A 56,515-nucleotide genomic window follows, 5' to 3' on the forward strand; every position below is an offset into this window, starting at 1 on the left:
ATCTCGGCCATGTTTATATTCCTCTAGCTGGTCGCGGCGTGGAGCCGCTCCTGATATCAAAATCCCCGTTCGCCCTGAGCTTGTCGAAGGGCCGTTCTTCTTTGGCCCGACATGGGAGGAAGAAGTACGGGGCTTCGACAAGCTCAGCCCGAACGGGGATGGGATCGACGCTCCGAACTGACCGGGCGCCTAGTGCGTCCCCATGTCAGTTCGAAGACATCCGGTTTCAACTCACGCGTCGATCTGACGCTCGCCCTCTTCGGCCTGACCGGGCTCGGTCACCGCGGCAGGCGCTTCGAACTCCTCGGCGGTGACTACCGGCGCGTCGGCGGCAGGCGCTTCTGCAGCGGGAGCCGGAGCCGGCGTGCGCACGGCTTCCTCGACCGGGGGCTGCTCGGCGGCGCCGAAGTCATAGCCCTGGTTGCGCTGCTGCTCGTGGCCGCCACGGGTCGCGGCGATCGCCACGGCTTCGCAGTAGAGGCGGATGGCGCGCGAGGCGTCGTCGTTCGCCGGAACCGGGAAGGCGATGCCGTCCGGGCTCACGTTCGAGTCGAGGATCGCGACCACGGGGATGCCGAGCGTGTTGGCTTCCTTGATCGCCAGCTCTTCCTTGTTCGCGTCGATCACGAACATGATGTCGGGAACGCCGCCCATGTCGCGGATGCCGCCGAGCGAGAGCTCGAGCTTGTCCTTCTCGCGGGTGAGCTGGAGCACTTCCTTCTTGGTCAGGCCGTGCGTGTCGCCCGAAAGCTGCTCCTCGAGCGTCTTGAGCCGCTTGATCGAGTTGCTGATGGTCTTCCAGTTGGTGAGCATGCCGCCCAGCCAGCGATGGTTGACGAAATGCTGGTTCGCGCGGCGTGCGGCCTCGGCGATCGGCTCCTGCGCCTGGCGCTTGGTGCCGACGAACAGGACCTTGCCGCCCGAAGCGACGGTCGACGAGACGAATTCGAGCGCGCGCGCGAACAGCGGCACGGTCTGCGAAAGGTCGATGATGTGGACGCCGTTGCGATCGCCGAAGATGTAGGGCTTCATCTTCGGGTTCCAGCGGTGGGTCTGGTGACCGAAGTGCGCGCCCGATTCGAGCAATTGCTGCATGGAGACGACAGGTGCCGCCATAGGGATAACTCCTTCCGGTTGAGCCTCTGGGAAGCGGGAACCGCGAGCGTCGCGGCACCGGTTTATGATGCTTCCCATGCGGGTTGAGGCGGGCCCCTTAGCCGAAGTGCCGCGCACAGGCAAGCGGAACAAGTTCGGAACATCCGGTTGACACGGGAACGTTAACGGAACATAAAGGGTTCAGAAGCGGGGCATGGAACGCCCTGCGGTACCAAGGGGTTGGAATCGCTGGATTCTCGCCATTTGGGCGGACAGGAGTCGAAGGATGACGGGTTTCGCGATCATGATGCTGTTCGGCGCCGCCCTGGTCGCTGCCGCGTGGGCGATGTGCGCCTCGATCCGCCCCCAGGTGCATCGCTTCGCCGAATTGTTCCGCCCTGCCTCGCGCCTTCCCGCGCTGCCGCCGCGGCTCGGCCGGGTCACGGTTCGCGCCGTTCCGGCACGGCTGCCGGCGCGGCTGCCGTTGCGCGCTGCTGCCTGATCCGGCGATAGCTGCGCACGCTGAACGGTATCGTCGCCAGATAGGCGATCGCGAGCAGCGCCAGCGTCGGCCAGGGTGCCGAGACCAAAGCCGCGACGAGCACCACCAACGCCGCCAATGCCTCGAATCGGATGCGCTGGCGGATCCGCGCCTTCGGCGCGAACGTCGCGACGCTGGAGATCATGAGGATAGCGACGAAGATCGTCCATGGTGCGATCACGGCGGGCAGACGCAACAGGTGATGAACTGTCTCGATCAGAGAAACGGGGACGACGTCGCTGGCGCGCGAGGCGAGCAGTTCGTTGGTCCAGTTCCACAATAATAGCGGCGTCAATGCGAGGATCGCCCCTGCCGGAGCGGGAACCCCGGTAAGAAAGCCGGCCGATTTGTGTGGCTGATCCTCGCGGTCGATGTTCGCGTTGAATCGGGCGAGGCGCAGCGCGCAGAACAGGGCGAGCAACAGCGCGATCATCCAGCCGAACCGACTGTCTCCTTGCTGCGATCCAAAATATTGCAGGGACCAGCGATAGAGGATCAGCGCCGGCGCGACGCCGAACGAGATCGCGTCGGAAAGGCTGTCGAGCTCGGCGCCGAAGCGGCTCTCGGCGCGCACCAGCCGGGCGATCTTGCCGTCGAGCCCGTCGAACACCGCCGCGGCGAGCACCATCAGCACCGCGACTTCCCAATCGCCGAGGATCGCGAAGCGAATCGCCGTCAGGCCGGAGCAGAGCGCGAGCGCGGTGACGGTGTTGGGCAATACCGCGCGCAATGGAATGCCGCCTTCGCGGCGCAGCCTCGGAATCCGTCCGCCCGCGCGGGGCGGCTTCATTGCGCGATACCGATCGCGCGCGGCGCTCCTTTGCGCGCAAGGATGGTCTCGCCGGCGATCGCGCGCTGGCCGAGCGCGACTTCGACGCCGTACGCCTCGGGGATGAACACGTCGACGCGGCTGCCGAAGCGAATCAGGCCGACGCGCTGCCCGCCGACCACCATGTCGCCGGCCTTGACGAAGCTGACGATCCGCCGCGCGACGAGGCCGGCGATCTGGGTGAAGCCGATCCGCTGGCCGTCCTTGTCCTCGACGATGATGTGCTGGCGCTCATTCTCTTCGCTGGCTTTGTCGAAATCGGCGTTCATGAACTTGCCGGCGATATAGATGACGTGGCGGATCGTGCCGGTGATCGGGGTGCGATTGATGTGCACGTCGAACACGCTCATGAACACCGAGACGCGCAGCATGCTGCCTTCGCCCAGCGCCTGCGGTCCGGCGAGCTCGGGGGGAAGCTGCACCCGCTCGATCATCGTGATCAGGCCGTCGGCAGGCGAGACGATCAGCCCCTCGCCCTGCGGCGTCACGCGCACCGGATCGCGGAAGAACGCCGCGACGCCGAGGGTGAGGAACACCAAAGGCCAGGTGATGAAGTCCCAGACGAACAGGCTGACCAAGGCGATCGCGCCCGCGATCAGCACATATTTGCGGCCTTCGGGGTGAATGTCGGGGAAACGCCACTTTACGGTCGAGGTACCGAGGGAGGGCTTGTCGAGGGATGCCATGCCGCGCGGTGTAGCGGCATGACCCGCGCTTTCCTAGACGCAGGCACGATTATCCACGTCGCTATTTCTGCCAGGGTCCGGTGACGGCGGGAATGCAATAGCGCCGCTCACCCGCGCCGATCCCCTTCGGAACGACGATATCCCGCGAGATTCCGCCGACCCGGTCGCATTCGGGGCCGGCAGTCATGTTGTACCGCACGATTCGCTTCGTATAGGCGGGACAGAGGTCCGAACAGACATAGCTGATCACCACCGGCACGCCGCGCAACATGCCGAGCGTCCGCGGCCAATCGTGCCGGCCGCCGCTGTTCGGGTCGAACCTGGTCCTGACGAAAGCCAGCACCGCCGTCTCGTCGATCGGCGGGAGCCTGTCCTCGCTGCTCAGCAATTCGGGCCGGGCGATGTCGGGCGCGCGCTGCACGGGCGTGGGCGGCAGCAACGTCATGGTCAGCAACGCAAACATCGGCACGCCCTCCCCGCTTTGGCGAGCCATCGTGCGATGCCGCGGCTTCACCGCAGATGAACATACCGCGTCGGCGCCGTCATCAGATTGTCGCAGATCGGCTTTGCGGGACGCCGCTGGTGGTGTATCTGCGCGCCACACTGTTCGAGTTCGGGGGCGGGTTGTCCCCGATTAAAGCAACCGCTGCGCTTGAATGTTCGTTCGTTTTCGCGGAAGCGCGTGCGCCACGGTTGCCACGAAACCTGCAAAGGACCCCAATGCCCGCATCGACCGTCTCCGCAAAGCGTCGCCGTGCAAATATGCGCGCCGCCGGAGTGTCATCGCCCTGGGTGATGTTTCTCAAAGGCTTCTTCAAGCACCCGGTGATGGTGGGTGCGGTCGCGTCCTCGTCGCAACGGCTGGTCAAGCGGATGCTCGACCGGGTCGATTGGGACAATTGCAAGCTGTTCGTCGAATATGGTCCCGGCGTCGGCACCTTCACGCGCCCGATCCTCAAGCGTCTCGCGCCCGACGCGAAGCTGATCGTGATCGACACCAATCCGGATTTCATCCGCTATCTCAAGCACACGATCGATGATCCGCGGTTCATCGCGGTCAATGATTCGGCATCCGAGATCAAACGGATCATCGCCGATCACGGCTTCGACCATGCCGACTTCATCGCCTCGGGCCTGCCCTTCTCGACGCTGCCGACCGGCGTGGGCGACGCGATCGCGCATGCGACCCACGACATCCTCCGCCAGGACGGCGCCTTTCTCGTCTATCAATATAATCCCAAGGTGAAGAACTTCCTGACGCCTTATTGGGAGCATATCGATCACGAGGTCGAATGGTGGAATCTGCCCCCGGCGCAGCTCTGGTGGGCCTGGAAGAAGTGAGCGCCGCCAACGGCGCTTGATCCCCCTCCGCCATCCTCCTAGACGCTCGCCCAAACCCTAAAAGGAAGCGAGCACATGGCGAAGATCAAGGTTGCAACGCCGGTCGTGGAGATCGACGGCGACGAGATGACGCGGATCATCTGGCAGTGGATCCGCGAGCGCCTGATCCTCCCCTATCTCGACATCGATCTCAAATATTACGATCTCGGCGTCGAGAAGCGCGACGAGACCAACGATCAGATCACGATCGATTCGGCCAATGCGATCAAGCAGTACGGCGTCGGCGTGAAGTGCGCGACGATCACGCCGGACGAGCAGCGCGTCGAGGAATTCGGCCTCAAGGAAATGTGGAAGTCGCCCAACGGCACGATCCGCAACATCCTCGGCGGCGTGATCTTCCGCGAGCCGATCGTGATCTCGAACGTCCCGCGCCTGATCCCGGGCTGGACCCGCCCGATCGTCGTCGGCCGCCACGCGTTCGGCGACCAGTACAAGGCGACCGACTTCAAGGTGCCCGGCAAGGGCAAGCTGACGATGAAGTGGGAAGGCGAGAATGGCGAGACGATCGAGAAGGAAGTGTTCAACTTCCCCGACGCCGGCGTCGCGATGGGCATGTACAATCTCGACGAATCGATCACCGATTTCGCCCGCGCCAGCATGAACTACAGCCTCGGCCGCGGCTGGCCGCTATATCTGTCGACCAAGAACACGATCCTCAAGGCCTATGACGGGCGCTTCAAGGACATCTTCCAGGCCGTGTTCGACGCCGAGTTCAAGGACCAGTTCAAGGAAGCGGGCATCGTCTACGAGCATCGCCTGATCGACGACATGGTCGCCTCAGCGCTCAAGTGGCACGGCGAGTTCGTCTGGGCCTGCAAGAATTACGACGGCGACGTCCAGTCGGACCAGGTCGCGCAGGGCTTTGGCAGCCTCGGCCTGATGACCTCGGTGCTGATGTCGCCCGACGGCAAGACGATCGAGGCCGAGGCGGCGCACGGCACCGTCACGCGCCACTATCGCCAGCACCAGCAGGGCAAGGCGACCTCGACCAACCCGATCGCCTCGATCTTCGCCTGGACCGGCGGCCTCAAATATCGCGGCAAGTTCGACGGCACTCCCGAGGTCACCCGCTTCGCCGAGACGCTCGAAAAGGTCTGCATCAAGACTGTCGAGAGCGGTGCGATGACCAAGGATCTCGCATTGCTGATCGGCCCGGATCAGGCGTGGATGACCACCGAGCAGTTCTTCGAGGCGATCCGCGTCAATCTCGAGAGCGAAATGGGCAGCTGGCAGTAAGCCGACTGCTCGCGCGAAACACGAAAGGGCGGCCCCCGCGGCCGCCCTTTTTTCTGGCGCCCGCCCCGCCCCTGCGGGTTGCAATATAGGATCATACATGCTGGCATGACGGCATGGTTTGTTCTGCTCTTGGCCCGCGCTTCGACCCCCGATTTCACGGAATAATATTACGCGATGCATGCCGTTTCCGCCAATTTAGTCAATTTAGCGGACCGATCGGCTGATGCTGAGCCTGCAGAATAGCGGATTCAGCGATACGCTGGTGATCCTCGGCGCCGCCGGGCTGGTTATCCCCGCCTTCGCCCGCTTCCGGATCAGCCCGGTGATCGGATTCATCCTCGTCGGTGCGCTGGTCGGCCCGTTCGGGCTCGGCACTTTGGTCGGCCAGACCCCGTGGCTTTACTATTTCACCATCTCCGACGCGCATTCGATCGAGCCGTTCGCCGAGTTCGGCATCATTCTGCTTTTGTTCTCGATCGGGCTCGAGCTGTCGTTCAAGCGCTTGTGGGCGATGCGCAAGCTCGTCTTCGGGGTCGGTGCGGCCGAATTGGTCGGCGCAGGGCTGATCCTCGCAGCCGCGCTGTATCTGACCGGGCTCAGCACCGGCGGGGCGATCGGGCTCGGGCTCGCGCTGGCGCTGTCCTCCACCGCGTTGGTGATTCCGATCGCCGGAACGACCAGCGCGGTCGGCCGTGCGGCGTTCGCGATGCTGTTGTTCGAGGATCTCGCGCTGGTGCCGATCATCTTCGGTCTCGGCGCTTTGGCCCCTTCGGCAGGGGATGCGGGGGCGATCGGGCTGCTCCAGACGCTGGGGCTGGGCGTGTTGACCGTTGGCGTGCTGTTTGTCGGCGGGCGTTTGCTGCTGCCGCGCATGTTCGGTCAGGCTGCGCGCACGAAAAGCCCTGAGCTCTTCCTCGCCGCCAGCCTGCTGGTCGTCATCGCCGCGAGCCTCGCCACCACTGCGGCGGGCCTGTCGCCGATCGTCGGCGCCCTGATCGCCGGACTGCTGATCGCCGAAACCGAATATCATGGCGAAGTCGAGGCGATCACCGCGCCGTTCAAGGGGCTCGCGCTCGGTGTCTTCCTGATCACCGTCGGGATGCGGCTCGATCTCGGCTTCGTGCTGACCAATTGGGCGCCTTTGCTCGGCGCGACGGTCATGGTCATGGTGGTCAAGGTCGCGGTCACCACCGGGCTGCTCAAGCTCTCCGGCGCGCGCACGGGCACTGCGACCGAAACCGGCGTGCTGATGGCGAGCCCTTCCGAGACCACGCTGATCGTGCTGGGCGTCGCGGGCGCCGCGGGGCTGATCTCGGGCCCTACTGCGGCGTTCTGGACGACGGTGACGGCGATCGGCCTCACCGCCACGCCGCTGCTCGCCAAAGCGGGCCAGCTCGTCGCGCGATTGATCGAACAGCAAGAGAAGGACGACGCGCCGGCCGCCGTCGATGCGGCGGGGCCCGGCACGATCGTGATCGGCTTCGGTCGCGTCGGCCGCACCGTCGCCGATATGCTGCGGCGGCACGATCTGCCCTATCTCGGGGTCGATGCCGATATCGACAACGTCAATGCGGCGCGGAAGGACGGTTATAGCGTGCTGTTCGGCGATGTGACGCGCAACGAGCTGGTCGACCAGCTCAAGCTCGGCCACGCCAAGGCGCTGGTGCTGACCATGGACGATCCGGTGCTCACCGTCCGCCTCACCAAGCGCGTGCGCGGCTGGGTGCCCGATCTGCCGATCATCGCCCGTGCCCGCGATGGCGATCACGCCGCCGAGCTTTACAAGGCCGGCGCCACCGATGCCGTGCCCGAGACGCTCGAAAGCTCGCTGCAGCTCTCGGAGGCGGTGCTGGTCGATGTCGGTATCGCGGTCGGCCCGGTGATCGCCTCGATCCACGAGAAGCGCGACGAGATGCGCAAGAGGATCAAGGAAGCCTCGGATCTCGACCGCGAGCCGCGGCTGCGGCGCACGCGGCGAAGCGAGGTGACCGGATGACGCACGATGCCGATCGGGCCGCGGACTTGCGGCGCGGCGCATGACGGCGCATCTCGGGCCCGCCAGTTAGGAGCTTGTCCATGATCGCTGCCCTGTTGCTCGCCGGTTTGCTCGCCGGACAGTCTGCGCCCGCTGCGTCCGCCGATCCGCTGGCGCCCGCGCGCGCGGGTAAGCTGCGCTGCATCGCGCCCAATGCCGCGCGGCTGACCTGCCGCACGATCATTCGGTACAAGGTGGAGAGCGACGGCGATTTCGACGCGACCGTGACGGGGCTGGTCTCGCGCGATTCGACCGTCTTGCTGCGCTACAAGACCTTCGGCCGCGTCGAGGAAGGCGGGGTGTGCGTGATGATGCGCACCGGCGATATTCAGAACGGCATGTTGCTGAGCAGCGGTCGCCCGTTGGCGCCCAATGCGGACGATGCGATGCGGCTCCAGGTGCTCGGCGCGATGCAGCCGCTGCAGGGCAAGAAGCGCTGCTATCTCGACCGCACCGAAGATGGCGTCACGCGTTCGATCGTGACGCTCGACGGCATCGCGCATCCCGAGCTGACCCAGACCGTCGCTTGGGTCGCTCCCGGCGAAGGCTATGCGGTGGGGCGCTGAACGCTTCGGGCGATTGCCGGACCGGCCGAAGTGAGTCCGCCTTGCCGTGGCGTCACCCTCGCCGCATGTTCGATTGAATTCGTGGAGTCCAGCCGATGATCGAAGCGTTGTTCTTGCTGGCGGCAGCCGCGCCCCAGGCCGCGGATCCGCTTGCCGCGGCAAAGGCGGGCAAGCTCCAGTGCACCAATCCCGATATGGGGAAGAAGACCTGCCTCGGCCTGAGCAGCTACAAGCTGAATCCGGACGGCAGCTTCGTCACGACGGTGACGGTGATGGTCGCGCCGCAGCCGGTGGTCACGATGGAAGTGAAGTCGATCGGCACGGTCAGGGACGGAGCGCTCTGCGCACCGATCCGCACCGCGGACTTCGAGGCGGCGATTTTCCGGATGGACGGCAAGCCGGCCGATCCGGCGATGGCCAATGCGATCCGCGCGCAAGTGGTCGCCTCGATCGCGCCGCTCGCCGGCAAGATGGGATGCACCCGCGAGACGCCCGATGGCGCGGCCGCCAGGGCCGAAGTCACGATCGACGGCGTCGTCCGGCCCGAACTGAGCCAGCGTGTATTGTGGGTGAAGCCCGAGGACGGATACAAGCTCGGGCAGTGAGGTCGGGGATTACGCCGCCGCGCGAGTTCCTGCCAGCGCGCCCTTGACCGCCTCGAGCGCCTCGGCGCCCTTCGACCCGTCCGGCCCGCCGCCCTGGGCCATGTCGGGCCGGCCGCCGCCGCCCTGCCCGCCGAGCACCGCGACCGCGGCCTTGACCAGATCGACGGCGCTCAGCCCCAGTCCGTCGCTGACGCCTACCGCAACCGATGCGCGGCCGTCATTGACCGCGACCAACGCAACCACGCCGCTGCCGATCCGCGCGCGCGCCTCGTCGACCGCGCCGCGCAACGCCTTGGGGTCGAGCCCTTCGAGGACCTGGCCGACGAAATTGACGCCGTTCACCTGCTCGGGACCCGCGGGCGCAGCGGCACCGCCGCCGCCGAGCGCGAGCGCCTTCTTCGCCTCGGCCAGCTCCCGCTCGAGCCGGCGGCGCTCCTCGACCAATGCCGCAACCCGCGCAGGGACTTCGTCGGGCGCGCTCTTGAGCACCGAGGCGGCTTCCTTGAGGCGCTCGTCGCGGGCGTTGAGCCATTGCCGCGCACCCTCGCCGGTCAATGCCTCGATGCGGCGAATGCCCGAAGAGACCGCGCTCTCGGAGACGATCTTGAAGATCGCGATGTCGCCGGTGGCGTTGACATGGGTGCCGCCGCAAAGCTCGACCGAATAATGCCGATCGTCGCCGCGGCCCATCGAGAGCACGCGGACCTCGTCGCCATATTTCTCGCCGAACAGCGCCATCGCGCCCGCCGCGATCGCATCCTCGGGAGTCATCAGCCGGGTGCCGACCGCCTCGTTGTGGCGAATCTGGGCGTTCACATCGGCTTCGATGTCGGCGATCTCCTGCGGACTCAGCGCCGAAGGATGCGAGAAGTCGAAGCGCAGACGATCGGACGCGACGAGACTGCCTTTCTGCGTGACATGACCGCCGAGGCGCTTGCGCAGCGCGGCATGCAGCAAATGGGTGGCGCTGTGATTGGCGCGGATCTGGTCGCGACGGGCAGCATCGACCGACAGCTTGACGGTGTCGCCGACCGCGATTTCGCCGCTCTCGATTTTTGCATGATGCGCGTGGAGCCGGCCCAACGGCTTCGACGTGTCGTCCACCGCTGCGCGCATCTTGTCGTTGGCGATCACCCCGGCGTCGCCCATCTGGCCGCCCGATTCGCCGTAGAACGGGGTCTGATTGGTGAGAATGGTCACGGCATCGCCGGCACCGGCCTTGTCGACCCGAACGCCGTCCTTGACCAGGGCGACGACCTGGCCCTCGCCCTCGGTGCCGTTATAGCCGATGAACTCGGTGCCGCCGAGCGCGTCGGCGATGTCGTACCAGACCTCGTCGCTGGCCTTGTCGCCCGAGCCCTTCCACGCCGCCCGCGCCGCGCGCTTCTGCTCGGCCATCGCGGTGTCGAAGCCGCCACGATCGACGCTGATGCCATTGGCACGCAATGCGTCCTCGGTCAGATCATAAGGGAAGCCGTACGTGTCGTAGAGCTTGAACGCGGTCTCGCCGGGAAGCGTGTCGCCTTCCGCCAATCCCTGCGTCGCCTCGTCGAGCAGACGCAGGCCGTTGGCGAGCGTCTGACGGAAACGGGTCTCCTCCTGGAGCAAGGTTGCCTCGATCAGCGGCTGCGCGCGGACCAGTTCGGGGAAAGCGGCGCCCATCTCGGCGACCAGCGAAGGCACCATCCGGTGCATCAGCGGATCCTTGGCGCCGAGCAGATGCGCGTGCCGCATCGCGCGGCGCATGATCCGGCGGAGGACATAGCCGCGGCCTTCGTTCGCCGGAAGCACGCCGTCGGCGACGAGGAAGCCCGAAGCGCGCAGATGATCGGCGATCACACGGTGGCTGGCCTGATTGTCGCCGGTGGTGGCGGCGCCGGTGAGCGCGCCGCTCTCGGCGATCAGCGCCTTGAAGGTATCGGTGTCGTAATTGTCATGGACGCCCTGGAGCACCGCGGCGACGCGCTCGAGCCCCATGCCAGTGTCGATGCTCGGCTTGGGCAATTCGCCGATCTGGACGTCGTTCTCCTGCAGATATTGCATGAAGACGAGGTTCCAGATCTCGACGAAACGGTCGCCGTCCTCCTCGGGCGATCCCGGCGGGCCGCCATAGATATGGTCGCCGTGATCGTAGAAGATCTCCGAGCACGGCCCGCACGGACCGTCCGAACCCATCGCCCAGAAATTGTCCTTGGTCGGGATGCGGATGATGCGGCTCTCGGGCAGCCCGGCGATCTTCTTCCACAAATCGAATGCCTGATCATCGGTATGGTAGACGGTGGCGGTGAGCTTGTCCGCCGGGATGCCCCATTCGCGCGTGAGCAGCGTCCACGCATGGGTGATCGCCTGCTCCTTGAAATAGTCGCCGAACGAGAAATTGCCGAGCATCTCGAAGAAAGTGTGGTGCCGCGCGGTGTAGCCGACATTGTCGAGATCGTTGTGCTTGCCCCCGGCGCGGACGCATTTCTGCGAGCTGGTCGCGGTCGAATAGGGACGCGTCTCGAGCCCGGTGAACACGTTCTTGAACGGCACCATGCCCGCATTGACGAACATCAAGGTCGGATCGTTGTGCGGCACCAGCGGCGCGGAGGGGACGCGGGCATGCCCCTGGCCTTCGAAATAGTCGAGGAAGCTGCGGCGGATATCGTTCGTGGACGTCATGAGACGCGACTTAGGGGCGCGGCGCGTTTCGCTCAAGTGAAACGCATCGATCGGGCGGTCAGAGCTTCCGAATTGCTTCGAGAGCGTGAATTTCGCGGCGCGTGGCGAGATCGGTGGTCAGCGTGGTCCGCAACAGCGACAGCGCCTGCTGAATCGCGTCATAGACGCTATCCGGTACGGCTTCCTCATTCCCTGGGCCGAGGCTGGTGCAGATCGCCTCCTGCGCCGCGCCATAGACCTTGCGCGCCTCCTGCGAGAGATAGAGGCCGCCGCCGGCGAAATACCAGTCGCGCAGCTCCGTCGAGAGCTTTTCGAGCCGGCTGAAGGTCAACGCCTGGTTCCGTGGCCATTTGGGGAGCGGCGCAGTGAGCGCCCAAAGCTCAAGGTAGCGGGTCTCGCGTGTCTTCGCCAATTGCTGGTCATAGCCGTCCATCGCCCTGAGAAGGAGGTCGTTGCGCAGTTCGATCTGGTGGGCTTGGGTATCGATCAGCTTGAGCAGCGAAGAGATGAATCCCTGGCCGAGCAGGACGGCGAAGACGATGAAGATGGCGACACCGCCGGTCGCGCCGGCCAGCAAGCTGTTCCAGGGCATGAAGGCCTCCCGAAATCGCCCGGAGAGCCTAGCACGGCCGACCGCAAAAGTCTCGGGCTCTCAGGCCATGGGTCGGTCGATCGATTCCGGCGGCGTGCTGAACCATTCCGGGCCCGAGGCGGTCATATGGAAGCAATCCTCGAGGCGGATGCCGAAGCTGCCGGGGATGTAGATTCCCGGCTCGTTCGAGAAGCACATGCCCGGCGCCAGCCTGGTCTTCTCGCCGCGAACCAGATTGACCGGCTCGTGGCCGTCCATGCCGATGCCGTGGCCGGTGCGATGCGACAGGCCGGGGAGCCTGTAACCGGGGCCGTAGCCGAGCGAGGTGTAATAACGCCGGACGGCATCGTCGACTGCGCCGGCGGGCGTGCCGGGTTTCGCCGCCGCGAACGCGATTTGCTGGCCGCGCGCGACCACGTCCCATACCTTGCGCTGCTCGGCATTCGCCTTGCCGAACACGAAGCTGCGCGACACGTCGGACTGATAGCCCTGCACGGTGCAGCCGCAGTCCATCAGCACGACTTCGCCCGGCGTGACCCGTTGCGGCTTGCGCGTGCCGTGAGGATAGGCGGCCGCCTCGCCGAGCAGGATCAGATTGAATTCGACCGAGCCGCCGAGCTTGCGTGTGGCGGCGGCCATCAGCGCGGCGATGTCGGCATTGCTCATGCCTTCGCGAATCCGCGGGAAGGTCCAGCGATAGGCGGCGATGGTCACGTCGGTGGCAAGCTGCATCAGCGCGATCTCGGGCGCGGTCTTGATCATCCGGCAGCCGCGGACGACCGGATTGGCCGAGACGATCCGCGCGGCGGGAAGCGTCCGCCGGAGCCCGTCGACGGCGAAATAGCGGACGGTTTCCTCGACGCCGACCGGCCGCGCCGCGAGCTTGCGCTCCCGAAGAAAGCCGGCGACCAGCGCGAGCGGATCCTCGTCTTCCTGCCAGACGCGGATCTCGGCGGGGATGCCGAGGCTCTCACGGACCGAGGGCTCTTCGAAGAACGGGGTGACGATGCATGGCTCGCCCTCGACCGGCAGGATCGCCGCAGTGAGCCGCTCGCTGCGGCCCCAGCGCACCCCGGTGAAATAGAGCAATGACGAGCCGGGCTCGATCAGCACCGCGCCGATTCCCGCGGCCTTCATCAGCGCCTGCGCCCGCACGATCCGGGCAAGGCGCTCCTCGCGGCCGATCGGCACGGCACCGCCGGTGATGTCGCGCAGGTCGGAAACATCGGGTTCCTCGGCGCGGAGCAGGCCCGGCAATGCCAGCAGCGGCGCCGCGCCGGCCGCCCCGATCAGCGTGCGGCGGCTGAGGCTGGAATGGCGTGTCATCGGGCGACTCCGGCAAATATTGCGTGGACAGCCGCGATAGGGTCCTTGACCCGGCGGCGACAATCCCCTTCCCTGCCGCGAACTTTTTCCAGGGGATATTCGTGGGCAAGCGACTGACATGGTTCATTCTGGCCGGGCTGCTGCTGGGTGGGCTGATCGGCTGGGGGCTCAATATCGCCTATGACGACGGCAGCGCCGGCGGCACCGCGCGGCTGGCGGCGATCAGCTATTGGTTCGACATTCCGACCCAGATGTTCCTCCATCTGATCAAGATGATCATCGCGCCTCTGGTGGTCTCGACCCTCGTCGTCGGCATCGCGCATATGGGCGGCACCGGCGCCATCGGTCGGGTCGGGATCAAGGCGTTCCTGTGGTTCGTCACCGCCAGCCTCGTCTCGCTGACTCTCGGGCTGATCCTCGTCAATGTGCTCCAGCCGGGCGTGGGCCTCAATCTGCCGCTGCCCGACGCCGCGGCATCGAGCGGCGTCGATCGCTCGGGCTTCGATGCGGCGAAGTTCTTCATCCACATCGTGCCGACCTCGGCGATCGACGCGATGGCGACCAACGACATCCTCCAGCTGGTGATCTTCTCCTTGTTCTTCGGCGTCGGCATGGCCGCGGTGGGCGAGAAGGCCACGCCGCTGCTGCGCGGGCTGGAGGCTCTGGTCTCGGTGATGCTGACCGTCACCGGCTATGTGATGCTGTTCGCGCCGATCGCGGTGTTCTGCGCGGTGGCGCGGACGCTGGCGACGCGCGGGCTCGGCGTGGTCGGCGATCTCGCTTACTTCATGGGCAGCTTCTACATCGGCCTTTTCGTGTTGTGGGCCGTGCTGCTCGGCGCCTGCTTCCTGTTCGTCGGGCCGCGCACCGGCACGCTGCTGCGCTATCTCCGCGATCCGATCCTGCTCGGCTTCTCGACCGCTTCGTCCGAGGCCGCCTATCCGCGGACGCTCGAGGCGCTCGACAGGTTCGGCGTGCCGCCGCGGATCGCCAGCTTCGTGCTGCCGCTCGGCTATTCGTTCAACCTCGACGGTTCGATGATGTACATGACCTTCGCGTCGATCTTCATCGCGCAGGCCTATGGCATCCCGCTCGACTGGGGGACGATGATCACGATGCTGCTGATGCTGATGATCACCAGCAAGGGCATCGCCGGCGTGCCGCGCGCCAGCCTGGTGGTGATCACCGGAACGCTCAGCCATTTCCAGATCCCCGAGGCGGGTATCCTGCTGATCCTCGCAGTCGACCATTTCCTCGACATGGGCCGCACCGCGACCAACGTGATCGGCAATGCGGTCGCCGCGACGGTGGTGGCGCGCTGGGAGGGCCAGCTCGACCCGGCCCAGTCCCCCGACGAGGCGATCGTGCTGCCGCGCGCGCCGCTTCCCGGCGACGAAGACCGATTCGAGGATTACGGCAAGCATTGAGGGCTGCGCCGGCCTAAATTGACAAAGTTCACCGAAACGCGATTGATTGCGTAACTTTGTTGCGCGGGAAGTTGCGTTTCGCGGGGGCATTGACCCGGTCAAGGAGCGGCCGGGTTACGGCGCGATCACGCAAGCAGGCGAAAACCTATTTTGCAAGCATGCGCGGCGACCGATGCGCCAATTATGCGCGTTCACTCGTTCGAGCCATATTCTCGTCATCCCGGATGTTAGGCTTTCCCGGAAAACCGCAAGGTTTTACGCCGAAAAGCCTTCAGCCCACCTCTCCGCTGGATACGCGCCTCATGGTGGATCACGGACAGCTCGATTTTCTATTCAAATCGGAGATTTGAAGAAAATCGGCTTCCGGGATGACGATGTTTGGCGCAACCAAGCCAGCCGCTACCCGTCACGCATAGGCATAGGGCCCGCCGGCCTGCAGCGCGGCCCGATAGGCCGGACGGGTGTGGATCTTGCCGAGCCATGCGGCGATGTGCGGGCGGCCCTCGGTGGCGCCCGCGCGCTTGACGGCGGCTTCGAGCGGGAAGCTCATCATCACGTCGGCGGCAGTGAATTCCTTGCCGGCGAACCATGGCCGCGCGGCGAGCTCGGCCTCGACGAAATCGAGATGGACCTGGATCATCGGCTGGAACTTCTTCTGCGCCATCTTGCCGAGCAAGGGCACCCGGCTGAGCACCAATTTGGTGAACAGAGGCGGCATCAGCGAGCCTTCGGCATAATGGAGGAAATAGCGATAGCGCAGGGCATCGTCGCGGTGCGCGGGCGGGCCGAGGCGGCCATCGCCCTTCTCGACCAGATATTCGACGATCGCGCCGGTCTCGGCGACGACGGTCCCGTCATCGTCGATCAGCGGCGACTTGCCGAGCGGATGAACCTGTCGCAGCTCGGGCGGGGCGAGCATCGTCGCCTTGTTCCGCTCGTACCGCTTGACGGCATAGGGAAAAGCGAGCTCCTCGAGCAGCCAGAGGATGCGCTGCGAGCGTGAATTCTCGAGGTGGTGAACGGTGATCATGTTGGATTTCCTCGCCTCAATTTCACACTTTTCCCGGTGAATCGGCAATCAAGTTACGGGGTGGCGCAACAAACCGAAAGACCCGGCGCAGGGCAATGCGCCGGGTCTTCCGATGGGCCGAGCCCGTGACCGCCGCGGGCGCAGTGCACGCCGGTGCGGTCGAAAATCTGATCGTGATCAGGCGAAGCGCATCCGCTCAGAGATCGTCGTCGGGCTCCGGACCCGCCATCAGCCCCTCGGCGACCTGATCGGTACGATTGCGGATCGCAACTTCGAGCCGGGTGCAGAGCTCGGGATTCTCCTTGAGGAACGTCTTCGAATTCTCGCGGCCCTGGCCGATGCGGATGCTGTCATAGCTGAACCACGCGCCCGATTTCTCGACGAGCCCGGCCTTGACCCCGAGATCGAGGATCTCGCCGATCTTGGAGATGCCCTGCCCGTACATGATGTCGAACTCGACCTGCTTGAACGGCGGCGCGACCTTGTTCTTGACCACTTTCACGCGGGTGGCGTTGCCGATGATCTCGTCGCGATCCTTGATCTGGCCGGTGCGGCGGATGTCGAGACGGACCGAGGCGTAGAATTTGAGCGCGTTGCCGCCGGTGGTGGTCTCGGGATTGCCGTACATCACGCCGATCTTCATGCGCAGCTGATTGATGAAGATCACCATGCAGCGCGAGCGGCTGATCGAGCCGGTGAGTTTCCGCAGCGACTGCGACATCAGACGCGCCTGCAGGCCGACATGGCTGTCGCCCATCTCGCCTTCGATTTCGGCACGCGGAACCAGCGCGGCGACCGAATCGACCACGAGCACGTCGATCGCGTTCGAGCGGACCAGGGTGTCGACGATCTCGAGCGCCTGCTCGCCGGTATCGGGCTGCGAGACGATCAGCTCGTCGATATTGACCCCGAGCTTTTTGGCATAGACCGGATCGAGCGCATGCTCGGCGTCGACGAATGCGGCGGTGCCGCCGGTGCGCTGCGCCTCGGCGATGACGTGGAGCGCGAGCGTGGTCTTGCCCGAGCTTTCGGGGCCATAGACTTCGATGACGCGGCCGCGCGGCAGGCCGCCGACGCCGAGCGCGATGTCGAGCCCGAGCGATCCGGTCGAGATCGCCTCGACCTGCATCGTCTCCTTCGAGCCGAGACGCATCGCGCTGCCCTTGCCGAAGGCGCGATCGATCTGCGCCAGTGCGGCGTCGAGCGCCTTCTGCTTGTCCGTGGATACTGCCATGTTGCCGTCGATCACCTTGAGGGAAGCTGCCATTTCGTATCCCCGTCGCTAGAGGGTTTGACCCTGCCGTTCAACCGTGTGCGAACAGCATGTATCGCATTTGTTCCACAAGAACAAGAGGGGAACTTTCGCTTTGTTCGTCGTCCCGACGAACGCCGGGACCTCGCGCCGCCGGCCGGCCGCTCGCGGCCTGGGATCCCGGCATTCGCCGGGATGACGATATTCAGCCGAGTCGGGTCTCGACGCGCCACCAGCCGGGGCGGGCGATGCGGGTGGCCGCATTCGCGCAAGCCGCTTCGTTCTCGAACAATGCAAAGCAGGTCGCACCCGAGCCCGACATGCGCGTTAGGGTGACGCCGTCCTGCGCGGCCAGTGTTTCGAGGACCTCGCCGATCACCGGGGCGATCGCGCGGGCCGGGGCTTCGAGATCGTTGCGGCCGGCCAGCGGGTCGGCGCGGAGCGGGCCGTGATCGACCCCGTCCCAGCGACGGAAGACCGCGGCGGTCGACACCGCGACGCCGGGATTGACCAGAAGCACCGGGATGCCGGGCGTGCCGGGAACGGGTTCGAGCTGCTCGCCCCTGCCCTTGCCGATCGCGGTCTTGCCGAGCAGGCAGGCGGGAACGTCCGAGCCGAGCGCATCGGCGATTTCAAACAGCCGCGGGTCGTCGAGCGCGACGTGGTGCAGCCGGGCGAGCGCACGCAAGGTGGCGGCCGCATCGGCCGAGCCGCCGCCGATCCCCGAGGCGACCGGCAGATGCTTTTCCAGCGCGATTGCGTGCGCACCGCCGCCGAAGATGCCGGCAAAGCGGGCGGCGGCGCGGGTGACGAGATTGTCCCCCTCCCCGGCCAGCGCAGCGGCGAACGGGCCGCTGACGTGGAACGACGGCGCTGCGGCCGGGGCAACGCGCAACACGTCGCCATATTCGACGAATGCGAACAGGGTTTCGAGCTCGTGATAGCCGTCGGGGCGGCGGGCGCGGACATGGAGCGCCAGATTGAGCTTGGCGCGCGCGATCTCGGTCAGCATCAATTGGTCCGCGGCTTCAATCCATGCGCGAGCTTGGCTTCGAGCCGCGCGGTCGCGTCGTTCTCCGCGGTCAGCCGCGCGGCGCGCCACGCATAGCGCGCCTCATAATGCCGGCCGAGCCGCCAATAGGCATCGCCGAGATGCTCGTTGGCGCGCGCGGCGGAAGGATCGCCCTTCACCGCCTGTTCGAGCAGCGGCAACGCCCGCGCCATCTCGCCACGCTGGAACAGCGCCCAGGCGAGCGAATCGGCGATCTCGGCGTCGTCGGGCTCGAGCGTGCGGGCGCGTTCCAGCAGTGCCTGCGCCTCGACGAGGTTCTCGCCGCGCGCGATCTGGGCATCGCCGAGATATTTGAGCGCGGGCGCCTGCTCGGGGCCCAAAGCGACGGCGCGCTGGAGCGCGGGCAATGCCTCGCCCCACCGCCCGGCGCGATCGAGCGCGCGGCCGTGGAGATAATGGAGCATCCAGTTGCTCTCGCCGCCCGGCCGCAGGATCGCCGCGGCATAAGCCGAAGCAGCCTGATCGAAGCGACCCTGATCGACGAGCATGTCGCCCCAGGTCTCGCTGTCGGCTCCGGTCGCGCCGCCGTCATTGGCCAGCGCCCCGGCGAGCGCCAGCGCCTCCGGAACCCGGCCGGCCCGGCGCAGCGCCGCGACCCGGCCCGCCGCGCCGCCGCGCGCGAAGGGGCTGTCCTTGCGGATTTCGGCGAGCACGCCGAGCGCGAGATCGTGCGACCCGCCTTGCGACAGCGCCTCGGCGAGATAGAGCCGCGCGCGATCGTCGCGCGGATCGAGCAGCAAGGCGGCGCGGGTCAGCACCACCGACAGCGGCTGCATCTCCTGGCCGGCGATCTCGACCGCGAGCTCGAGGAACATCCGCGCGGCGCCCAGGGCGGCATCGGGCCTGCCTTGCTTGCCGAGCTGCTTGCGCAGCCGCGCGAATTCGGGCCGATCGCCGGCGAGCAGCCGCTTCGCCTGTTCGCGCGCGCCGGTCCGGCCGAGCAGCAAGGCGGCGTCGATCCGGGCATCGTCGCCGGCGCCGGTGGCGAGCTCCGCGGCGAGCGCGGCCATCGCCTCGCTGGTGCGCTTCGCCGCGATGAGCAGCAGCACGCGGTGACGGCGCGTGTAGCGGCGCGCGAGCGCGTCGCCCGGCGCAGCGTCGAGCAGCGCCACGGCGTCCTCGCCGCGATCGAAGGCGAGCCACGCCTTGAGCGCCGGCGCGAGGAAATCGAACGGCCCCTTGGCGAGCAGATTCACGGCATTCTCCGCGCCGACCGGATCACCGCTCTCGAGCGCCATCGCCAGCGCGAGCAATGCCGTGTCGGGGGGCGCCACGCCGGCCTTGACCAGCGTGGCGCCGGCGCGGCTGGCGAGGACATAATCGCCCGCGGCCAGCGCCTGGCGCCAGGCGCGCATCGCGATGATCTCGTCCGCCGGCGCCGCGCTCAGTGCCTCGGCATAGCCGGCCGAGGCCAATTGCGCCGCGCCTGCCGCATCGGCGGCGCGGGCGCGGACATAGGCGGTCGGATCGGGCGCGGCCTGGGCGAGCGGCGCTCCGGCGAGGAGCAGGCCGAGGACGCTACATGTTCGGATAATTGGGCCCGCCGCCGCCTTCGGGGACCACCCAGTTGATGTTCTGGGTGGGATCCTTGATGTCGCAGGTCTTGCAGTGCACGCAATTCTGCGCGTTGATCTGGAAACGCAGATCATCGCCTTCTCCAACGACCTCGTACACACCCGCCGGACAGTAACGCTGCGCCGGCTCGGCGTATATGGGGAGATTGTAGCCGATCGGGATATCGGGATCCTTGAGCGTCAGATGGACCGGCTGGTCCTCCTCGTGATTGGTGTTCGAGATGAACACCGAGGAGAGCCGGTCGAAGGTCAATACGCCGTCGGGCTTGGGATAGTCGATCGGCGTGGCTTCGCTGGCGTGCCACAGGCTCTCGTGATCGGGGTGGTGCTTCATGGTGAACGGCCAGCGCAGCCCGATCAGCTCCATCCACATCGCCACGCCCGAGAAGAGCGTGCCCCAGGTGTCGCCGAACTTCTTGACCAGAGGCACGACGTTGCGGACGCCGCGAAGCTCCTTCTCGACCCAGCTGGCCTTGTACGCTTCGGGATAAGCGGCGAGTTCGTCGCCACTGCGGCCGGCATGGACCGCGGCGAAGGCGGCTTCGGCCGCCATCATCCCCGATTTCATCGCGGTGTGGGTGCCCTTGATGCGCGGCACGTTGAGGAAGCCGGCGGTGTCGCCGATCAGCGCCGCGCCGGGCATCACCAGCTTCGGCACCGACTGCCAGCCGCCGTCGCTGATCGCGCGGGCGCCATAGGAGACGCGCTTGCCGCCTTGCAGGATCTTCGCGATCTCGGGATGCGTTTTCCAGCGCTGCATCTCGTGGAAGGGCGAGAGATACGGATTCTTGTAATTGAGCCAGAGCACGAAACCGAGCGCCACCTGCCCGTCGGCCTGGTGATAGAGGAAGCCGCCGCCATTGGACTCGCCTTCCTTGAGCGGCCAGCCCTGGGTGTGGATGACCGTGCCGGGCTTGTGCTTCGCGGGATCCACATCCCACAATTCCTTGATGCCGATTCCATAGACTTGCGGGTCGGCATTCTCACACAGTGCGAACTGACGCTGCAGCTGCTTCGAGAGATGGCCGCGGACCCCTTCGCCGAACAGGGTGTACTTCGCATGGAGTTCGAGCCCGGGGGCGTAATCGGGTTTATGCGTACCGTCGCGCGCGACGCCCATGTCTCCGGTGGCTACGCCCTTCACGCTGCCGTCGTCATCGTAGAGGATCTCGGCGGCGGCGAAGCCGGGAAATATCTCGACGCCGAGTTCCTCGGCCTTGCCCGCCAGCCAGCGGCAGAGATTGCCGAGCGAGCCGGTGTAGGTGCCCTTGTTGTGGAGGTAGGGCGGCGTCATGAACTCGGGAAAGGCCGATTTGCCCTTCGCGCTGAGGATCCAGTGATGGTTCTCGGTGACCGGGGTGCGGGCGAGCGGGCAATCCTGCGTCCGCCAATCGGGGAGCAGTTCGTCGAGCGCGCGCGGATCGACCACCGCGCCCGACAGAATATGCGCGCCGACCTCGGATCCCTTTTCGAGGATGCACACCGACAGCTCCTGCCCGGTCTCGCCGGCCAGCTGCTTGAGCCGGATCGCCGCGGCGAGCCCCGAGGGGCCTGCGCCGACGATCACGACGTCATAGGGCATCGACTCTCGTTCGCTCATCCTCTTAATCCCTTGCGAGTCGTTCCAGTGGACGGTGGCGCGCGCCTGTCGTCGCGCTTGCGCAACGCCCTGTCTGCTTGCGATTGGAGGCAGATTGACCGCGGCGTCAACAAGGATTCAAAGATAGGGTATGGGAGGGGAACCGGTTCAGGATTGGCAAAAGGCCGCCGCGAGCGCGCTCGAATGGTGGCGCGACGCCGGGGTCGACATGCTCGTCGAGGACGAGGCGCGCGACTGGCTGGCGCGGATCGCGCCGCCGGCGCAGGCCGTCGAGGCGCAGGCTGCCGTAGCGGAACCGGTGGTCGAGACGCTGCCCGACACGCTCGAAGCGTTCGTTGCGTGGCGGCTCGGCGATACCGCACCCGAGGCCGGATGGCACGCGCCGCGGCTGGGTCCGACCGGTCCGGCCGATGCCGAATGGGTGCTGGTCACCGACGTTCCCGAAGTCGAGGATTCCGACCAGTTGCTGTCGGGACCGGCCGGCCGGCTGCTCGACAAGATGCTCGCCGCGATCGGCCAGAGCCGCGAATCGGTATATCTGCTGCCGCTCGCCTGGGCGCGGCCGGTGACCGGGCGGATCGCGCCCGACGACGAGGCGCGCCTGCTCGAGCTGGCACGGCACCATTTGACCCTGCTCGGACCCAAGCGGCTGTTTTTGCTCGGACAATCGGCGAGCCGTGTGCTGGCTGAGACGAGTGGAGAATCCCTAACAAATCCTATACGCGACGTTAACCATTTCGGTGGCATTACGCGTGCGGCGGCGAGCTTCCATCCCCGTTTCCTGCTGGAGCGGCCAGCCGCCAAAAGCGAAGCCTGGAAGCATCTTCTGCTGTTGAGCCGGGGGACCGAGTGATCAAGCGTACCATCTTTGCCGCGGCGCTGCTCGCATTGCCTGCCGCGGCCCATGCCGACGACCTGACCGTGGATGGCCGCGCGAGCAACGCGCCTGCAGCCGCGCGCGACGGCGACGGCATCCCCGACCAGCTCGATAGCGATCAGCGCAGCGGGTATCGGAAAGTCTTCGCCGCGATCCGCGCCGGGCAATGGACCGATGCCCAGCTCCAGCTCGATTCGATGAAGCCGGGCCCGCTCCACGCGCTCGCCCGCGCCGAGCTCTACACCGCCAAGGGATCGCCCAAGGTCGAGCTTCCGGCGATCATGGCATTGCTTTCCGAAGCGCCGGATCTGCCGCAGGCCGAGCAACTGGTCCGCATGGCCAAGGCGCGCGGCGCCCTCGACACGCCCGACCTTCCCGCCGCCCAGCGCCTGATCTGGTTCGACGGCGCGCCGGTCCGCCAGCGCGCGCGCTCGATCAAGAGCGACACCGCGGCGACGTCGGTGGCGATCGAGATCCAGCCCTTCGTCAAGGCTGATGACGGCGTCCAGGCCGAGGCGGTGGTCGAGAAATTCGCCGCCGACCTCACGCCCGAGGCGCTGACCGAATGGCAGCAAAAGGTCGCGTGGATCTATTATGTCGCCGGCGACGACAGCAATGCCCGGCGCGTCGCCGAGAAGGCGCAGCTCGGCATCGGACCATGGGTCGGCCAGGCCGATTGGGTCGCCGGGCTCGCGACATGGCGGCAGGGCGACTGCCACGCCTCCGCCGACGCCTTCGAGCGCGTCGCGACCCGCGCCACCGACACCGAGCTCCGCTCGGCCGGCTTCTATTGGGCCTCGCGCGCCGACATGGCATGCGGGCGGCCCGAAAAGGTCAGCGTGCGGCTCAAGGCGGCGGCGCAGTTCGGCGAGACCTATTACGGGCTGCTCGCCAAGGCCGCGCTCGGCATCCAGGAAAAACCGGTCAAGGGCGAGCGCTTCGTCGCCGAGGATTGGCGCACGCTCGAACGCCGCCCCAATATCCGCGTCGCCGCGGCGCTGACCGAAATCGGCGAGGACGGCCTTGCCAACGAAGTGCTGCGCCACCAAGCCAGGTTCTGCACCCCCGGCGACCATGCCGCGCTCACGCGCCTCGCCGGCCGCTTCAATCTTGCCGCCACCCAGCTCTGGCTCTCGCACAACGGCCCCGCCGGCGCGCGGCCTCTGGTGCAGGCGCGCTACCCCTCGCCCAACTGGACCCCCGCGGGCGGCTGGCGGGTCGACAAGGCACTGGTGTTCGCGCACACCTTGCAGGAATCGCGCTTCAATGCCGAGGTCCGCAGCGCAGCGGGCGCGATGGGGCTGATGCAGGTCAAGACCGGCGCCGCTACCGATGTCGGCCGCCGTCACGGGGTGACCTATGCCGCGAGCGACCTTACCAAGCCTTCGGTCAACATGGAGATCGGCCAGTCCTATCTCGAGCAGTTGCGCGACCAGCCGTTCACCGGCGGGCTGCTGCCCAAGGTGATCGCCGCGTACAATGCCGGGCCGACTCCGGTCGCCTTGTGGAACAGCATGAGCAAGGACAATGGCGATCCGCTGCTCTACATCGAGAGCATCCCCTATTGGGAGACGCGCGGCTATGTGATGACCGTGCTGCGCAATTACTGGATGTACGAGAATCAGGAAGGCCGCGCCTCGGCGAGCCGGTCGGCGCTGACCCAGGGGCTGTGGCCCAAATTCCCCGGGCTGCCGGGCGCCAAAGCGATCAAGGTCAGCGCGTCGATCGCGCCGCGCCGTCTTCCCGCCATGACCCAGGTCGCCGGTGGCAATTGACGAAAGCATCGCGTTCCGGCCGGTCCGGATCGCAGTGCTCACGGTTTCGGACACGCGAACATTGGCTGACGACCGCTCGGGCGACCGGTTGGTCGAGCGGCTGACCGGCGCCGGGCACGAACTCGCCGGCCGCGCCGTCGTGCGCGACGATGCCGAGACGATCGTCAGCCGGCTGCACGGCTGGATCGACGACCCCGAAATCGACGTGATCCTCACCACCGGAGGGACCGGCGTCACCGGGCGCGACGTGACCCCCGAAGCGCTGGCGCGGGTCTGGGACAAGGAAATCCCCGGCTTCGGCGAGCTTTTCCGCTGGCTGAGCTATCAGAGCATCGGCACCTCGACGATCCAGTCGCGCGCGACTGCGGGGGTAGCGCGGGGCACCTATATCTTCGCGCTGCCGGGCTCGACCGGGGCAGTCACCGACGCGTGGGACGGCATCCTCGCGAGCCAGCTCGATGTCCGCCACAAGCCGTGCAACTTCGTCGAACTGATGCCGCGGCTGACGGAGCGGTAATTCAGCGCAGTGGCGATGGTTTGAGAGCGCAAGAATAGCGATCGAGCACTCGCTCGCGGCACTCCCCTCCCCCAGCCCCTCCCGCTTCGCGGAAGGGGTCGGGGAAGGGCATGACGCATACGAGGCCGAATTTCGACCCGCCTTGCAGATCCGCCAGCCGGCTCAGCTCTTCGGCTCGGCCTTCTTTTCCGGGATCTCTTCCTTGAAGAAGGTCGCGAGCTCGTTCAGCTGCGAATTCCACCAGTCGATCACGTCGGTGAAGTTGGCGGCATTGAGTCCGCCGATCGTCGCCAGGTCATAAGCCACCGCGAATTGCTGGTCGTTGCGGACCGAGGCCTGGAGGAAGCGCTTCTTCGAGTTCCATTTGTCGGCCAGCGCGGGCGTATTTTCGGGCGCCTTCTCGAACAGAGTCTCGAAGCGCAGCGAATCGCAATTCTTGTGCTCGGCGCAGCCATAGAAATAGACGTCGAAATGATAAGAGGATTCGTCGCTCTCGATCATCGGATCGCCCTCGCCGTCCTTGCTCAGCCTGGGCTTGAGGCCGGCTTTCTCCAGCGCCGCCATCACCGTCTGCGGATCGCTCGCGCAGATCAGCCCGGCGCCGCAGGGCTTGGTGTCCTCGGCCGCAGCGGGCGCGGACAGGCAGAGCGCGGCAATGCCGGCGGCGAACGGAAGCAGGCGCATCGAAATCCCCCTATGAGACGGCCAGCCTTTAGCAGCCGCCCCGATGCGCGCAATCGGCCCTATTCGGGCTCGTTGACGAATACGCCGAGCTGATTGCCCGCCGGATCGCGGAAGTGGAAGCGCCGCCCGCCCGGAAAGGCGAAGATCGGCACGGTCACTTCGCCGCCCGCCGCGACGACCTTGTCGAGTGCCGCCTCGAGATCCTGAACCTCGACGATCGGCAGCAAGTGTGCGATCGCCTTATCGTCGCCGCCGTTGATGCCGACATCGACGTCGCCGCCGGTCGTCGCCGCATAATCGGGGCCGAAATCGGTGAAGGCCCAGCCGAACGCCTTCGCATAGAAATCACGCGTCTCGCCGGCGCGCGCCGCCGGCAATTCGACATAACTGATCCGTGCCATCGATTCCTCCATATGTTCTTGATATGTTCTAATGCAGCGCCTAGCTTCCGGCAATGGCAAAGACTCGCGCCGTTCGCGGCGCCACGCTCAACAAGGACAGCAGCCGCTTCAACCTGCCCGGGCGCGAGGCCGATGGCGACTGGCTCGACGACCGCGAGACCGTCGACGGCGAACTGCCGCCGCTGCGCACCATGGTAACGGTGGAGAAGCCGAAAACGATCCTCACCCGCAACAGCTCACCCGACATCGCGTTCGATCGATCGGTGAACCCGTATCGCGGGTGCGAGCATGGCTGCATCTATTGCTTCGCGCGGCCGACCCACGCCTATCACGATCTGTCGCCGGGGCTCGATTTCGAGACGCGGCTGTTCGCCAAACCCGATGCGCCGGCCTTGCTGCGCGCCGAACTCGGCAAAAGGGGCTATGTGTGCAGGCCGGTGGCGTTCGGGACCAATACCGATCCCTATCAGCCGATCGAAGCGACGTGGCGGATCACCCGCGGCTGCATCGAAGTGCTGGCCGAGTGCAGCCATCCGATCACGATCACCACCAAGTCCGATCGGGTGACGCGCGATCTGGATCTGCTCGCGCCGATGGCGGCGCGGGGGCTCGCGGCGGTGATGCTGTCGATCACTTCGCTCGAGCCGCGGATCGCGATGACGGTGGAGCCGCGCGCGCCTTCGCCGGCGAAGCGGCTGGCGGCGGTCCGCAAGCTGACCGATGCGGGCGTGCCGGTGTTCGTATCGATGGCGCCGGTGATCCCCGCGGTGACCGATCATGAGATCGAGCATATATTGGAAGCGGCCGCCGAAGCCGGAGCGCGCGGCGCCTTCTTCCTGCCGGTGCGGCTGCCGCACGAGGTGGCGCCGCTGTTCCGCGCGTGGCTCGACACCCATTTCCCCGATCGCGCGGGCAAGGTGATGGCGACGATCCAGTCGCTCCGCGGGGGGAAGGACAACGACCCCAATTTCCACACCCGGATGCGCGGCCAGGGGCCTTGGGCGGAGTTGCTGCGGAAGCGGTTTCACATCGCGGCGAAACGATACGGGCTCGACGGCGAACGATTGCGGCTGCGGACCGATCTGTTCCGGCCGCCGGCGGGACCGCAGGGAGAGCTGTTTTGACTTTCGCCCGTCACCCCCGCCTCCGCGAGGTGACGATCATGCTCATCGCTTCGTCGCGGTAGCGAGCAGCGCCAGCGGCACCGCATCGGCCATGGCCTGATAGCCTGCGATCGACGGGTGCAGCCCGTCGCCCGAATCCAGCTCCGGCCGCAGCCGCGTCGGGTTCTTCGGATCGCGCATCGCGGCGTCGAAATCCACCACCGCGTCGAAATTGCCGGGCGCACGGATCCATGCATTGACTGCGGCGCGATCGGCCTCGTTGGCAACGTCGGGGTGGTAATAAGCCGAGGCGCCGTCTGGCATGATCGTCCCGCCGATCGCCTTGATCCCGTGCGCGCGGGCGCGGGCGACGATCTGCTCGAACACGCCGATCATCTCGCGGACCAATGCGGCATGCTGGTCGGGCGTGGCGGGCGCGTCGCGGGTGAGCGTGCCGAGATCGTTGATCCCCTCGATCACCAGCAAATGCGTCACGCCCGGAGGCGCCAGCACTTCGCGCTCGAAACGGGCGAGCGCATTGGGGCCGGTGCCGTCGAGCCGCAGCCGGTTGCCGCCGATGCCGGCGTTGAGCACCGCGAGGTTGCGCGTCGCGGGATGTGCGCGCAGGCGGGCCGCGAGCCGATCGGGCCAGCGGGCATTGGTATTGGGCTGGACGCCATAGCCGTCGGTGATCGAATCGCCGAGGATCACCAGCGCGCCGGCACCCGGCGCGTCGACCTCGACACCACCGATCGCATACCAGCGCGTCGCGATCTTCGCGCCGGCGAGCGCCTCCGCCATCACTTGCTGGCCGTGCGCGAAATGGCTGTGGGCACGCGCGCCGGGATGGCCGGTCTGCCGCTCGGGCGGCAAGGGCAGATGGAGCGTGATCGCGAGATCGGCGCCGGGGGCGATCGCAAGGTCGACCGGATCGGACAGATAGTCGGCACCCGCGGGGATGGTCACTACGGCCTGGCCGCCGAAGCGCAGCGCCCGCGCGCCGGCGGGGAGGATGCGCGCGGTGGCGTTGTCCGCCGAGAGTGCGACGCTCGCGGCGTCGATCACCAGCGGCGTGGTGCCGAAGGCGTTCGACAGCCGCACGCGCAGCCGCTTGCCGCCGATCGAGACGCGGACGATCTGGCGGATCGTGGCATCGGTGAGATCCTCGGCCGGGGCGGCATTCTCGCCGGTCGGCACCATCTGCGACGTCGCCCAGCTCGCCACCCAATGCGGCTTTTCCTGTGCGGTCGCGGTGCCGCCGAGGCACCATGCCGCAAGCAGGCACAACAGCCCGTTCATTCTCGCCACGCGCTTCCTCCCTTTGACCGCTGGTAGCGCTAACCCGGCGCCGTCAGGCTGTCCATCGTCCGGCGGGACGGCCTTCAGGTGTGCTATTGCCCCAAGGCAGTCGCCCGCATAAGCATCGCCATCGCTTTCCAAGGATTCTCGATGCGCGTCCTGTTGCTGGTGCTCTGCGCCTTCACTCTCCCCGCTTCCGCTCTTGCCCAATCCCCCCCGCTCCCCACCGGCAAACTGCCCGATACGGTCAAGCCGATCGCCTATCGGCTCGACATGACGATCGTCCCCGAGCAGGCGCGCTTCGCCGGTCATGCCGAGATCGATGTCGAGCTCAAGCGGCCCGCCGCCTCGATCTTCCTGCACGGGCGCGACCTCAAGGTCGCCAGGGCCGTGGTGAAGATCGGCAAGAGCGAGACGCCGGTGACCTTTACCCAGAAGAGCGCGACCGGGCTGGCGCAAGTCGATTTCGGCCGCATGCTGCCGGCGGGAAGGATGACGCTCGAGTTCGATTACGACGCGGCGTTCGGCGACGGGCCCTCGGGGCTATACCGGATCAAGGTGGGCGACGACTGGTATAGCTGGTCGCAATTCCAGTCGATCGACGCGCGCGCCGCCTTCCCGTCGTTCGACGAGCCGGGGTACAAGACGCCGTTCACCGTATCGGTCACCACCCGGCCCGGCTTCGTCGCCGTGAGCAATGCCGCCGAGCAGGGCAAGCCGCAGGCCGCGGGCAAATTGGTCAAGCACCGCTTCGCCGCGACCGAGCCGCTGCCGACCTATCTCGTCGCCTTCGTCGTCGGGCCGTTCGTCACTGCCGAGGGCACCGTGCCGGCGACTCCGCAGCGCCAGCGACCGCTACCGCTGCGCATCGTCGGGACCAAACCCTATGCCGGGCAGATGCAGTTCGCGCTCGAGGGTTCGAAGAAGATCGTCGCGTTGCTCGAAAAATATTTCGACCAGCCCTTCCCTTACCCCAAGCTCGACCAGATCGGCTCGCCGGTGATGCCGGGCGCGATGGAGAATGCCGGCGCCGACATCTATGGCGACGGCATATTGTTCGTCGACGACGCCTCGCCGGGCGCGGACAAGCAGACCTTCGGCATGGTCGTCGCGCACGAGCTTTCGCACCAATGGTTCGGCGACGTGGTGACGCCAGCCTGGTGGGACGACATCTGGCTCAACGAGAGCTTCGCCAACTGGATGGGCTATCGCATCGGCAACGAATGGCGGCCCGATCTCAACATCGGCGTGTCGGCGATCGACGAGGCATTCGACGCGATGCAGGTGGACGCGCTCGGCGCCGGACGGCCGATCCACCAGCGGATCACCCGCGACGTGGATATCGACGCCGCGTTCGACCAGATCACCTATGGCAAGGGCGGCCAGGTCGTGGCGATGATCGCCGCCTATCTGGGCGAGGAGAAGTTCCGCGACGGGGTGCGGCTGCACATGCAGCGTTACCATCACGGCAACGCGACCACCGACCAGTTCTTCGATTCGCTCGCCAGCGCGGCGCACGATCCGCGGGTGCTCGAATCGCTGCGCGGCTTCGTCGACCAGCAGGGCGTGCCGGTGGTGACCTTGCAGCGCGCCGGCGACGGGGTGACCGCGAGTCAGGCACGCTATGCCAGTTTTGGCAGCAATCTGCCGGCGACGCAGTGGATCGTCCCCGTCTGCGTGCGCCGCGCCGCGGTGCGCAGCTGCACGCTTCTCGACAAGCCGAGCGGCCCCATCGCGGCGAAGGGCGACGGGGTGATCGTCCCCAATGCCGGCGGATGGGGCTATTATCGGTTCGACATGGACCCGGCGGACTGGTCGACCCTGATCGCCGCCGCACCGACCTTGCCCGAGGGCGAGGCGCTGGCGGTGACCGACAGCCTGTGGGCGTCCTTCTACGCCGGCAAGGCGAAGTTCGCGCAACTGGCGGCGCTGGCGCGGTCGATGGCGGCGCATCCGGCGGACAAGGCAGCGCTCGACAATGGCGAGCGGCTGCGCGGATTGTTCCGCCGCGGGCTGATCGACGATGCCGCCACGGCTGCATACCGCAAACTGATCACCGGCATCTACGGCCCGAAGCTGGCGCAGCTCGGCTTCGATCCTGCCGCGGAAGGCCATGCTTCGGATAGCCCGGACCGCAAGGAATTGCGCAGCGACCTGGTCGAGCTCGTCGCGGGCGCTGGGGGCGACCCGGTGGTGCGCGGCAAGCTGATCGCGGCGGCGGATTCGTATCTGGCCGGCAATGCCGCCGCGCTCGACCCGCAATTCGCCATGCTCGCGCTGTCGCTCGACATGGAGGAGAAAGGCGTGCCGCTGGCGAAGGTGGTGGCCGAGAAGGCGCTCGCCAGCGAGGATCCGATGCTGCACGAGATCGCGTTCGAGGCGATCGGCAATTCGGGCAATCCCGAAGTGGCGCGCTGGTTGCTGAACGAGTTCAAGGACCCGCGCCTGTCGCAAGGCGTGCGTCAGCATGTCGCAACGAGCCTGCTCGGTGCGCCACGGACGCGCGACATCGCATCGGACTATCTGCTGGCGCATTTCGACGGCGCACGCGCGGGCGGCGGCGGGATCTTTGCCTCGCGTTCGGCGCGGATGTTCAACGTGCTGTGCACCAACGCCGCGGCCGATGCGGTGGACGCGAAGCTGCGCCCGCCGCTGGCGAACGACAGCACGCTCGGGCTGGACCGCACGCTGGAGACGATCCGCAATTGCGCGCGGTTCAAGGATGCGAAGGCCAGCGAGGTCAGCGCGGCGGTGATGGGGAAGTAATTCCCTCTCCCGTCGGGAGAGGGAGGGAGCCGACGCAGTCGGTGGAAGGGTGAGGGTCGAGCTGCCCTCACCCTTCCCACTCGCTACGCGAGCGGGCCCCTTCCCGCTCCCAAAGGGAGCGGGAGTTACGCGGCCGCCAGCTTGAAGTCCTTGTACTGCGCGCGGATCGCGGTCTTGAGCAGCTTGCCGGTGGCGGTGTGGGGCAGGCTTTCGACGAAATGGATCTCGTCGGGCAGCCACCATTTGGCCACGTGCTGCTCGAGATGGGCCCGAATCGCTTCGGCGGTCACCGTGCAGTCGGGCTTGCGCACCACCAGCAGGATCGGACGCTCTTCCCATTTGGGATGGTAGACGCCGATCGCCGCCGCCTCGGCGACGCCCGCGCAGCCCACCGCGCAATTTTCGAGCTCGACCGAGCTGATCCATTCGCCGCCGGACTTGATCACGTCCTTGGCGCGATCGGTGATCTGCATCGTCCCGTCGGGATGGAGCAAGGCGACGTCGCCGGTGTCGAACCAATTCTCCGGATCGACCGCGAGCTGCTCCTCGCCATAATATTGCTTGATCACCCATGGGCCGCGGACCTGCAGCCGGCCCGAGCTGACGCCGTCGCGGGGCTGGACCGCGCCCGCGTCGTCGACCACGCGCAGCTCGACTCCGAAAGGCACCTTGCCCTGCCTCGATACCTGGTCGACCTGTTCCTCGAAGCTGAGCTGGTCGAAATCGTGGGAAGGCGCGCCCATCGTGCCGATCGGGCTGGTCTCGGTCATCCCCCAGGCGTGATTGACCCGGATGCCCATCTTCATCAGCCGCTCGATCATCGCGCGCGGCGCCGCAGAACCGCCGATCGTGACGATCTTCAGATGCTCGGGCGCAGCGCCGGTCGCGTCCATATATTGGAACATCGCGAACCAGACGGTCGGCACCCCGGCGCTGTGCGTCACCTTTTCGCGGTTCATCAGCTCGCAGAGGATTTTCGGTTCGTTGATCGCCGAGAAGACGAACTTCACGCCCACCGCCGCGCCCGCGAACGGCAGCCCCCAGCCGACCGCATGGAACATCGGCACGATCGGCATCGCCACCGATTGCATCGACAGATCGAACTCGGCGGGCTGGAGCTCGGTGATCGCATGGATCACGGTCGAGCGGTGCGAGTAGAGCACGCCCTTGGGATTGCCGGTGGTGCCGCTGGTATAACAGAGCATGCAGGGTTCGCGCTCGTCGCCCTCGACCCAGCCATAGTCGCCGGTCTCGGGCGCGAGCAGCGCCTCGAACGCGCCATCGTCGAAGCAGATGTAATGCCGGATCGTGGTCCATTGCGGCTTGAGCTTCTCGACGATCGGCGCGAATGCCTTGTCGTAGAGCAGCACCCGATCCTCGGCATGGTTGGCGATGAAGGCGAGCTGGTCCTCGAACAGCCGCGGATTGATCGTGTGGATCACCCCGCCCATGCCGATCGTTCCGTACCACGCGACGAGATGGCGGCTGTGGTTCATCGCCAGCGTCGCGACGCGGCCGCCGGGCTCGATGCCGAGCCGTTCGAGCGCCTGCGCCAGCCGGCGGGAGTCACGCGCGATGCCGGCCCAATCGGTGCGAGTCTCGGAGCCGTCGGCCCAGCGCGTGACGATCTCGCGCGGCCCATGCTCGCGCGCGGCGTGATCGAGCAGACGCATCACGCGCAGCTCGAAATCCTGCATTCCACCCAGCATCGCTCTCTCCGGCTCTTTGGCTTTTGAGGAGAGGGTATGCCCGGAAGGGGAGGCGTGTCGAGGGGCACGGCCGCCGGCAATAATTTGTTACCGCCGGCAGTACCCGACCTGTCATCCCGGCCTTGCGCCGGCATCCACCAAGCCGCACTCGGGAAACAAGAAACGCGGGGTCATCGCCCCACCTCCCGGTGGATCCCGGCACAAGGCCGGGATGACGGGGGGACTTTACGCCGCCGCGGCCAGCGTCACCTCGGGCTTGCCGAACACCGCCCTGGCGATCCCCGGCAGGCCGCGGATGCGCTCGACCATTTCCTCGTCGATCCGGAAGTTGCGGCCGATCACCAGCTCGGCCTGCCCCTCCGGGCCGAACGGGGCCCAGACCCGGACAACGCTGCGCCCGCCACGCTCGCCGCCGATCAGCTCGGCGAGGAGCGGGAGCACGGCGGCGTCGCGCACTTCGAGGTCGACGATCAGCCGCGCGGTATTGGCGATGCTCTCGAAGGGTTGGACGCGCTTGATCGACACGCGCGGAGTGTCCTCGCCGGGGCGCTTGTCGAGCTCGACGGTGAGCAAGGCGCAGCCTCCTTCCCGCGCCGTATCCTCCATGTCCTTGGCGGCGAATTCGTCGAAGCAGCTGGCAAGCGTCTGGCCGGTCTGATCGGAGATGTTCGCCATCATGTAACGGTTGCCGCGCGCCGAGGTGCGCCAGCGGGCGTCCTCGATCAGCGCGGCGATCGTCGCACCGATGCGGCCGCCATCGGGGATCGATACCTCGCCGAGCGTGGCGATCTCGCGCGCGCCCTGGCTGCGGACGAGATGCGCATAGCGATCGAGCGGGTGCGCCGAGAAATAATAGCCGAACGCGTCCCTTTCGGCGGCGATCTTGTCGGCCAGCGACCAGTTCGCGCTGCGCGGCAGATTGATCGCGCCGCCGCTCGGCTCGGATTCGCCGAACAGGCCGCCCTGCCCGCTCGTCCGGCTCTCATGCGTGCGCTGGGCGACCGCGAGGATCGTCTCGGCGGCGGCATGGACGCCGGCGCGATTGGGCTCGATCCCGTCGAACGCACCAGCGGCGGCGAGCGTCTCGAGCTGGCGCTTGTTCAGCAGCCGCGGATCGACGCGCTTGGCGAAATCGTCGAGCGAGCGGAAGCGGCCCTTGGCGTCGCGTTCCTCGATCAGCAGCTCCATCGCGCGCTCGCCGACGCCCTTGAGCGCGCCGAGCGCATAGCGCACCGCGAGGCCGTCCTCGTGCTTCTCGACATGGAAGTCGGCGAGGCTGGAATTGATGTCGGGCGGCAGGCACTCGATCTTGAGCCGGCTCATATCGTCGGCGAAGATCGCCAGCTTGTCGGTCTGGTGGATGTCGTACGCCATCGAAGCGGCGAAGAATTCGTGCGGATGATGGGTCTTGAGCCACGCGGTTTGGTAGGCGAGCAGCGCATAAGCGGCGGCGTGCGACTTGTTGAAGCCGTAGCCGGCGAACTTGTCGATCAAGTCGAACAATTCGTTGGCCTTGGCCGGCTTGATGCCGTTCACCTTCGCGCAGCCTTCGACGAAGATCGCGCGCTGCTGATCCATCTCGGCCTTGATCTTCTTGCCCATCGCGCGGCGGAGCATGTCGGCACCGCCGAGACTATAGCCCGCGAGGATCTGCGCGGCCTGCATCACCTGTTCCTGATAGACGAAGATCCCGTAGGTCTCCTTCAGGATCGGTTCGAGCGCGGCGTGGGGATAGACGATCTCCTCGCGCCCGCTTTTGCGGTGGCCGAAGCTCGGGATGTTGTCCATCGGGCCCGGGCGATAGAGCGAGACGAGCGCGATGATGTCGCCGAAATTGGTCGGCCGGACCGCGGTGAGGGTGCGCCGCATGCCTTCGGATTCGAGCTGGAACACGCCGACCGTGTCGCCCCGCTGGAGCAGGTCATAGACTTCGGGATCGTCCCAGGCGAGCGTGTCGAGATCGACCTCGATCCCCCGGTCCGAGAGCAATTCGACTGCCTTTTTGAGCACCGACAGCGTCTTGAGGCCGAGAAAGTCGAACTTCACGAGGCCGGCGCCCTCGACATATTTCATGTCGAACTGGGTGACCGGCATGTCCGAGCGCGGATCGCGATAGAGCGGCACCAGCTCGGCGAGCGGACGATCGCCGATCACCACGCCGGCGGCGTGGGTCGAGCTGTGGCGCGGCAGGCCTTCGAGCCGCATCGACAGATCGATCAGGTGGCGGACGTCGCTGTGCTGCTTGTACTCGGTGTGGAACTCGCTGACCCCGTCGAGGGTGCGCTTGAGCGTCCACGGATCGGTCGGGTGGTTGGGGATCTGCTTGGCGAGGCGATCGACCTGGCCGTAGCTCATCTGGAGCACGCGGCCGACATCCTTGAGCACCGCGCGCGCCTTCATCGTCCCGAAGGTGATGATCTGCGCGACGGTGTCGCGGCCATATTTCTCCTGGACGTGGCGGATCACCTCGCCGCGCCGGGTTTCGCAGAAATCGATGTCGAAATCGGGCATCGACACGCGTTCGGGGTTGAGGAAGCGTTCGAACAGCAGGCCGAGCTTGAGCGGATCGAGGTCGGTGATCGTCAGCACCCACGCGACCACCGAGCCCGCGCCCGAGCCGCGGCCCGGGCCGACCGGGATGTCGTGCGTCTTCGCCCATTTGATGAAGTCGGCGACGATCAGGAAATATCCCGGGAAGCCCATCTGGATGATGACGTCGAGTTCGAACTCGAGGCGATCGAAATAGGGTTTGGTCCAGTCTTCCTCTTCTCCCCCCCCGCTTGCGGGAGAGACCGTCAAGGCTGCGGCGTCGCTTGCGGCACTCCCCTCCTCTAACCGCTCCCGCAAGCGGGAGGGGAACGCTTTACCCTCGAGCGCGGCGATCTTGGTCAGCCGCGCGTACAATCCCTCCCGCGCCTGCGCGCGCAGCATCCGCGCCTCGCCTTCGCGGTCGCCGGCGAGGCTGGGGAGGATCGGCTTGCGCTTGGGCGCGGCATAGGCGCAGCGCTGGGCGACGACGAGGGTGTTGGCCAGCGCCTCGGGCAGGTCGGCGAACAGCGCCTTCATCTCGCCCGCCGGCTTCATCCATGCATCGGGCGAGGAGCGCGGGCGATCGTCCGACGCGATGTAGGACGAATTGGCGATGCACAGCATCGCGTCATGCGCCTCGTGAAAGGTCTCTTCGGCGAAACAGCACGGATTGGTGCCGACGATCGGGAGGTTTCGCGCATAGGCGTAATCGAGCAATTTCGCCTCGGCGCGGCCCTCGACTTCGTTCAGCCGGCGGACGATCTCGATATAGAGCCGATCGGGGAACAGCGCCTCGATGCGGTGCGCATAGGTTTCGGCAGCATGGTCCTGCCCGTCGGCATAGAGCCGGGCGAGCGCGCCCTCGGCGCCCGCGGTGAGGCATAGCAGCCCGTCGGTGCGACCTTCGAGCATTTCGAGGGTGACATGCGCATCCTCCTCGATCGGGCGATCGAGATGCGCCGCGGAGACGAGGTGGCAAAGGTTGAGATAGCCGGTCTCGTCCTGCGCATAGAGCGCGAGCCAGTCGATCGCGACCGGGGCGCCCTCGGCCAGTTCGGGGCGCTTGACCGCGAGCAAGGTGCCGACGATCGGCTGGACCCCGGCCTTCTTGCAGGCGTCCGAAAAGGACATCGCGGCGTAGAGCCCGTTGCGGTCGCTGACCGCCACGGCGGGGAAGCCCAGCTCGCGCGCGCGCTTGGCGATCGCCTTGGGCTCGATCGCACCTTCGAGCATCGTGTAGGAGGAGAAGACCCGGAGCGGTACGAATCCCGAATGCGCCATCGGCCTATCCTAGGGATGCACGTCCGGCATTGCCACCTTGACCGAAGCGCTTTCCACAGCTTTCCGAAAGCTTACCTGGCACATCCGTACAAGCCCTTTGGTGGGAGTCGCTTATGGGGACCGACCTGAATGGCGACTCACCCGCCGGATCGGCCAAACCGTGGTTAACGACGATCAACCTTTGATCGCGGCGCACCCGTCCTGGGCAGGCGAAGCGGTCCGGTATCAGGAGTAAGCCCGCGATGACCATCCTCTGCTCGGTGATGAACCATGTGCCCTCGGCCAAGCGTCATCATAATCAGGGATTGGAATTCAGCATCTGTCACCGCTGCGGCTGCGACATGATCCGGCTCGACGAAGCTGCCGAGTGGACGCAGGTCCCCGCCGGGTTCCGTGTCGTCTGGCGCGAGTTCGGCCGCGCCGGCTCCGCCTCCGACGTGGCACAGCGCATGCATCGCCTCGCGCCGCCGCCGCGCCGCCGCGAGCCGCGGAACGCCCGCCCCGCCCCGCGCCGCGACCCGCGCGGACGCCCGCTGGCCGGCGCGACGTCGATGGTCTCGATGCTCACCAAGCTCGGCAAGCTCGTCGCCGGCGACGATAGCGAGAAGCCGATGATGGAGAAGAACGGGCAATATGTGATCTGCCTGCCCGGGCCGCGGATGCACTGAGCGGACCGCGTCCGGGCATCACGCCAATCGTGCTCCTGCCAAAGCAGGAGCCCATAGTCCTAAAGCAATTTCTCGATATCGCCGGCAATGTCCTTGGGCGAGGTCGTCGGCGCGTAGCGATCGATCACCTTGCCGGCGCGATCGACGAGGAACTTGGTGAAGTTCCACTTGATCGCCTTCGAGCCCAGCAGCCCCGGCGCTTCCTTCTTGAGATGCTCGAACAAGGGCGCCGCGTCGGCGCCGTTGACGTCCACCTTGGCGTAGATCGGGAAGGTCACGTCATAGGTTAGCGAGCAGAAGTTCGCGATCTCCGCCGCGTCGCCCGGCTCCTGTGCGCCGAACTGGTTGCAGGGGAAACCCAGCACCGAGAAGCCGCGATCCCGATATTCGCGCTGCAGCGCCTCGAGATCGGCATATTGCGGGGTGAACCCGCATTTCGACGCGGTGTTGACGATCAGCAGCACCTCGCCGGCATGCTCCGCCAGCGTGGTCTCCTCGCCGCTTGGCTTGCGGACAGGAATTTCGGTGAGCGCGGTCATGCGGGATCTCCATCGTAACCGGCCATCAGCAGCTCGAGATTGCGTCGCACGCCCGGCCATTCGTGCGCGAGGATCGAATAGACCGCGCTGTCGCGCAGATGCCCGTTGAGGATCAGATGCCCGCGCAGCACCCCGTCGAGCCGCGCGCCGAGCCGCTCGATCGCGCGGCGCGAGGCGTGGTTGAGGAAATCGGTGCGGATCTGGACGCAGTTAACGTCCAGCACTTCGAAGGCGTGGCCGAGCAGCAGATATTTGGCTTGCGTGTTGAGCCCGGTGCGCTGGACGCGCGGCGCATAGAGCGTGCCGCCGATCTCGACGCGGCGATGCGTCTCGCTCATTCGCAGGAAGCGCGTGACGCCCGAGACCCGCCCGTCGGCATCGAGCACGGTGAAAGGCATGTTGCGCCCTGCCGCAGCGTCGAACGTTACGCGATCGTACCAGCGATCGAAGGTATCGGCGTCGGGCACGGTGGTGTGGAACAGCGGCCCAAGGGCTTCGAAGGCGAGAAGCAATGCCTCGCGATCCTCGCGGACCATCGGGCGCAGCGTGACGTGGCGCCCGAGAAGCGTCGGCGTCTCGCGCCAGACGCTCACTCCAGCCGGCCCTCGTGCAGGCGCACCACGCGGTCCATTCGTTCGGCGAGGCGCTCGTTATGCGTCGCCACCAAAGCCGCCGAACCTTCGCCACGGACCAGATTGAGGAACTCGGCGAAGACCCGGTCGGCAGTCGCCTCGTCGAGATTGCCGGTGGGCTCGTCGGCGAGCACCAGCGCCGGCCGGTTGGCGAGCGCGCGGGCCACCGCGACGCGCTGCTGCTCGCCGCCCGAAAGCTGGTTGGGACGGTGGGTCAGCCGTTGCGCGAGCCCGAGCGCGGACAGCAATTGCCCGGCGCGCGTATCGGCATCGGCGCGGGTGGCGCCGTGGATCATCTGCGGCAGCACGACATTCTCGATCGCATTGAAGTCGGGCAGCAGATGGTGGAACTGGTAGACGAACCCGAGGCTGTTGCGGCGGACTTCGGTGCGACCGCCCGCGGGCAATTGCGCGGCCTCCTTGCCGGCAATGCGGATCGAGCCCTCGAATCCGCCCTCGAGCAGCCCGACTGCCTGGAGCAGGGTCGACTTGCCCGAGCCCGAAGGCCCCAGCAATGCCACTATCTCGCCGGGCTGGACGTCGAGATCGACGCCGCGCAGCACTTCGATCACTGCTTCGCCCTGCCTGAAGCTGCGTTTGAGCCCGCGGGTCTGCAGAATGGGATCACTCATAGCGCAGCACCTGGACCGGATCGGTGCTCGCCGCTTTCCACGCAGGGTAGAGCGTGGCGAGGAACGCGAACAGCATCGCCATCACGCAGATCCCGATCGTCTCGAACGGATCGGTCCTGGCGGGCAGTTCGGTGAGGAAGCGCATCGAGGGATCCCAGACCTGCTGGCCGGTGACCAGTCCGATGAACTGGACGACCTGCGCGCGGAAGGTGATGAACAGGAAGCCGAGAACCCCGCCCGCGGCGACGCCCAACGCGCCGATCGTCGTGCCGACGGTGACGAAGATCCGCATGAGGCCGCGGCGCGTCGCCCCCATCGTCCGCAGCACCGCGATGTCGCGGGTCTTCGAGCGGACCAGCATGATCAGCGACGAGACGATGTTGAACGAGGCGACGACGAGGATGATCGACAGCACCGTGAACGAGACGACCCGGTCGACCTGGAGCGCCTCGAACAATTCGCGGTTCATCTGGCGCCAGTCGACGATCTGGCCGCTCTTGCCGACCTTGTCAACGAGCGGCGCGACGATCCGCTGGACATTGTCGGGATCATTGGTGTCCATCTCGACCATGCTCACCGAATCACCGAGGAGGAGCAGGGTCTGCGCGTCCTCGATCGGCATGACCACGAAGATCTTGTCGAAATCATAGACGCCGACCTCGAAGATCGCCTCCACCGTATAGCTGACCGAGCGGTACATCGTGCCCATCGGCGTCGCGGCGCCCGAGGGATTGATGATCGTGATCTTGCTGCCCACCGTCGCACCGAGCGATTCGGCGAGCCGCGAACCGATCGCGACTTGCTCGCCGCCCGCGCGCAGCCGGTTGAGCGAACCGATCACTTCCTTGCCCCTTAGCGCGGGATTGCTGCGGATATCCTCGACTCGCATGCCGCGGATCTGGGCGAATTCGACGCGGCCGTTGAAGCTGGCGAAAAGCGGCTGCTCGATCAGCGGCGTGGCGCTGGTGACGCCGGGGGTGGCCCTGGCCTGCGCGACGATTTCGCGCCAGTCGCGCAATTGGCCGGCATAGCCCTGGACCACGGCATGGCCGTTCAATCCGGTGATCTTGTCGAACAGCTCGGCGCGAAAGCCGTTCATCACGCTCATCACGACGATCAGCGCGGCGACGCCGAGCATCACCGCGACGAGGCTGAACCCGGCGACGACGGCGATGAACGCCTCGCTGCGGCCGGGCAGGAGATAACGGCGGGCGATCATCCGCTCGTAGCGCGAGAGTAGCATGCGGTCGGTGTGGCCCTGCGTGAGTGCTCGCCGCCGCTCTAGGCCATGCGAGGCGCGGCTGGCAATGCATGCGCGTCATGCGAGGTATGTCTGCTATGTTGCCGATTCAACACAGGGTGCGACCAATCTACGTCTAGTCCCTGTAAACCCGGTGACAAAAGCCGCCTGCCGACGTAGCAAACCCCTGTCGAAACGCAGGCAGCAAATGGCCGTGGTTCGGGGAGGGCTTCGCCCCGCTCGTAGGCAAGTACGAGCGCGCGGGCAGAGCCTGACAAAGGGGGCTGACGAGCAGTCGTCACGCAGGCGCCCGGGCTGGAAACGGTCCGGGCGTTTGCCGTTTGCTCCCCTCTCATCCTTCCATCGTCATCCCGGCGGACGCCGGGATCTCGTGCCGTATCGCGCCTCTGCCTGAGATGCCGGCGTTCGCCGGGAAGACGTCTTGCCGCCCTTTCTCTTCGGGAAAAGGAGGGGGGCGATGCGGGCCGCCCCCCTCCCCCTAACCTCCCCCGGCCATGGCGAGAGGCTAGATGCGCGACGCTCAGAACGATTTGCTGAGCGTCAAACCCCAGGTCCGCGGATCGCCGGGCTGGCCGGCGATCAGGCCGGTGTTGCTCGGCGTGGTCGCGAGCACGTCGTAATATTCGGCGTCGAACGCGTTGCGGACCCAGCCGAAGATGTTGAAATCATCGGTGCGGAAGCCGAGGCGGAAGTTCGCCAGGGTGTAGCCGTCGATGTCGGTGTAGATCGACCGCGAGGCGTTGGACGAGAATTTGGTCCGCGAATTGGCGTCCCCGGCAACGTAGATCTGGCCGTCGAGGCCGAACAGCGTAACCGGCTGGTTCGCCTCGGCGCCGTACGAGAAAGCCCATTTCGAGATGCCCGGCAGCCATTGGCCGGAGATGTCGCACACCACCGGGCTCTGCGCGCCGGGGACCCCCGCGGCACCACCCGCGCTGCCGGCCGGCGCAGCAGGCCCACCCGAGCGCTCGGGCGGGCATGGCGCGTTTTTGAACTCGACATATTCGTGATCGGTGAACGCGCCGTTGGTGTAGAATTTGATCCGATCGCTCGGTCGGATCGAGAAATCGGCCTCGATCCCGCGGACGCGCACCTTGCCGGCATTGGCGAGATAGCCGCGCAGCGTCGAGGTCGAGCTGTTGTTCACGATCGCCTGATAGTCCTTGATGCTCGTCCAGAAGCCGGTGACGTTGAGCGTTGCCTTGCGATCCCAGAATTGCGACTTCACCCCCAGCTCGAAATGATCGACCTTTTCGGGATCGACCTGGGCGAGATCGGTCTGCACCACGCCATTGACCACCGGCACGCCGTTGAGGTTGAGGCCGCCCGATTTGAAGGTGTGGGCATAGGTCGCGTAGAGCAGAACGTCGCGCGACGGCTTGTACGACAAAGTGAGATCGTAAGAGAGGTTCCACGCGCGGAATGCCTCGTCGCGGAACGCCTGGGGCTGGATCGCCTCGCGTTGCGCGGCATTGAGCGCGGTCCCGCCGCTATAGGGGACGAGATTGCCCTGCGCATCGGTGACGATGCTGACATAGCTGCCGACCTTGTCGTCGTAATTGATGCGCGCGCCGGGCGAGACGGTGAACTTGTCGGTGACGTCCCAATTGACCTTGGCGAAGGCGGCGCCGCTGAAATTCTTGAGGCGGATGTCGTTGCTCGCGGTCAGCCCGTCGAGCGTCGCCGGATTGTTCGACAGCGCGTTGCTCGGCGCGAGGATCCAGCGCGCCGCTGCCGAGCCCTGTTGCTGGGTGCCCGTGGTGTGGATGTCCTGATAGAAACCGAACAGCCCGACCACATAGTCGAAACCCGTGCCCTCGCCGGCGTAACGCAACTCCTGGGTATATTGGGTCTGCTTGGTCGGGTTCTGCGACAGCGTCGTCACCGGAAGCCCGGTGAAGTCACGATCGTTGGCCGGGCCCCAATTCCAGAAACGCCACGCGCTGACGGAGGTGAGGGTTCCAGAACCGATCTCATATTCGCCGCGCAACGATACGCCGCCCAATTCGCTCAGCGCATTGAGCTCCGAATCGAGATCGGTCAGCCGATCAAAGGCGTTGGTGCTTGGCGGCGCATAGCCCAATGCCGCGGTCAGCGCCGGATATTGGCGGTTGGCGGCGCGCTGGGTCGGGCCGTAGCGCGCATAGATCTGCGCGCAGCATTCGGGATTCTGCCGGTTCCAGTCGCCGGAGAGGGTGATCGAGGCCGTGTCGCTGGCATTCCACAGCAGCGATCCGCGCACCCCGAGATTGTCCTGCGCATTGACCCAGTCGCGGCTGGCGACATTGTAGATCGTGCCGCGGCGGGTGGTCGAGGAAAGACCGAGGCGCACCGCGACATTCTCGGCCAGCGGTCCGGATACCGAAGCCTTGGCCTGCTTGAACTCGAGGCTGCCGACGCTGACCTCGGCGCGGCCTTCGAAATCGAAGCTCGGCGCCTTGCTGGTGATGCTGATCGCACCGGCGACGGTGTTTTTGCCGTAGAGCGTGCCTTGCGGGCCGCGCAGCGTCTCGACCTGCTGGACGTCGAGGAAATCGAGCGTCGCGACGGCGACGCGGCTGAAATAGACCTGGTCGATATAGACGCCGACGCCCTGATCGATGCCGTCATTGGTGAGCCCCAGCGGCGCGCCGAGACCGCGAATGTTGACCGACGAGTTGCGCGGATTGGTCGAATAGAATTGCAGGGTCGGCTGCAGTTGCTGGAGGCGCTGGACGTTGAAGCTGCCGGTGCTGTCGAGTTCCTTCACGCCGACCACCGAGATCGGGATCGGCACGTCCTGGACCTGCTCCTCGCGGCGGCGCGCAGTGACGACGATGTCGGACGCCGCCGAACTGCGTTGCACGTCCTCGGGCGTGCGGTCCTGCTCGCCCGGAACGGGCTGCGCCGTGCTGTCGGGGGGCGCGGTCACGGTCGGAACTTCCTGACCGACCGCGATCGGCGCGGTTCCGGCCAGCAGCAGCAGCGATAGCGAAGAAAGGCTCATCAACATCCCCTTGTGTCGTTGCGATTAATCTCCATCGATTTGATGGGCATTAGCCAGCAAGCGAATCTTGGGGAAGCCGAAGCTGCGTTTCTCCGCCGCACGTCGGGACCGGTTCGGCGCTCTTGAAACTTCGCGCCGCCGAACCACATTCTCAATCGTCAAGGTGCCTGATGGGCCTGACAAGCAGCGCCGCGGATTTCCGGGCGCCGCGAAAGAGACGTTCAACTTGCTCAAAAGAGGTTTTGAAATGCGTCAGTTCGACTTTACTCCCTTCCGTCGCTCCACCGTCGGCTTCGACCGCCTGTTCGACTTGCTCGAAACCAGCGCGCGTCAGGCAGCGAGCGAGAATTATCCTCCGTTCAACCTCGAGCGCCTTGCCGAGGACCGCTATCGCATCACGCTCGCCGTCGCCGGCTTCAAGCCCGACGAGATCGATGTGACCGCGCAGCAGAATCTGCTGCTGGTCCAAGGCAAGAAAGCGAGCGAGAACGAGAACAATCAGGGCGCGTTCCTGCATCTCGGCATCGCCAATCGCAGCTTCGAGCGCCGCTTCGAACTCGCCGACTTCGTCCGCGTCCAGAGCGCCGACCTTGCCGACGGCCTGCTCGTGATCGAGCTGGTCCGCGAGGTCCCCGAGGCGATGAAGCCGAAGAAGATCGCCGTGAATGCCGGCAGCGCGCCGACCGCGCTCGAGCATCGCGACGCGGCATAATCGCCACCACGGCTAGCGGCGCTTTCCTCCCTTTGGGCGCCGCAGCAGGGGCGCCCGGGCACTGCCCGGGCGCCTTTTGTTTGCCTTGCTCAGTTCGGCTGGATCCAGCGGGTCGGACCGATCTCCCAAGGCTTGACCCGGCCGGTGGGTTTTGGCGCGCCGTCGAGACGGACCGCGCGGACGATCTGGACCGGTGCGGGCTGGATCATCTGGCCGCGCATCGGCCCCCTGCCCCCGCCGGTCGGCCGCGCGAGGATTTTCCGCACGACGTCCATTCCCGCGACGACCCGGCCGAACGCCGCATAGCCGTTGCGCGTGGTGCCACGCGCGTCGAGCGAGGGATTGTCGCCGACCATGATCGAGAAATTGCCGGTCGCCCCGTCGATATTCGCGCCATGCGCCATCGAGACGGTGCCGTCGGTGTGGCGGATGCCGGTCCGGTTGGTCGGCTCGAGCGGCGGCGACGGCAGGACCCGCCGCGCGTCGCTGGCGACACCCCCCTGGACGAAGCCGAACTTCGGATTCCCGGTTCGGCGCGACGCGCGGTAGAATCCGGTGCCGTCGAGCCGGCCGTCATCGACATAAGCGAGGAAGTTGGCGACGGTCTTCGGGGCGCGTTTCGCGTCGAGCGCGAGGACGATCGCACCTTCGCTGGTCTCGATCCGCACGCGGACCTGGCCGGGGACCGGTTTGGTCTGCGCGACGACGGCGCTGGGCAGGAGCAACAAGGCGAACGCGGCGAACAGGGTACGCATCCGGCCGCGTTAGCCGATGCTGCGACGCGACGGGAGGGGCTTTGTCGGCTCGGTCCGCGACCGATCCAGCAAAGGCTTCGTCCGGTTTCGCCGCGGGCCGGATCGATATAGAATAAAGGATGGTTTCGAAGACGAGCTTGCGCGAATCGGTGCGGGCGCACCGCTGGCGGGAAGTCGACCAGGGGCTGACCGAGCGGCCAGACCTGACCGAAGCATCCGACGAGCGCGGACGAAATTGGCTGCACCACGCCTGTATGAGCCCGGGCGAGGACGAGGCGAGCATCCGCACCGTCGAGGTGCTGCTCGCGGCCGGCCTCGGGCTGGACGCGCCCGCATTCACCGAAGACGCGTGGCACGCGACGCCTTTGTGGCATGCGATTTCGCGCGGACGAAACCTCAAGCTGGCCGAGCATCTGCTCAAGCGGGGCGCCAATCCCAATTTTTGCCTGTTCGCCGCCATATGGAACGAGGATCGAAACGCGATCCGTCTGCTGCTGGAATATGGCGCAGACCTGGAAGAAGGCGCCGACCGCGGCGATACGCCGCTGCTCGGTGCGGTCGCGTGGAGCAAGTTCGGCCCTGCCGAGGAACTGCTGAAGGCGGGAGCCGACCCCAACGCGCGCAATGCCCAAGGTGCGACCGCGCTGCACCTGATGCTCAGGAAGGGCAGTGCGGCGGAGCATTTTCAGCTCTTCGCCCGACACGGCGCGCGAAGCGACATCCCCGACGCCGCGGGTCTGACCGCCGACACGTTGCTGCGCCGCAAGCGCGACCCCGGCTATCGCACGGCCGCAGAGATGATGGCGCAGGCTACCTGAGCCGCCGCCGGCGCGAGGCTAGACCAGCCGGCTCTGCTTGACCGCCGCTTCGATGAAGCTCGCGAACAAGGGATGCGGATCGAAGGGCTTCGACTTCAGCTCGGGATGGAATTGCACGCCGACGAACCACGGATGGTCGGGCCGCTCGACGATCTCGGGCAAGGTGCCGTCGGGCGACATGCCCGAGAAGACCAGACCGTTCTTTTCGAGCAACGGCTTGTAATGGGTGTTGACCTCGTAGCGGTGGCGATGGCGCTCGCTGATCTCTTCCGCGCCGTAGATCGACGCGACGACGCTGTTGCCGCCGAGCTTCGCCGGATAGGCGCCGACGCGCATCGTGCCGCCGAGATCGCCGCCCGCTTCACGCTTCTGGATGCCCTCGCTGGTCATCCATTCGGTGATCATGCCGACCACCGGCTCGTCGGTCGGGCCGAATTCGGTGGTCGATGCGTTTTCGAGCCCCTGATCGCGCGCGGCATCGACGCATGCCATCTGCATGCCGAGGCAGATGCCGAAGAACGGCACGCCGCGCTCGCGGGCGAAGCGCACGCCGGCGATCTTGCCCTCGCTGCCGCGCTCGCCGAACCCGCCGGGGACGAGGATGCCGTCCATCGGCTCGAGCTTGGCGGCGACTTCCTCGTCGTCGCGCTCGAACAATTCGGCGTCGAGCCAGCGAATGTTGACCTTGACCTGATTGGCGATGCCGCCATGGACCAGCGCTTCGTGGAGCGACTTATAGGCATCGGGAACGCCCATATATTTGCCGACCACGCCGATCGTGACCTCGCCCTCGGGATTCTGGAGACGGCTGACGATCCGCTCCCAGCGCTCGAGATTGGGCGCCTCGCCCGGATCCATGCCGAACGCGCGCAAAACTTCGACGTCGAGCCCCTCGCGATGATACTGCATCGGCACTGCGTAGATGCTCTTCGCGTCGAGCGCGGGAATCACCGCCGACGCGGGGACGTTGCAGAATTGCGCGATCTTGGCGCGCTCGCCGGCAGGCAGATCGCGCTCCGAGCGGCAGACGAGGACGTCGGGCTGGACGCCCAATGCCGCGAGCTCGCGCACGCTGTGCTGGGTCGGCTTGGTCTTCAGCTCGCCGGCGGCGGAGATGTAGGGCACCAAAGTGACGTGGATGCTGACCGTCTGGCCGCGGCCGAGATCGTTGCGAAGCTGGCGAATCGCCTCGATGAACGGCAGCGATTCGATGTCGCCGACCGTGCCGCCGATCTCGCAGAGGACGAAGTCGAGATCGTCGGTCTCGTCCTGCGCGAACGCCTTGATCGCGTCGGTGACGTGCGGGATCACCTGGACGGTGGCGCCGAGATAGTCGCCACGCCGCTCGCGCTCGATGATCGTCTTGTAGATACGGCCCGAAGTGACGTTGTCGGACTGGCGCGAGGCGACGCCGGTGAAGCGCTCGTAATGGCCGAGATCGAGATCGGTCTCGGCGCCGTCGTCGGTGACGTAGACCTCGCCATGCTGGTGCGGCGACATCGTACCGGGATCGACGTTGAGATAGGGATCGAACTTGCGGATGCGGACCCGATAGCCCCGGGCCTGGAGCAAAGCCGCGAGGCTCGCCGCCATCAAACCCTTGCCAAGCGAGGAGACCACGCCGCCGGTGATGAAGATATACCGCGCCATGGGAGGTAACGCCTAACGTCATTGGCCGCACGCCGACAAGCGCGCGACTCACTTATTTTTTGATCTGCTCCCCGATCGGCGGAGAGCGGCGGGTTATTGCGCGAGCGGAACCGAGCTGTTGGCCGGCGCCGCAGCGTTCGCGGGAGCAGCGCCGGTGGGCGCCGTCGTGTTGCCGAGCGTGAACGGTGCGGCGGGCGCGCCGGTCGGCGAGGTGAGCGGCGCGGCCGGAGCGCGCTGGAGCGAGGAATCGATCGTCGTCGAGTGGCGACTCGCGGCGACGAAGGCGAGCGCGATGCTCATCGTGATGAAGAGAGTCGCGAGGACCGTGGTGGCGCGGGTCAGGAAATCCGCCGCGCCGCGTGCCGACATCAGGCCCGAGGGGCTGCCGCCCGTGGTCAGCCCGCCGCCTTCCGAGCGCTGCATGAGGATCACGGTCACGAGCAGTGCCGCGATGATAGCGTGGACGACGAGCAGAAAGGTGAACATTGAGACCCGGCCTGTTGCGAAAGCGGCGACATAGGGGAGCCGGTGCCGGGGATCAACCTGCGTGTGGCCCGGGATCATCCCGCAATGCAGCAAATCCGGTTTCTGAATTAACCAGTAACATTTCGCCAACGCACTGAAACCACTGGGCTCAAGCTGCGTTTGTGTGAATGCTCCCGGACAGGACCGGGAACGTAACGGATGAGAAGAGCCGTGAACGCGATGCCGGACCAATCGCTGTCTTCGTGGAAGGACACGCTGATCGATTATGTGCGTTCGGGCGAGCCCGACCTCACCAATCGTCAGATGGCTCTCCTGATGCTTGTGTATCTCGACCCGGGGCCCCATACGGTCCGCGGACTGGCGCGGGCGCTGAACGTTTCGAAGCCCGTGGTAACCCGCGCCTTGAATCGCCTGGGGACGCTCGGCTATCTGCGCCGCCAACGCGACGATACCGACAAACGCAACATCTTCGTTGCGCGTACCGCTGAAGGGGCAGAGTTTCTTGCAGAGTTCGGGCACTTCCTCGCTGGCGACAACCTCGGTCAGCCAGTCGCCCGCAGGGCCAACGCATAAGCGCTTTTCACTGAAAGGGCGCTCGGCGATCATCGATTCGCGCGTCGACGCCGTGCGCCGCGACCTTGCCGATGTGCGGCTCGCCGACCGGGTGTTCGCCCCGCATTATGCCGCGCCGATGCCGCGCAGCCTTGCCGCCTCCGCCGAATTGCGCGCGAGCGCCGCGGCCGATTCCGAAGTGCTGGCCAGCCTCGCTGCAGGCGAAATATTCGAAGTGCTCGAGCTGGCAGGCGATCACGCCTGGGGCGTCGCCCCCGCGGCGGGAATCGTAGGCTATATTCCGGCAGCCGCACTGGCGGATCCACAATGACCATCCGCGTCTTCATCGACGGCGCCGTCGGCACCACCGGACTCGAGATTCGCGAGCGGCTCGACGGGCGCGCGGGGATCGAGCAACTGATCCTCGCCGACGCCGACCGCAAGGACCCGAGGAAGCGCGAGGATGCGCTCAATTCGGCCGATTTCGTCATACTCTGCCTGCCCGACGAGGCGGCGCGCGAAGCCGTGGCGATGATCCGCGCCGACAAGGTTCGCGTGATCGACGCCTCGACCGCGCACCGGGTGGCGCCCGACTGGGTCTATGGCTTTGCCGAACTCGAGCCGGGGCAATTGGCGGCGATCGCCGACGCGGCGCGGGTGAGCAACCCCGGCTGTTATCCTACCGGCTTTCTCGCGCTCGTGCGTCCGCTGGTCCGCGCGGGGCTGGTGCCGCTCGATCACAGCTTCACGGTCAATGCCGTCTCGGGCTATTCGGGCGGCGGCAGATCGATGATCGCCGATTTCGAGGACGAGACTTCCGAGGGTTTCACCGCCACCGCCTTCCGAAACTACGGCCTCAACCTCGATCACAAGCACGTTCCCGAGATGCAGAAGCATGCGCGGATCGAGCATCCGCCGATCTTCCAACCTGCAGTGGTGCGCACCTATCGCGGAATGGTGGTAGAGGTGCCCCTGCCGCTCCACATCTTCACGCGACGTCCGTCGCTGGAGGCGATCGAGAACGCATTGCGCGACGCGTATAAGGAATGCCCACTCGTTCGCATTCTGCCGAGCGACGTCTCCACGGTTTCGATCGAGGAAGATGCCGGCACCGACCGGCTGAGCCTCCGGGTATTCGGCAATGCCGAGCGCGGCCAGGCTCGGCTGGTCGCGACGCTCGACAATCTCGGCAAGGGCGCCGCCGGCGCGGCGGTGCAGAACCTCAACATCATGGCCGGGCTCGATCCGACCGCGGGGCTGGTTCTCTAATCTCACCTCATCCCGGCGGAAGCCGGGATTACGGTCTGGCGGCTTGATCTTTGGCGCTCGTTGGTGTCTCGCGGGCGAAACAAGTTGTGAGGCAAAAAATGCATCAGCCCGTGGGCAAATTGCTGCTGTTCGGCGCAACCGGCGACCTTGCGCAGCGGATGCTGCTGCCGTCGCTCTATGCGCTGCATGCCGATGGGCTGCTGCCCGCGGGACTGACGATCACCGGCACCGCACGCTCCGAAAAGGACGACGAATCGTACCGCGAGTTCGCCCGTCATGCGCTGGAGGAATTCCTCCCCGCCGACCGCAAGGATGACAGCGCTGTCGGAAGTTTCCTCGAACGGCTGAACTATCAGTCGCTCGATGCCTCGAAGATCGAGGGGTTCGCGGCGCTCAAGGACAAGCTCGGCGACATTTCGGGCGGGCTGGCGATCTTCCTGTCGACCGCGCCCTGGCTGTTCGGACCGACGATCGAGGGGCTCGAGAGCGCGGGGCTGACCGGCGACAATGTCCGGATCAGTCTCGAAAAGCCGCTGGGCAAGGATCTCGCCTCGAGCTGCGAGATCAACGATCTGGTCGCAGGCGCCTTTCCCGAGGAACGCACCTTCCGGATCGACCATTATCTCGGCAAGGAGACGGTGCAGAACATTCTTGCGCTGCGCTTCGGCAATTCGCTGTTCGAGCCGGTGTGGAACGCGCAGGGCATCGACCATGTCCAGATCACCGTCTCGGAGACGGTCGGGCTCGAAGGCCGGGCCGGCTTCTACGAGGAGACCGGCGCGCTGCGCGACATGGTGCAGAACCACATGCTCCAGCTCGTCGCGCTGATCGCGATGGAGCCCCCTGCCCGCTTCGACGGCACCGCGATCCGAGACGAGAAGGTCAAGGTGCTGCGCTCGCTTCGGAAAATCAGCGCGGCCGAGGCGCCACAACTGACCGTCACCGGCCAATATGGCGGCGGTGCAGTGAAGGGCGAGATCGTTCGCGATTATGCCAGCGATCTGGAGAAGCCGTCGATCACCGAGACCTTCGTCGCGGTCAAGGCGCATGTCGACAATTGGCGCTGGCACGGCGTGCCTTTCTATCTGCGCACCGGGAAGCGTCTCGCCGAGCGCCGCAGCGAGATCGTCATCCAGTTCAAGCCGGTGCCGCATTCGATCTTCGCCGAGCGCGGCGGCGCGCTGCATCCCAACACTTTGGTGATCCGGCTCCAGCCCGAGGAATATGTCCGGCTGCTGGTGATGGCCAAGCAGCCCGGGCTCGACCGCGAGGGCGTGCGGCTGCGCGAAGTGCCGCTCAACCTCAGCCTCGACACCGAATTCGCCGGCACCCGCCGCCGCATCGCCTATGAGCGGCTGCTGCTCGATCTGATCGAGGGCGATCCGACCCTGTTCGTCCGCCGCGACGAGGTCGAGGCGCAATGGGAATGGATCGACGGGATCCGCGCCGGCTGGGACGCCAATGACATGAAACCCAAACCCTATGCCTCGGGCAGCTGGGGCCCCTCCGCCTCGGTCGCGCTCACCGAGCGCGACGGGGTGACGTGGAACGAATAGCCTTCGTACCCCATATCTACGACGAACCCACCGAACACGCAGGAGCAGACATGACGACCGAAATCGAATGGTGGGACTATGACGACGCCGACGAGATGGCCGCTGCCGTCGCGGGCGACGTGCAGTTCATCATCGAAAGCGCGATCGACGCGCGCGGCGCCGCGGTCATCGCGCTGGCGGGCGGCAAGACCCCGCTGCCGATCTACGAGAAATTGGCCGCTGCCAAGCTCGACTGGAAACGCGTGACGATCGTCCCCGGCGACGACCGGCTGGTACCGCTCGGCGACCCGCTGTCGAACGTCACGGCGATCGGCAAGGTGTTCATTCCCAAGGGCGCGCGGGTCATCCCGCTGATCAGCGCGACGGTGGCCGATTACAAGGCGGCGGGCCGCGCGGCGGACGCGATCCTGCAGGATCTGCACTGGCCGCTCGATCTGTGCCTGCTCGGCGTCGGCGGCGACGGCCATGCCGCATCGATCTTCCCCGGCGCCGATTTCGACGAGGCGCTGAACGGCCCCAAGGAACGCCGCGCGGTCGGAGTGATGCCCGACCCGCTGCCGCCCGAAGCGCCGGTTGCCCGCGTCACGCTGAGCAAGGCCGCGATCGTCTCGGCGCGCGCGCTGATGATCGCGATCACCGGCCAGGCCAAGCGCGACGTGCTGGAGCAGGCGATCGAACAGGGCGCTTCGTCCAACTATCCGGTCGGCCGTATCCTCGCCGATATCGAGCTGCCGGTGGATATCCACTGGGCGGCGTAAAGCCCTCCCCGTTCGTGCTGAGCTTGTCGAAGCACCGTTCTTCGGAGCGCGGTCGGGACCGAAGAAGGACTGCCCTTCGACAAGCTCAGGGCGAACGGAGTTGTAAATGAGTCTCCATTCAGAAATCGCCGCGGTCACCGATCGCGTCATCGAACGTTCGAAGCAAAAGCGCGCGGCCTATCTCGACCTGATCCGCCGCGAGCGCGAGAGCGGTGCGGATCGGCCGAAGCTCGGTTGCGCCAACCTCGCCCACGCTTATGCCGGGACCGACGAGCAGCGCGACCTGATGACTCCGGCGAACCGGATGAACATCGGCATCGTCACCTCGTACAACGACATGCTTTCGGCGCACGCAGTCTATTACCGTTACCCCGAGCAGATGAAGATCTGGGCGCTCGAGGCGGGCGCCACCGCGCAGGTCGCCGGCGGCGTGCCCGCGATGTGCGACGGCGTGACGCAGGGCTATGCCGGGATGGAGCTGTCGCTGTTCAGCCGCGACACGATCGCGCTCTCGACCGGCATCGCGCTCAGCCACCGCGTGTTCGAGGGCGCCGCGTTGCTCGGCATCTGCGACAAGATCGTCCCCGGCCTGCTGCTCGGCGCCTTGCGCTTCGGGCATCTGCCGATGGTGATGATCCCGGGCGGACCGATGCGCTCGGGCCTCGCCAACAAGGACAAGGCGGCGGTCCGCGAACGCTATGCCGAGGGCAAGGCGACCCGCGAGGAACTGCTCGCGTCCGAGATCGCCGCCTATCACGGCAAGGGCACCTGCACCTTTTACGGCACCGCCAATTCGAACCAGATGATGATGGAGGCGATGGGCCTCCACATGCCGGGCGCCGCCTTCGCCAATCCGCAGACCAAATTGCGCCAGGAGCTGACCCGGGCGGCGGTGCACCGGCTCGCCGATATCGGCTGGAACGGCAACGATTATCGCCCGATCGGGCATGTCGTCGACGAGAAGGCGATCGTGAATGCCGCGATCGTATTGCTCGCCACCGGCGGCTCGACCAACCATCTGATCCACGTCCCCGCCTTTGCGCGCGCGGCGGGCATCGTGATCGACTGGGACGATTTCGACCGGCTGTCGCGCAGCGTGCCGCTGCTCACCCGCGTCTATCCCAACGGATCGGCCGATGTGAACGGTTTCGAGGACGCCGGCGGGCCGAGCTTCGTGATCCGCGAATTGCTCAAGGGCGGGCTGATGCACGGCGACACGCTGACGATCGCGAAGGAAGGCATGGCGGCTTACGGCCGCAAGCCCATGGTCGAGGACGAATCGCTCGTCTGGCACAATCATCCCGAGAAGAGCGGTGACGACAGCATCGTCCGCACGATCGACGCGCCGTTCTCGCCCGAAGGCGGGTTCCGCATTCTCAAGGGCAATCTCGGCCGCGCCTGCATCAAGGTGAGCGCGGTCGAGCGCGATCGCTGGACGATCGAGGCGCCGGCACGGGTCTTCTCCGACCAGTCCGAGGTGCAGGCGGCGTTCAAGGCGGGCGAGCTCGACCGCGACGTGATCGTCGTGGTGCGCTTCCAGGGTCCGAAGGCGAACGGCATGCCCGAATTGCACAAGCTGACGCCGCCGCTGGGGGTGCTGCAGAATCGCGGCTTCCGGGTCGCTTTGGTTACCGACGGCCGGATGTCGGGCGCATCGGGCAAGGTGCCGTGCGCGATTCATTTGTCGCCCGAGGCGCTGGGCGGCGGCCCGATCGGCAAGGTGCGCGACGGCGATGTGGTCCGGCTCGATGCCGAGGCGGGGACGCTGGAGGCCTTGGTCGATCCCGCCGAATGGGAAGCGCGCGAACATGCCGTCGCGCCTGCGCCTGCCCAAGGTACTGGTCGCGAGCTGTTCGCGATGCTGCGCAATCACGCCGACGAGGCCGAACTGGGCGCCTCGGCGATGCTGGCGGAGGCCGGACTCTAGCACTCGCTTTACATCTGCGCGTCCAGCGCAGAGAAGGGCGGCGCACCGTATGCCAACGTTGACAGGCCGCGGGCGTGAGAGGTTCAGGGAGAAGGCATGGAAGTCGTCGCGGTCGATATCGGGGGTACCCATGCCCGCTTTGCCGTAGCGGAAGTGGCGGAGGGGCGCGTCGTCTCGATGGCCGCGCCGGTGACTCAAAAAGTCGCCGAACACCCCAGCCTGCAGCTTGCGTGGCAAGCCTTTGGCGAGACGCTCGGGCGCCCGCTGCCCAGGGCTGCGGCGATCGCGGTCGCCTCGCCGGTCGGCGGCGAGGTGATCAAGCTCACCAACAATCCGTGGATCATCCGCCCTGCCCTGATCCCCGACCGGCTCGGCGCGGAGACCTGGACTGTCGTCAACGATTTCGCGGCGATCGGCCATGCCGTGGCCCAGCTGGGGGACGGGGATTTCCTGCATTTGTGCGGGCCCGAGATATCGCTTCCCCCCCGTGGCTCGCTGACCGTGTGCGGCCCCGGCACCGGGCTCGGCGTCGCACAGGTATTCCGGCACAAGGGCGGTTACGACATCATCGCGACCGAAGGTGGGCATGTCGATTTCGCGCCGCTCGATCCGATCGAGGACGCCTTCGTCAAGCGGCTGCGGCGCGAATATAATCGCGTCTCGACCGAGCGGATCGTCGCGGGGCCGGCGATCGTCGCGATCTACGAGACACTGGCCGAGCTCGAGAAGCGGCCGGTGCCGCGCCACACCGACAAGGAACTCTGGGCACTGGCGTTCGAAGGCAAGGATAGCCTCGCCGTCGCGGCCCTCGACCGCTTCTGCCTTAGCCTCGGCGCAGTCGCGGGCGACCTCGCTCTCACCCATGGCCCGACCGGCGTGGTGATCGCCGGCGGTCTGGGCTTGCGTCTCAAGGACCATTTGCTGCAATCGGGCTTCGGCGAGCGCTTCGTTGCCAAGGGCCGGTTCCGGAACCTGATGGCGTCGATCCCCGTCAAGCTGATCACGCACCCGCAGCCGGGCCTTTACGGGGCCGCGGCGGCCTTCGCCCAGGAGCACGCATTGTGACGAGTACGATTGCCGATATCATGCGCACCGCTCCGGTGATCCCGGTGCTGGTGATCGAGGACGCGGCGCAGGCGCGACCGCTGGCCGAGGCGCTGGTCAAAGGCGGGCTGCGCGTTCTCGAAGTGACGCTGCGCACCGGCGCCGCGATCGAGGCGATCGCGGAGATGAAGAAGGTCGAAGGCGCGATCGTCGGCGCCGGCACGGTGGTCAACACCGACCAGTTCAAGCAGGTGATGGACGCGGACGTCGAGTTCATCGTCTCGCCCGGCCTGACCGAGCGGCTGGGTGAGCCGATCATCGCCAGCGGCGTGCCCTTCCTGCCGGGGGTGGCCAATGCCGGCGACATCATGCGCGGGCTCGATCTCGGGCTGACCCATTTCAAGTTCTTCCCTGCCGAGACTTCGGGCGGGCTCAAGGCGCTCAAGGCATTGGCGGCACCTTTCTATCAGGCGAAATTCTGCCCGACCGGCGGCGTGAGCCTCGCGACGGCGCCGGATTGGCTGGCCTTCGATCCGGTGCTGTGCGTGGGCGGGAGCTGGATCACGCCGAAGGGCGCGAGCGTCGAGCAGGTCGAAACGCTGGCCCGCGAGGCGGCGGGGTTGAAGGGTTAACGCCTCCTCCCCTTGTGGGAGAAGGAAGGGGCCCGCTCGATGCAATCGAGTGGGAAGGATGAGGGGAACGTAGACCACTACGACTCCCCCTCACCCTTCCGCCGACTTCGTCGGCTCCCTCCCTCTCCCACAAGGGGAGAGGGATTAAGTCACATCTCGCCGCGCGCCCGCCGCAGGGCATACCATTTCTGGACATTGGCGTTGTGCTGCTCGAGCGTGTCGGCGAAGACGTGCCCGCCATCGCCTTTGGCGACGAAGTACAGCGCCGAGGACTGCGCCGGATCGAGCACCGCATCGATCGATTCGCGGCCGGGATTGGCGATCGGCCCGACCGGAAGCCCGGTCATCGCGTAGGTGTTGTACTGGTTCACCGCACGCAGCTCCGACTGGAGGATGCGGCGGCCGAGCGGCTTGCCTTTGGTGATCGGGTAGATGATCGTCGGATCGGCCTGGAGCATCATGTTCTGCCTGAGCCGGTTCGAATAGACCGCGGCGACCGTCCGACGCTCCTCGGGCTTGCCGGTCTCCTTCTCGACGATCGAGGCGAGCGTCAGCGCCTGTGCCGGCGTGGCGACGGCGATTCCTGGCTTGCGCCGCGCCCACGCGCTGGCAAGATATTCGGTCATCGCCTTCTGCATCCGCGCCAGCACCGCCGCGCGGGTCTCGCCGCGGTTATAGGCATAGGTATCCGGCAGCACACTGCCCTCGGCGGGCACCGCGATCGGACCGCTCAGGCCGTCGGCCTTCATCAGCGCCTCGTGCACGAGAACCGAAGGCACGCCTTCGGCGACGGTGATCTTGCGCTGAAGCGTCTTGCCGCCCTGCAGATCCTTGAGGATGTCGGACGGGCTTTCGCCCGCGAGCAGGCGATATTCCCCCGCCTTGATCGGCGCGCCGCCGCCGAAGACCTTCGACAGCAGGACGAATTGCCGCGCCGAACGGATCGCGCCGGCCTTCTCCAGCTCGGTCGCCGCTCGGCTGAGACTCGCCCCTTCGGGGATGAGCACCGTCATGTTCGCGCGCGACGGACCGCTACCGGCCCAGAGCTGGAGCACCGCCAGCCCCGCCGCCACTGCCAGCAGCAGGACGACGAGGATGGCACAACCGCCCGCCCGTCGCGAACGACGCGGGGGCGTGGCTTCAGACAGCCTTCATCACCAGGCTGGCAT

Annotated in this window: 51 protein-coding genes (2 of these 51 cut by a window edge); 23 read left to right on the plus strand and 28 right to left on the minus strand. The window is 66.4% G+C overall.

Going from position 1 to position 56,515, the window contains the following annotated elements; all coding sequences use genetic code 11:
* Positions 1–11 carry the 5' end (the start) of a translation elongation factor Ts gene (tsf, locus tag Q9Q95_RS06640; RefSeq protein ID WP_306095140.1) on the minus strand. 925 nt of this gene lie to the left of the window's left edge, so the window shows 11 of its 936 coding nt (coding positions 1–11); its start codon is at positions 9–11; its stop codon lies beyond the left edge, outside the window.
* Between the two features lie 220 nt (positions 12–231).
* The gene (rpsB, locus tag Q9Q95_RS06645) at positions 232–1,116 is read right to left on the minus strand and encodes a 30S ribosomal protein S2 (protein ID WP_306095141.1); all 885 of its coding nucleotides are present in this window, start codon (positions 1,114–1,116) and stop codon (positions 232–234) included.
* A 265-nt stretch (positions 1,117–1,381) separates the two neighbouring features.
* On the opposite strand from rpsB, the gene Q9Q95_RS06650 reads away from it, so the two are divergent.
* The gene (locus Q9Q95_RS06650) at positions 1,382–1,597 is read left to right on the plus strand and encodes a hypothetical protein (protein WP_306095143.1); all 216 of its coding nucleotides are present in this window, start codon (positions 1,382–1,384) and stop codon (positions 1,595–1,597) included.
* On the opposite strand, the gene Q9Q95_RS06655 is transcribed toward Q9Q95_RS06650, so the two are convergent.
* From Q9Q95_RS06655 to Q9Q95_RS06665, 3 genes are all read right to left on the minus strand, one after another.
* The gene (locus Q9Q95_RS06655; RefSeq protein WP_306095145.1) at positions 1,536–2,426 is read right to left on the minus strand and encodes a phosphatidylcholine/phosphatidylserine synthase; all 891 of its coding nucleotides are present in this window, start codon (positions 2,424–2,426) and stop codon (positions 1,536–1,538) included. The genes Q9Q95_RS06650 and Q9Q95_RS06655 overlap by 62 nt on opposite strands.
* Complete coding sequence (locus tag Q9Q95_RS06660) at positions 2,423–3,151, minus strand: phosphatidylserine decarboxylase (RefSeq protein ID WP_306095196.1); 729 nt, start codon at positions 3,149–3,151, stop codon at positions 2,423–2,425. The genes Q9Q95_RS06655 and Q9Q95_RS06660 overlap by 4 nt, the downstream gene beginning before the upstream one ends.
* A 61-nt stretch (positions 3,152–3,212) precedes the next feature.
* Entirely contained in the window at positions 3,213–3,614 is a 402-nt protein-coding gene (locus tag Q9Q95_RS06665) for a hypothetical protein (RefSeq protein ID WP_306095198.1), read from the minus strand.
* Between the two features lie 299 nt (positions 3,615–3,913).
* Here Q9Q95_RS06665 and Q9Q95_RS06670 point away from each other — a divergent pair, with 299 nt between their 5' ends.
* The 5 genes from Q9Q95_RS06670 to Q9Q95_RS06690 all read left to right on the plus strand — a co-directional run bounded on the left by Q9Q95_RS06670 (position 3,914) and on the right by Q9Q95_RS06690 (position 8,994).
* A complete protein-coding gene (locus Q9Q95_RS06670; protein WP_371876700.1) occupies positions 3,914–4,492 on the plus strand; it encodes a class I SAM-dependent methyltransferase in 579 nt (192 codons plus the stop codon).
* Positions 4,493–4,567: 75 nt separating this feature from the next.
* Positions 4,568–5,788 carry an NADP-dependent isocitrate dehydrogenase gene (locus tag Q9Q95_RS06675; protein WP_306095202.1) on the plus strand — a complete coding sequence of 407 codons (1,221 nt, stop codon included), beginning with the start codon at positions 4,568–4,570 and terminating at the stop codon, positions 5,786–5,788.
* A 223-nt stretch (positions 5,789–6,011) separates the two neighbouring features.
* Positions 6,012–7,784: a cation:proton antiporter gene (locus tag Q9Q95_RS06680; RefSeq protein WP_371876701.1), complete on the plus strand. Its 1,773-nt coding sequence runs from the start codon at positions 6,012–6,014 to the stop codon at positions 7,782–7,784.
* A gap of 80 nt (positions 7,785–7,864) precedes the next feature.
* Positions 7,865–8,389, plus strand: coding sequence for a hypothetical protein (locus tag Q9Q95_RS06685; protein ID WP_306095204.1), 525 nt, complete (start codon positions 7,865–7,867; stop codon positions 8,387–8,389).
* A gap of 95 nt (positions 8,390–8,484) precedes the next feature.
* Positions 8,485–8,994, plus strand: a complete 510-nt coding sequence (locus tag Q9Q95_RS06690) for a hypothetical protein (RefSeq protein ID WP_306095206.1) — start codon at positions 8,485–8,487, stop codon at positions 8,992–8,994.
* Positions 8,995–9,003: 9 nt separating this feature from the next.
* On the opposite strand, the gene alaS is transcribed toward Q9Q95_RS06690, so the two are convergent.
* Genes alaS through Q9Q95_RS06705 form a run of 3 tightly spaced genes read right to left on the minus strand, consistent with a single transcriptional unit; the run spans position 9,004 to position 13,573 of the window.
* Complete coding sequence (gene alaS, locus Q9Q95_RS06695) at positions 9,004–11,655, minus strand: alanine--tRNA ligase (protein ID WP_306095208.1); 2,652 nt, start codon at positions 11,653–11,655, stop codon at positions 9,004–9,006.
* A gap of 58 nt (positions 11,656–11,713) precedes the next feature.
* Entirely contained in the window at positions 11,714–12,247 is a 534-nt protein-coding gene (locus Q9Q95_RS06700; RefSeq protein ID WP_306095209.1) for a hypothetical protein, read from the minus strand.
* A 60-nt stretch (positions 12,248–12,307) separates the two neighbouring features.
* A complete protein-coding gene (locus Q9Q95_RS06705) occupies positions 12,308–13,573 on the minus strand; it encodes a Xaa-Pro peptidase family protein (RefSeq protein ID WP_306095210.1) in 1,266 nt (421 codons plus the stop codon).
* A 101-nt stretch (positions 13,574–13,674) separates the two neighbouring features.
* On the opposite strand from Q9Q95_RS06705, the gene Q9Q95_RS06710 reads away from it, so the two are divergent.
* The gene (locus Q9Q95_RS06710) at positions 13,675–15,000 is read left to right on the plus strand and encodes a dicarboxylate/amino acid:cation symporter (protein ID WP_306095212.1); all 1,326 of its coding nucleotides are present in this window, start codon (positions 13,675–13,677) and stop codon (positions 14,998–15,000) included.
* A 406-nt stretch (positions 15,001–15,406) separates the two neighbouring features.
* Here the strand turns inward: Q9Q95_RS06710 and Q9Q95_RS06715 are convergent, their stop codons facing one another.
* From Q9Q95_RS06715 to Q9Q95_RS06735, 5 genes are all read right to left on the minus strand, one after another.
* Positions 15,407–16,030 (minus strand): glutathione S-transferase family protein, encoded by a 624-nt coding sequence (locus Q9Q95_RS06715; protein ID WP_306095213.1) that lies wholly within the window; start codon positions 16,028–16,030, stop codon positions 15,407–15,409.
* A gap of 196 nt (positions 16,031–16,226) precedes the next feature.
* On the minus strand, positions 16,227–17,297 hold the full coding sequence (gene recA / locus Q9Q95_RS06720; RefSeq protein ID WP_306095215.1) for a recombinase RecA: 1,071 nt from the start codon (positions 17,295–17,297) through the stop codon (positions 16,227–16,229).
* 190 nt (positions 17,298–17,487) lie between these two features.
* Entirely contained in the window at positions 17,488–18,294 is an 807-nt protein-coding gene (locus Q9Q95_RS06725; RefSeq protein WP_306095217.1) for a 4-(cytidine 5'-diphospho)-2-C-methyl-D-erythritol kinase, read from the minus strand.
* Positions 18,294–19,769 carry a tetratricopeptide repeat protein gene (locus Q9Q95_RS06730; RefSeq protein WP_306095219.1) on the minus strand — a complete coding sequence of 492 codons (1,476 nt, stop codon included), beginning with the start codon at positions 19,767–19,769 and terminating at the stop codon, positions 18,294–18,296. The genes Q9Q95_RS06725 and Q9Q95_RS06730 overlap by 1 nt, the downstream gene beginning before the upstream one ends.
* A gap of 103 nt (positions 19,770–19,872) precedes the next feature.
* A complete protein-coding gene (locus Q9Q95_RS06735) occupies positions 19,873–21,528 on the minus strand; it encodes an electron transfer flavoprotein-ubiquinone oxidoreductase (RefSeq protein ID WP_306095221.1) in 1,656 nt (551 codons plus the stop codon).
* A 130-nt stretch (positions 21,529–21,658) separates the two neighbouring features.
* Between Q9Q95_RS06735 and Q9Q95_RS06740 the strand changes: the two genes are divergently transcribed.
* The 3 genes from Q9Q95_RS06740 to moaB are packed head-to-tail and all read left to right on the plus strand — an operon-like array spanning position 21,659 to position 24,697.
* Positions 21,659–22,381 carry a uracil-DNA glycosylase family protein gene (locus tag Q9Q95_RS06740; RefSeq protein ID WP_306095223.1) on the plus strand — a complete coding sequence of 241 codons (723 nt, stop codon included), beginning with the start codon at positions 21,659–21,661 and terminating at the stop codon, positions 22,379–22,381.
* Entirely contained in the window at positions 22,378–24,180 is a 1,803-nt protein-coding gene (locus tag Q9Q95_RS06745) for a lytic transglycosylase domain-containing protein (protein WP_306095227.1), read from the plus strand. Before Q9Q95_RS06740 ends, Q9Q95_RS06745 begins: the two co-directional genes overlap by 4 nt.
* Positions 24,170–24,697 carry a molybdenum cofactor biosynthesis protein B gene (moaB, locus tag Q9Q95_RS06750; protein ID WP_306095229.1) on the plus strand — a complete coding sequence of 176 codons (528 nt, stop codon included), beginning with the start codon at positions 24,170–24,172 and terminating at the stop codon, positions 24,695–24,697. Before Q9Q95_RS06745 ends, moaB begins: the two co-directional genes overlap by 11 nt.
* 162 nt (positions 24,698–24,859) lie before the next feature.
* On the opposite strand, the gene Q9Q95_RS06755 is transcribed toward moaB, so the two are convergent.
* Both Q9Q95_RS06755 and Q9Q95_RS06760 read right to left on the minus strand, forming a co-directional pair.
* Entirely contained in the window at positions 24,860–25,381 is a 522-nt protein-coding gene (locus Q9Q95_RS06755) for a YbjN domain-containing protein (RefSeq protein ID WP_306095231.1), read from the minus strand.
* Positions 25,382–25,440: 59 nt separating this feature from the next.
* Positions 25,441–25,782, minus strand: a complete 342-nt coding sequence (locus Q9Q95_RS06760) for a VOC family protein (protein ID WP_306095233.1) — start codon at positions 25,780–25,782, stop codon at positions 25,441–25,443.
* Positions 25,783–25,835: 53 nt separating this feature from the next.
* On the opposite strand from Q9Q95_RS06760, the gene Q9Q95_RS06765 reads away from it, so the two are divergent.
* Positions 25,836–26,906: a PA0069 family radical SAM protein gene (locus Q9Q95_RS06765; RefSeq protein ID WP_306095235.1), complete on the plus strand. Its 1,071-nt coding sequence runs from the start codon at positions 25,836–25,838 to the stop codon at positions 26,904–26,906.
* A gap of 42 nt (positions 26,907–26,948) precedes the next feature.
* Here Q9Q95_RS06765 and Q9Q95_RS06770 read toward each other — a convergent pair whose 3' ends face one another.
* A complete protein-coding gene (locus Q9Q95_RS06770; RefSeq protein ID WP_306095572.1) occupies positions 26,949–28,184 on the minus strand; it encodes an SGNH/GDSL hydrolase family protein in 1,236 nt (411 codons plus the stop codon).
* Between the two features lie 150 nt (positions 28,185–28,334).
* On the opposite strand from Q9Q95_RS06770, the gene Q9Q95_RS06775 reads away from it, so the two are divergent.
* On the plus strand, positions 28,335–30,950 hold the full coding sequence (locus Q9Q95_RS06775; protein WP_306095236.1) for a M1 family metallopeptidase: 2,616 nt from the start codon (positions 28,335–28,337) through the stop codon (positions 30,948–30,950).
* Between the two features lie 125 nt (positions 30,951–31,075).
* On the opposite strand, the gene Q9Q95_RS06780 is transcribed toward Q9Q95_RS06775, so the two are convergent.
* Both Q9Q95_RS06780 and dnaE read right to left on the minus strand, forming a co-directional pair.
* The gene (locus Q9Q95_RS06780; protein WP_306095238.1) at positions 31,076–32,659 is read right to left on the minus strand and encodes a long-chain fatty acid--CoA ligase; all 1,584 of its coding nucleotides are present in this window, start codon (positions 32,657–32,659) and stop codon (positions 31,076–31,078) included.
* A 225-nt stretch (positions 32,660–32,884) separates the two neighbouring features.
* Complete coding sequence (dnaE, locus tag Q9Q95_RS06785) at positions 32,885–36,469, minus strand: DNA polymerase III subunit alpha (RefSeq protein ID WP_306095239.1); 3,585 nt, start codon at positions 36,467–36,469, stop codon at positions 32,885–32,887.
* A 242-nt stretch (positions 36,470–36,711) separates the two neighbouring features.
* Here dnaE and Q9Q95_RS06790 point away from each other — a divergent pair, with 242 nt between their 5' ends.
* Positions 36,712–37,137, plus strand: a complete 426-nt coding sequence (locus Q9Q95_RS06790; RefSeq protein WP_306095242.1) for a hypothetical protein — start codon at positions 36,712–36,714, stop codon at positions 37,135–37,137.
* Positions 37,138–37,196: 59 nt separating this feature from the next.
* Here Q9Q95_RS06790 and Q9Q95_RS06795 read toward each other — a convergent pair whose 3' ends face one another.
* The 5 genes from Q9Q95_RS06795 to Q9Q95_RS06815 form a co-directional block, all read right to left on the minus strand.
* Positions 37,197–37,676, minus strand: a complete 480-nt coding sequence (locus tag Q9Q95_RS06795; protein WP_306095244.1) for a glutathione peroxidase — start codon at positions 37,674–37,676, stop codon at positions 37,197–37,199.
* Positions 37,673–38,269, minus strand: coding sequence for a GNAT family N-acetyltransferase (locus Q9Q95_RS06800; protein ID WP_306095245.1), 597 nt, complete (start codon positions 38,267–38,269; stop codon positions 37,673–37,675). The genes Q9Q95_RS06795 and Q9Q95_RS06800 overlap by 4 nt, the downstream gene beginning before the upstream one ends.
* Positions 38,266–38,940: an ABC transporter ATP-binding protein gene (locus Q9Q95_RS06805; protein WP_306095246.1), complete on the minus strand. Its 675-nt coding sequence runs from the start codon at positions 38,938–38,940 to the stop codon at positions 38,266–38,268. Before Q9Q95_RS06805 ends, Q9Q95_RS06800 begins: the two co-directional genes overlap by 4 nt.
* Entirely contained in the window at positions 38,933–40,183 is a 1,251-nt protein-coding gene (locus Q9Q95_RS06810; RefSeq protein WP_306095247.1) for a lipoprotein-releasing ABC transporter permease subunit, read from the minus strand. The genes Q9Q95_RS06805 and Q9Q95_RS06810 overlap by 8 nt, the downstream gene beginning before the upstream one ends.
* A 538-nt stretch (positions 40,184–40,721) precedes the next feature.
* On the minus strand, positions 40,722–43,187 hold the full coding sequence (locus tag Q9Q95_RS06815; RefSeq protein WP_306095249.1) for a TonB-dependent receptor: 2,466 nt from the start codon (positions 43,185–43,187) through the stop codon (positions 40,722–40,724).
* A gap of 247 nt (positions 43,188–43,434) precedes the next feature.
* Between Q9Q95_RS06815 and Q9Q95_RS06820 the strand changes: the two genes are divergently transcribed.
* The gene (locus Q9Q95_RS06820) at positions 43,435–43,899 is read left to right on the plus strand and encodes an Hsp20 family protein (RefSeq protein WP_306095251.1); all 465 of its coding nucleotides are present in this window, start codon (positions 43,435–43,437) and stop codon (positions 43,897–43,899) included.
* Between the two features lie 89 nt (positions 43,900–43,988).
* Here Q9Q95_RS06820 and Q9Q95_RS06825 read toward each other — a convergent pair whose 3' ends face one another.
* Positions 43,989–44,654, minus strand: a complete 666-nt coding sequence (locus Q9Q95_RS06825) for a peptidylprolyl isomerase (RefSeq protein WP_306095252.1) — start codon at positions 44,652–44,654, stop codon at positions 43,989–43,991.
* A gap of 119 nt (positions 44,655–44,773) precedes the next feature.
* Between Q9Q95_RS06825 and Q9Q95_RS06830 the strand changes: the two genes are divergently transcribed.
* Positions 44,774–45,472 carry an ankyrin repeat domain-containing protein gene (locus Q9Q95_RS06830; RefSeq protein ID WP_306095253.1) on the plus strand — a complete coding sequence of 233 codons (699 nt, stop codon included), beginning with the start codon at positions 44,774–44,776 and terminating at the stop codon, positions 45,470–45,472.
* Positions 45,473–45,490: 18 nt separating this feature from the next.
* On the opposite strand, the gene Q9Q95_RS06835 is transcribed toward Q9Q95_RS06830, so the two are convergent.
* Positions 45,491–47,122 (minus strand): CTP synthase, encoded by a 1,632-nt coding sequence (locus Q9Q95_RS06835; RefSeq protein ID WP_306095256.1) that lies wholly within the window; start codon positions 47,120–47,122, stop codon positions 45,491–45,493.
* Positions 47,123–47,215: 93 nt separating this feature from the next.
* Positions 47,216–47,608 carry a preprotein translocase subunit SecG gene (secG, locus tag Q9Q95_RS06840; protein ID WP_306095259.1) on the minus strand — a complete coding sequence of 131 codons (393 nt, stop codon included), beginning with the start codon at positions 47,606–47,608 and terminating at the stop codon, positions 47,216–47,218.
* Between the two features lie 219 nt (positions 47,609–47,827).
* Here secG and Q9Q95_RS06845 point away from each other — a divergent pair, with 219 nt between their 5' ends.
* The 8 genes from Q9Q95_RS06845 (at position 47,828) to eda (ending at position 55,346) form a co-directional block, all read left to right on the plus strand.
* Positions 47,828–48,181 (plus strand): MarR family transcriptional regulator, encoded by a 354-nt coding sequence (locus Q9Q95_RS06845; RefSeq protein WP_306095574.1) that lies wholly within the window; start codon positions 47,828–47,830, stop codon positions 48,179–48,181.
* Between the two features lie 52 nt (positions 48,182–48,233).
* Complete coding sequence (locus Q9Q95_RS06850) at positions 48,234–48,491, plus strand: SH3 domain-containing protein (protein WP_306095262.1); 258 nt, start codon at positions 48,234–48,236, stop codon at positions 48,489–48,491.
* On the plus strand, positions 48,488–49,429 hold the full coding sequence (argC, locus tag Q9Q95_RS06855; RefSeq protein WP_306095264.1) for an N-acetyl-gamma-glutamyl-phosphate reductase: 942 nt from the start codon (positions 48,488–48,490) through the stop codon (positions 49,427–49,429). Before Q9Q95_RS06850 ends, argC begins: the two co-directional genes overlap by 4 nt.
* Before the next feature lie 98 nt (positions 49,430–49,527).
* The gene (gene zwf, locus Q9Q95_RS06860) at positions 49,528–50,985 is read left to right on the plus strand and encodes a glucose-6-phosphate dehydrogenase (protein WP_306095266.1); all 1,458 of its coding nucleotides are present in this window, start codon (positions 49,528–49,530) and stop codon (positions 50,983–50,985) included.
* Between the two features lie 50 nt (positions 50,986–51,035).
* Positions 51,036–51,743, plus strand: a complete 708-nt coding sequence (pgl, locus tag Q9Q95_RS06865) for a 6-phosphogluconolactonase (RefSeq protein WP_306095268.1) — start codon at positions 51,036–51,038, stop codon at positions 51,741–51,743.
* Positions 51,744–51,849: 106 nt separating this feature from the next.
* Positions 51,850–53,670 carry a phosphogluconate dehydratase gene (edd, locus tag Q9Q95_RS06870; RefSeq protein WP_306095270.1) on the plus strand — a complete coding sequence of 607 codons (1,821 nt, stop codon included), beginning with the start codon at positions 51,850–51,852 and terminating at the stop codon, positions 53,668–53,670.
* Positions 53,671–53,766: 96 nt separating this feature from the next.
* Positions 53,767–54,735, plus strand: coding sequence for a glucokinase (gene glk, locus Q9Q95_RS06875; protein ID WP_306095272.1), 969 nt, complete (start codon positions 53,767–53,769; stop codon positions 54,733–54,735).
* Positions 54,736–54,755: 20 nt separating this feature from the next.
* Positions 54,756–55,346 carry a bifunctional 4-hydroxy-2-oxoglutarate aldolase/2-dehydro-3-deoxy-phosphogluconate aldolase gene (eda, locus tag Q9Q95_RS06880; protein ID WP_306095576.1) on the plus strand — a complete coding sequence of 197 codons (591 nt, stop codon included), beginning with the start codon at positions 54,756–54,758 and terminating at the stop codon, positions 55,344–55,346.
* Between the two features lie 149 nt (positions 55,347–55,495).
* Here the strand turns inward: eda and mltG are convergent, their stop codons facing one another.
* Together mltG and fabF are read right to left on the minus strand one after the other, a co-directional pair.
* Positions 55,496–56,419 (minus strand): endolytic transglycosylase MltG, encoded by a 924-nt coding sequence (gene mltG / locus Q9Q95_RS06885; RefSeq protein ID WP_371876702.1) that lies wholly within the window; start codon positions 56,417–56,419, stop codon positions 55,496–55,498.
* Between the two features lie 67 nt (positions 56,420–56,486).
* Positions 56,487–56,515, minus strand: the 3' end of a protein-coding gene (fabF, locus tag Q9Q95_RS06890) for a beta-ketoacyl-ACP synthase II (protein ID WP_306095274.1). 1,231 nt of this gene lie beyond the right edge of the window; 29 of the gene's 1,260 nt are visible here — the last part of the coding sequence; the start codon falls outside the window, past its right edge; its stop codon occupies positions 56,487–56,489.

Origin of the sequence: Sphingomonas sp. DG1-23 (assembly GCF_030730875.1) — a bacterium.
Classification (GTDB): domain Bacteria; phylum Pseudomonadota; class Alphaproteobacteria; order Sphingomonadales; family Sphingomonadaceae; genus Sphingomonas.

Bases quoted from the DNA above. Each gene is read 5' to 3' on its own strand.
- Q9Q95_RS06845 (WP_306095574.1), top strand. From the start codon at position 47,828: ATGCCGGACCAATCGCTGTCTTCGTGGAAGGACACGCTGATCGATTAT.
- Q9Q95_RS06665 (WP_306095198.1), bottom strand. From the start codon at position 3,614: ATGTTTGCGTTGCTGACCATGACGTTGCTGCCGCCCACGCCCGTGCAG.
- Q9Q95_RS06670 (WP_371876700.1), top strand. From the start codon at position 3,914: ATGCGCGCCGCCGGAGTGTCATCGCCCTGGGTGATGTTTCTCAAAGGC.
- Q9Q95_RS06650 (WP_306095143.1), top strand. From the start codon at position 1,382: ATGACGGGTTTCGCGATCATGATGCTGTTCGGCGCCGCCCTGGTCGCT.
- Q9Q95_RS06835 (WP_306095256.1), bottom strand. From the start codon at position 47,122: ATGGCGCGGTATATCTTCATCACCGGCGGCGTGGTCTCCTCGCTTGGC.
- Q9Q95_RS06820 (WP_306095251.1), top strand. From the start codon at position 43,435: ATGCGTCAGTTCGACTTTACTCCCTTCCGTCGCTCCACCGTCGGCTTC.
- Q9Q95_RS06675 (WP_306095202.1), top strand. From the start codon at position 4,568: ATGGCGAAGATCAAGGTTGCAACGCCGGTCGTGGAGATCGACGGCGAC.
- Q9Q95_RS06775 (WP_306095236.1), top strand. From the start codon at position 28,335: ATGCGCGTCCTGTTGCTGGTGCTCTGCGCCTTCACTCTCCCCGCTTCC.
- Q9Q95_RS06655 (WP_306095145.1), bottom strand. From the start codon at position 2,426: ATGAAGCCGCCCCGCGCGGGCGGACGGATTCCGAGGCTGCGCCGCGAA.
- Q9Q95_RS06690 (WP_306095206.1), top strand. From the start codon at position 8,485: ATGATCGAAGCGTTGTTCTTGCTGGCGGCAGCCGCGCCCCAGGCCGCG.
- Q9Q95_RS06755 (WP_306095231.1), bottom strand. From the start codon at position 25,381: ATGCGCCTGCTTCCGTTCGCCGCCGGCATTGCCGCGCTCTGCCTGTCC.
- Q9Q95_RS06765 (WP_306095235.1), top strand. From the start codon at position 25,836: ATGGCAAAGACTCGCGCCGTTCGCGGCGCCACGCTCAACAAGGACAGC.
- glk (WP_306095272.1), top strand. From the start codon at position 53,767: ATGGAAGTCGTCGCGGTCGATATCGGGGGTACCCATGCCCGCTTTGCC.
- Q9Q95_RS06705 (WP_306095210.1), bottom strand. From the start codon at position 13,573: ATGACACGCCATTCCAGCCTCAGCCGCCGCACGCTGATCGGGGCGGCC.
- pgl (WP_306095268.1), top strand. From the start codon at position 51,036: ATGACGACCGAAATCGAATGGTGGGACTATGACGACGCCGACGAGATG.
- Q9Q95_RS06780 (WP_306095238.1), bottom strand. From the start codon at position 32,659: ATGCTGGGTGGAATGCAGGATTTCGAGCTGCGCGTGATGCGTCTGCTC.
- Q9Q95_RS06660 (WP_306095196.1), bottom strand. From the start codon at position 3,151: ATGGCATCCCTCGACAAGCCCTCCCTCGGTACCTCGACCGTAAAGTGG.
- Q9Q95_RS06680 (WP_371876701.1), top strand. From the start codon at position 6,012: ATGCTGAGCCTGCAGAATAGCGGATTCAGCGATACGCTGGTGATCCTC.
- Q9Q95_RS06725 (WP_306095217.1), bottom strand. From the start codon at position 18,294: ATGCTGACCGAGATCGCGCGCGCCAAGCTCAATCTGGCGCTCCATGTC.
- Q9Q95_RS06770 (WP_306095572.1), bottom strand. From the start codon at position 28,184: ATGAACGGGCTGTTGTGCCTGCTTGCGGCATGGTGCCTCGGCGGCACC.
- Q9Q95_RS06825 (WP_306095252.1), bottom strand. From the start codon at position 44,654: ATGCGTACCCTGTTCGCCGCGTTCGCCTTGTTGCTCCTGCCCAGCGCC.
- Q9Q95_RS06685 (WP_306095204.1), top strand. From the start codon at position 7,865: ATGATCGCTGCCCTGTTGCTCGCCGGTTTGCTCGCCGGACAGTCTGCG.
- rpsB (WP_306095141.1), bottom strand. From the start codon at position 1,116: ATGGCGGCACCTGTCGTCTCCATGCAGCAATTGCTCGAATCGGGCGCG.
- Q9Q95_RS06795 (WP_306095244.1), bottom strand. From the start codon at position 37,676: ATGACCGCGCTCACCGAAATTCCTGTCCGCAAGCCAAGCGGCGAGGAG.
- dnaE (WP_306095239.1), bottom strand. From the start codon at position 36,469: ATGGCGCATTCGGGATTCGTACCGCTCCGGGTCTTCTCCTCCTACACG.
- argC (WP_306095264.1), top strand. From the start codon at position 48,488: ATGACCATCCGCGTCTTCATCGACGGCGCCGTCGGCACCACCGGACTC.
- Q9Q95_RS06715 (WP_306095213.1), bottom strand. From the start codon at position 16,030: ATGATCACCGTTCACCACCTCGAGAATTCACGCTCGCAGCGCATCCTC.
- recA (WP_306095215.1), bottom strand. From the start codon at position 17,297: ATGGCAGCTTCCCTCAAGGTGATCGACGGCAACATGGCAGTATCCACG.
- eda (WP_306095576.1), top strand. From the start codon at position 54,756: ATGCGCACCGCTCCGGTGATCCCGGTGCTGGTGATCGAGGACGCGGCG.
- Q9Q95_RS06700 (WP_306095209.1), bottom strand. From the start codon at position 12,247: ATGCCCTGGAACAGCTTGCTGGCCGGCGCGACCGGCGGTGTCGCCATC.
- Q9Q95_RS06760 (WP_306095233.1), bottom strand. From the start codon at position 25,782: ATGGCACGGATCAGTTATGTCGAATTGCCGGCGGCGCGCGCCGGCGAG.
- Q9Q95_RS06790 (WP_306095242.1), top strand. From the start codon at position 36,712: ATGACCATCCTCTGCTCGGTGATGAACCATGTGCCCTCGGCCAAGCGT.
- Q9Q95_RS06810 (WP_306095247.1), bottom strand. From the start codon at position 40,183: ATGCTACTCTCGCGCTACGAGCGGATGATCGCCCGCCGTTATCTCCTG.
- Q9Q95_RS06815 (WP_306095249.1), bottom strand. From the start codon at position 43,187: ATGAGCCTTTCTTCGCTATCGCTGCTGCTGCTGGCCGGAACCGCGCCG.
- Q9Q95_RS06805 (WP_306095246.1), bottom strand. From the start codon at position 38,940: ATGAGTGATCCCATTCTGCAGACCCGCGGGCTCAAACGCAGCTTCAGG.
- alaS (WP_306095208.1), bottom strand. From the start codon at position 11,655: ATGACGTCCACGAACGATATCCGCCGCAGCTTCCTCGACTATTTCGAA.
- Q9Q95_RS06740 (WP_306095223.1), top strand. From the start codon at position 21,659: ATGGGAGGGGAACCGGTTCAGGATTGGCAAAAGGCCGCCGCGAGCGCG.
- secG (WP_306095259.1), bottom strand. From the start codon at position 47,608: ATGTTCACCTTTCTGCTCGTCGTCCACGCTATCATCGCGGCACTGCTC.
- zwf (WP_306095266.1), top strand. From the start codon at position 49,528: ATGCATCAGCCCGTGGGCAAATTGCTGCTGTTCGGCGCAACCGGCGAC.
- edd (WP_306095270.1), top strand. From the start codon at position 51,850: ATGAGTCTCCATTCAGAAATCGCCGCGGTCACCGATCGCGTCATCGAA.
- Q9Q95_RS06830 (WP_306095253.1), top strand. From the start codon at position 44,774: ATGGTTTCGAAGACGAGCTTGCGCGAATCGGTGCGGGCGCACCGCTGG.
- Q9Q95_RS06735 (WP_306095221.1), bottom strand. From the start codon at position 21,528: ATGAGCGAACGAGAGTCGATGCCCTATGACGTCGTGATCGTCGGCGCA.